Source organism: Sphingobium sp. TKS, from assembly GCF_001563265.1.
Classification (GTDB): domain Bacteria; phylum Pseudomonadota; class Alphaproteobacteria; order Sphingomonadales; family Sphingomonadaceae; genus Sphingobium.
This window is the reverse complement of the sequence record NZ_CP005084.1, coordinates 380,001-437,671: the sequence shown is the minus strand read 5'-3', so window position 1 is coordinate 437,671 and position 57,671 is coordinate 380,001. Positions and strand designations below refer to the sequence as shown.

Here is a 57,671-nt window from a genome sequence, read left to right as displayed (position 1 = left end):
ATAATGGGCGGCCCCTTCGACCTCCAGGAAGACGCTGACCTTGAGGCCGGTATATTCCCCATCCATCTCGGGAATGCGCAGCGGACGGTTCGACCCGATATGTTCGAACTGCACCGCCTGCTTCAGCCGGTAACCCGGCACATAGGTCTGCACTTCGGCCACCATGCGGTCGATGCTGGCGCGGATTTCGTCCTGACTGGCCTCTTCGCACAGGCAATAGACGGTGTCGCGCATGATCAGCGGTGGCTCGGCCGGGTTGAGGATGATGATCGCCTTGCCCCGCGTCGCGCCGCCCACGTCCACGATCGCCTGGCTGGTGGTTTCGGTGAACTCGTCGATATTGGCGCGGGTGCCGGGACCGGCGCTTTTCGAGGAGATGGAGGCGACGATCTCGCCATAATGCACCTTCGCCACGCGGTTGACGGCGTGGACGATGGGGATGGTCGCCTGTCCGCCGCAGGTCACCATGTTGACGTTCGACGCGTCGAGATTGGTCTCGCCGTTGACGGGCGGAATGGTGTAGGGGCCGATGGCGGCAGGCGTCAGGTCGATCACCCGCTTGCCATGGGCCTGGAGCAGTTCGTTGTGACGCTTGTGCGCTCCGGCGGACGTCGCGTCGAATATGATGGCGATGTCCTTGAACCCGTCCAGCGCGATCAGGCCGTCAATGCCCTCCGCCGTGATGGGCACGCCCATGCGCGCGGCGCGCTTGAGGCCATCGGATTCCGGATCGATGCCGACGAAGGCGCCCATTTCCAGCGTCTCCGACAGACGCATGATCTTTATCATCAGGTCGGTGCCGATATTGCCCGACCCGATGATCGCAACTTTGGTCTTGGCCATATTCCTCCAGCCTTTTCGTAACGGAATGCCCTTTGCCAACGCGGCGGGCGGCGATCCCTCTGGGCATGGAGAATAAGCGCGCTTTGGACTTGGCGCTACCGGGCGGAGTCGCTATCATCTCACATGATGAGAAAGAAGACGCCGCAGATCAGTTCGCTCAAGCGGACATTGGCGATGCTGGAGAAGGTCGTCGCGGACGGCGGGCAGAACAGCGTGTCCGCGCTGGCGAGGTCTGCGGATATTCCCGTGGCGACGGCGCACCGCCAGGTGACGACGCTGGTCGAGGAGGGCTATCTGACGCCGGTCGGGCGCGGGCGGCACGTCGCGGGGGCCAGGCTTTTGCAGCTTTTGCAGCGGCTCGATGAAAAGCAACTGATCGTCAATGTCGCCGCGCCGGCGCTGCATCGTCTGGCGGTCCGGGTGCGGACCATCGTCCAACTGGGGACGCTGGAAAATGAGATGGTCACCTATCGCCTGAAAATCGGTCAGGGCGCGGCGGGACTGTTCACCCGGGTCGGAATGCAGTTGGAGGCCTATTGTTCCGGAATGGGAAAGGTGCTGCTGGCCAATCTTCCCCGTGAGGAGCGGGATGCCTATCTTGCTAACGGGCCTTTCGTCGCCCTGACGCCGCGCACCATCGTCGACGCCGATGCATTGGCGAGCGAACTCGATCTGGTCGCGCGGCAGGGTTATGCGATCGACGATGGGGAAATTGCGGAGGATCTGACTTGCGCCGCCGTGCCGATCAGAAGGCCCGACGGTGTGGTGCACGCCGCCATCTCCGTATCGCAATCCGTGAGGGCGAGCAGGATTTCGCAGGCGGACGTGATCGATCTGCTGCGGGCCACGGCACAGGAGATCGAGCAGGTCGCTTTCAGTTAAGGCCTTTTGGGAAAGCTGTCAGCCATCCGGATATGGCGCCAAGCCGGTCAGACGGCCAGGTTCAGATAGAAATTCTTGAGCGCATGGGCGTCGTGGAGGGCGTTGTGCGGCATCCTGCTATTGGCGGCCGCGCTGAATCCCGCCGCGTTGATGAGTTCCAGATGAAGCCCGTCCAGGTCGATCATCTCCCCCGGGCCGGTCACGAGAAGGCTACAGAAATAAGCGATGTCGTCGGGCCAATCCGCTACGATCTGTGGATCGCGATCGCTCGCCAGATAGGCCTCCAGATGCAGCGCCGCATCGTTACGGTTCAACTGATGGTCGACGCCCGGTGGCACGAAGCGGAGATAGGGAATGACGTTTTTCTCCACCCACGGGTGGATCTCCGCCGGCAGGGGGAGAGAGACGTAAAAGTCCTGGTCGCCATATTCGGGGACGAGCGCAAGGCTGATGAGTTCGCCGCCAAAGCCATTATATTCAGTGTCGAGGAAATAACGCATGCTTCCTCCTTTGACGCGGCGCTCCCTTGCCGTAAACCCCCCGCCGGTGACGAACGGACGTCAGGCCGAGAGAAGGTGATATGCAGGCTCGCGAATTTATTGGATCGGCTCAGGTGCCCGGCGGCGCGGAACTCACCCTGTACCGACGCGGCGGGGACTTCATGATCGTGCTCGACCGCAACGAGCTGATGAGCAGCCGGATGAGCGGATCGGAGGAGGCGCTGGCCAATCTCACCTGCGAACGACTGCGCGGGCGGGCGCGGCCGCATCTGCTGATCGGCGGCTATGGCATGGGTTTCACGCTGCGCGCCGCGCTGGCCGCGCTGGACGATAACGGGCAGATCACCGTCGCTGAACTGGTGCCCGAGATTATCGACTGGGCGCGGGGGCCGATGGCGGAGCTGGCGGCGGGCTGCCTTGATGATCCGCGTGTGCACCTGGTGCAGGCGGATGTGGCCGATGTGATCGGCGCGGGGAGCGGGACTTACGACGCGATCCTTCTGGATGTGGACAACGGGCCCGATGGGCTGGTGCGTCAGGCGAATGATCGCCTTTATTCGACGCAGGGCATATCAGCGGCCATCGCGGCGCTCAAGCCCGGCGGCATAGTGGCGATATGGTCGGCTGCGCCGGATGCCGCCTTTACGCGTCGTCTCGCCCGCGCCGGCCTGATTGTCGATGAGGTCGCCGTGCGCGCCCGCAGCAATGGCAAGGGGCCACGGCACGTCATCTGGTTCGCCAAGAAGCGGGGATGACGGTCGCCTAACCGGCTTCCGCTTCGCGCCATTGCCCCTGGGCAATGCCTTCGAGCGACCAGTCACCGATGCGCCACCGCACCAGCCGCAGCGTCGGATGGCCCACCGCCGCCGTCATCCGCCGGACCTGCCGGTTGCGTCCCTCGCGGATCGTCAGCCGCAGCCAGCAATCCGGCACGCTCTTGCGGAACCGCACCGGGGGATCGCGCGGCCACAGCGCCGGATCGTCTATGCGCTCGACCTGCGCAGGCAAGGTCGGGCCGTCCTTGAGCGTCACGCCCCGCCGCAACGCCTCCAGCGCCGCTGCGTCGGGATCGCCCTCGACCTGCACGAGATAGGTCTTCGGCGTCTTGAAGCGGGGATCGGAAATTCGCGCCTGCAACCGGCCATCGTCGGTCAGCAACAACAGCCCTTCGCTGTCGAGATCAAGCCGCCCGGCGGGGTAGACGCCGGGCCGGTCAATGAAATCGGCCAGGGTCGGACGCGCCGGGCCAGTGCTTTCGTTGGTGAACTGGCACAATACGCCATAGGGTTTGTTGAACAGGATCAGCGTCATCGCGGCTCAATCCTCGCCATCGAACGCCAGGCTGCCCTGGCCAATCAGCGTTTCGATGAGCGCGACGGCCGGGGCGGATTCGGCAAACCGCGAATCCACGACCATGGCCCGTTCCGCGCATAGCTGTTCAGCCAGCAGCGCCGTTTCGCCCGTTCCTTCGAAGCAATGGCCGTCCACGAACAGCAAGATCGTCTCGTCCTGTTGCCGGATGAAGGAAAAACGGCTCGCCGGATTGCGGCTGAGCGGCACGCTGTGGGCCAGCAACGCCTGTACGTCCTGCGTCCCGATCGGCTCTTCCGGCCGCCAGTCCGTTTCGGGATATTTGGGCAGGCTGTTGAAGAGGCCGAACCAGCGCGCAAAGGCGTCGCGGTCGGACAATGCCTCCATCACCATCGCATGCAGCCGGTCGATGGCGGGCGCGGTGATCTCGCCGGGATTGGCCTGCAAGCTCAGGTCGGGGTCGGCATAGCGATCCTCCTCCAGCATGCCGTCGACCTGATGCTCGCACCAATTCTCGACCAGCTCGGCGCGAGAGGGGGCGCGAAAACCGATCGAATAGGTCATGCAGTCGTCTCCGACCGCCACGCCATCATGCGCGAAGCAGGGCGGAACATAGAGGATGTCGCCCGGTTCGAGCAGCCAGTCGTCCGTCGCCTCGAAATCCGCGATCAGGCGCAGATCGTCATGCGGCAATAGCGGAGTCGCAGAATCGCATCGCGGCCCCACGCGCCAACGCCGCTTGCCCAGGCCTTGCACCAGAAACACGTCATATTGGTCAAAATGCGCCCCGACGCCGCCGCCATCCGTGGCATAGCTGACCATCACATCGTCGATGCGCCAGTCGGGCACGAAACGGAACGGTTCGATCAGCCCGGCGACCTCGGGCGCATGCTGGTCGACCGCCTGTACCAGCAGCGTGCAGGGGGCGCTCCCCAGTTCACCGAAACGCTCTTCGGCCAGAGGGCCGCTTTCCATCGCCAGATGGTCCGCGTCGCGGGTAATGAGGCGTGATTCCACACCTTCTTCGCAGGCCAGGCCCGCCAGCTCATCCGGGTCCAGCGGGTTGCGCCATTCATTCCACGGATTGCGGATCAGCAGGGGCCGTTTCTGCCAATAGTCGCGCAGGAACAGGTTAAGGTCGAAATGGGTGATTTTCATGTCTCGCCCATGCGCCCCCGGAAGGCCACTGTCAAAACCGCGCCACATTCCGATGGCCCTGCGGATGAACGTAACGGTCCTGTGCCAGCCCTTTACGCGCTTACGCCGCATACTGGTTTCCAGCCAGTCTCAAGGCCGCCTGTACGATATACGGTCAGCATTATGGTCGCGTCTTTGGCTCTCGTCACCGCGTCCGGACGCTGGTTTCGCTGATCCGTCCATCCAGCATCGAAATCTGCACATCGGCGGCGGCGGCGACATCGGCGTCATGGGTCACGCAAATTACGGCGCGGCCCTGATCATGGGCGAGGCTGCGGAACAGCTCCACCACGCGGGCGCTGTTCTGGCTGTCGAGATTGCCGGTCGGCTCGTCGCACAGCACCAGCGCCGGATCGTTGGCGATGGCGCGGGCGATGGCGACGCGCTGCCGTTCGCCACCCGACAGCCGGTCGGGCGTCTTGCCGCTCTTGGCGCCAAGGCCCATGGCTTGCAGCAGGCTCTGCGCCTTGTCCCGCGCCTGTGCCCGGTTCAACAAACCCAAGCGCTGCATCGGCAGCATGACATTTTCCAGAGCGGTGAATTCCTGCAGCAGGAAATGGAACTGAAACACGAAGCCGAAGCTCGCCAGCCGGATATGGGCGCGCCGATCCCCGCTGAGGGGGTTCATATCCTTCCCGTCGAAGAGCACATGGCCGCTGTTCGGCCGGTCGAGCAGCCCAAGCAGATAGAGCAGCGAGGATTTGCCGCAGCCCGAAGGCCCGACAATGGCGACGAAGCTGGCCGGTTCGATGGCGAGGGTCACGTCCGTCACCAGAGTCACCGGCGGCGTACCGGGCAGGCTGCGCGACAATCCTTCGGCCTGCATGATCGCGCTCATATCGCGCCCCGCAATATGTCGACGGGATCGACGCGCGCCGCCTTGCGCGCCGGCAGCCAGGCCGCGACTGTCCCGGCCAGCAGCGATGCGGCGGCGGCGATCGCATATTGCCGGGCGGAACGATCGAGCGGCAGATGCCGGTCTTCGCCCGCGATCGGGAATTCGAGCGAACCGAGGATCGCCATCAGCCCATAGCCCAGCAGCCATCCCGCCACGATGCCGATCAGCGCCAGCACCAGCCCTTCCATCACGAAGATCAGTTGCAGGTCGCGCTCCGAAAAGCCGATGGAGCGCATGATGGCGATGTCGCGCCGCTTGTCGGTGATGCTGTTCGACACGACCGTGTAGATGCCGAAACTGGCCACCAGCAGGATCGCGGACACGACACTGTACATGATGACGTTGCGGGTCACGAGCAGGGAGAGGAAATCGGCGGAACGTTCCTGCCAGCTTTCCGCCTTGTAGGAGAAGCGCGCCTCCAGCCGCCGGCTGATCGGCTGCGCGGCATAAGGGTCGTTCAAGTGCACGCCGATGCGGTTGATGATGAACGGGCGGCCCAGCAGCGATTGCGCCTCCCTTAGCAGCACATAGCCTGCGGTCGCGGCCAATTGGCTCTGGCCGCGCTTGAACAGGCCGACGATGTGCAGCGACCGGCTCTGGCCCGAAGCCGGGGTCGCGCCCACCACGTCGCCTATGGCGAGACCCAGGCGTTGGGCCATTTCCTCCCCGATGATGATGCCGCCCTGCGTGCTTTCCAGGTCGCGCAGGCGGCCCGTGCGCAGCTTGTCTTCGATGGTGCTGACCTTCTCCTCGACGGCCGGGTCGACGCCGATGATGGTCAGCGCTTCCTCCCGCCCGCCGCTGCGCAGGGTGATGGCGCCGGTCAGGCTGGGCGATCCGATAGCGCCCGGCTCGGCGTCGACGGCGCGCAGGATTTGGGGCCAGCCTTTCAGCCCCCGCACCTCATTGCGCACCTTGTAATGGCGCAGGTCGACGGCAGCGCCGGGATAGGCGCGGATGCCCGGCTGGGGCGGGGGGCTGCGCAGCTCGTCGGAAATGACGATATGGGGGGCGGCGTCGATCAGTGTCTTCACGAAATCATTCTGGCTGCCGATCATCATCGCGGACACCGCCAGGAAAAAGCCGACGCCGACCGCGACACCGCTCACCGCCACCAATGTCTGGCGTCGGCGCCCGGCCAGATGGCGGAGCGCAATGGCGACGAGCAGGCCGAATTGACCGCTCATCTCTTAACCCGCACGCGCCCATTCTCGCGCAGCGTGTCGTCCGGCTTGGCAACGACGGCGTCGCCCCGCGACAGGCCGGCAAGGATCTGCGTATCGCTGGAGCCGACGATGCCGGTGCGGACTGCCCGGCTATGGACGCGCCTGTCTCGCACCACCCAGACCCGGCCATCATATACCGCCGTCGCCGGGACCAGCAGCGCCTGGGCCACCCGGCGCGTCACGATATTGACCTCCAGCGTCAGGCCGAGCGGCAGCGTCATGGGCGCGTCGGTGACGATCCGGGCGCGAAAGGCGCGCTGTTCGGGGTCGCCGCCCGGCGTCACCTCCCGCACATGGCCGCGCAGCACCCGGCCCGGCCAGGCGTCGCTGGACATGAGCCCGGCCTGGCCGGCATGGATGCGCGGCACGTCGCGCTCGTCGATCGTGGCGGTGATGCGAATGCGGGCGGGATCGCCCAGCGTCATCAGCGTGCGGCTGGGCACGGCAAGGTCGCCCGGCTCCACGTCCCGGCGCAGCACTATGCCATCCATGCCCGATCGCACCGCCATCTGATCGAGCCGGGCGGCGGCGCTCTCCTCCGCTGCCCTGGCGCTGTCCGCCGCCGCGACCGCCTGATCGCGCGCCGCTCGCGTGACCCAGCCCTTGGCGAACAGCGCGACCACGCGCCGCTCGTCCTGCATCGCCACCCGGCGTTGCGCGCCCGCCTGTTGCAGCGCGTGGCGCTGTTCCTCATCGTCCAGCAGGATCAGCGGCTGGCCGCGCCGCACCCGGTCCCCTTCGTCCACCATCACCTGCCGCACTGGCGCCGTCAGGCGCGCCGCGACGGACACGGGATGCTCCGCCTCGACAAAGCCGGTGGCATAGACGAGTTCCACCGCCTCACCAATGCGGGCGGTCGCGGTCGTCACCTCGCGCGCTCGCCCGCCCAGCAGCGCATAAGCCGCCGTGCCAGCCAGCAACACCGCCAGCAACAGCCAGAGCGTGATGCGTTTCATTCCCCCGCTATACCATCATGCGCGGCGATTGCCTGCGGTGCGAATTTTTATGCCGTGCCGACCGGAATTTGCTTCGGCTTCTTCTGCTCGGTCGCCAGACGGGGCACGGTGACTTTCAGCAGTCCCTTCTGAAGCTGCGCGGTCGCCTTGTCGGCATCAGCCTCGAACGGCAGGGCGAAACGGCGCAGGAAGCTGCCCTGACTGCGTTCGACCAGATGATAATGCTTCTTCTCGTCCTTTTCCTCGCGCTCTTCCTTATGCTCGGCCTTGATCGTCAGCATGCCTTCGTGGATGTCCAGCGATACATCCTTTTCATCGAAGCCAGGCAGTTCGGCGGTCAGTTCAAGCCCTTTGTCCGTTTCAGCGATGTCGACCTTGGGGATCAGGAAGCCCTTGCTGTCGCCGCTCTGCGGGGCGGCCCAGCCTCGGCCGAAATCATCGACCAGCCGGTCCATTTCCTTGCGAAAATCGACAAAGGGATCAAAGCCGCCGCGCAACAGGCCGCCACGGCCAAAGGGTATCAGCGAGCGATATTCAGCCATTGTCCTTCTCCTTATGCGTGATCAAAATTTACTTACTGCCCGCTTCTGGCGCGGGCGGATGCATTTCTGCGCCATGGTCCGGCGCGTGCATGGCCTTGCAATCGTCCATATGTCCGGGGGCGCCATTCGGGCCTGACGGGGCCATGCCATCCGATCGTCGCCCGTCTTCACCGCCCTTCATCATCGGACAGTCATGCCTTGGGCCGGAGGGCGGGGCGGGCACGGCGGCATCAGCGGGATGATGCGCGGCATGGTCCGCAGCCGATTGCGCGGACGCCACATTGGCGATCATGAGAGTCCCCAGACTCAAGATACTCAAGAAACGACGCATGACGCGAACCTCTTCACCAGACCATCGGTGAAGTTTCAGCCAGCGCGCTTCTTGGCGCTATAAGTAGAGTTACGCATCGGCATTGTCGGGTGCCTCATCAATTCTCGATTTCACGGACCCGAATTCCGCCTTGAACATATGGTCCACGGCCAGCCCGACCAAGACAGCTTCATTCCAGGCCTCGCCTATTACGCGCTGCCCTGTCCTGACTGATCCAGCGCCGTCATGAGCTGGACCGACAGATCCTGGATCGTGAAAGGCTTTGCCAAAAGGGGTATGCCCTCCTTCGCGGCAGAGGCAGCCGCTGCGCTATAACCCGTCATCAGCATCGTCCCCAGATGCGGCCAAAGCTGCCTGATCTTCAGCGCCAGTTCCATGCCGCTGACTTCTCCCGGCATGATCATGTCGGAGAGGATCAGCGAGAAATCGACATTCCCTTCCAGCCGGCGGAGCGCTTCATCGCCATTGTCGACCCGCTCCGCTTCATAGCCCAGCGCCATCAGCATGCCGCCCACCGTATCGGCCACCGTGTCGTCATCCTCGACCAGGAGGATGCGCGGCTTGCCAAAGGCGGCCACCGGTTCGGTCAGGCGATCGCTGACCTTGGCGGGGAGCAGGGAACGGGGAAGCCGCAGGGTGATGGTCGTCCCCCGGCCGACGATGCTGTCGACCAGCACCTTGCCGTCCGATGCGCGCACGAACCCATAAACTTGGCTGAGGCCCAGACCCGTGCCCTGGCCCACTTCCTTCGTCGTGTAAAAGGGTTCGAATATCTTGTTGACCAGATCGGGCGCGATGCCTGCGCCGCTGTCCGTCACGGCGATCTGCACCTGATCGGGCCGGTCGCCGTTGCCGGGAAGGTTCGCGCCCTCGATGACGATGGTGCCGCCCCTGGGCATGGCGTCGCGTGCATTGAGCGCGATGTTGAGGATCGCCACTTCCAGTTCCGACGCATCGACCTCCACCGGCCAGAGATCGGCTGGGAGGTGCATCGCGACCTCTATGCTTTCGCCCAGGGAGCGCTCGAGCAGCGCGTCCATGCCCCTGATCCGTTCGCGCAGATCGATGACTTCCGGGTTGAGCGGCGTGCGGCGGGAAAAGGCGAGGAGCTGCCGCGTCAGTTTCGCGCCGCGGTCGACGGCCTGGCGTATCCCGGCCTTCAATTTCTCCAGCCTGACAGGGTCGCTGGTGCGTTCCATCAGATCCAGCCCGCCCGAAGCGACCATCAGCAGATTGTTGAAATCATGCGCGACGCCGCCGGTCAACTGGCCCATGGCTTCCATCTTCTGCGATTGGCGCAGGGCTTCTTCCGCTTGCTGGCGTCCGGCAATCTCCGCCTGCAGCGTCTGATGCGCCCGGCGCAGGGAGGAATAGGAGGCGGTGAGCATCACGATCAGCACCGATGCCGCAATCACGATGACCGCGATGCCCAGATAGCGGGTCAGACGGCGCGACAGGCTGTCCAGTGTGGACATGAGATAGACGGAACCCAGTTGCGTGCTGCCCTGCTTGACCGGGACGGTGACAGCCAGCGCGCTTGACGGCGCTTCCCGCCTTGCGGCCTCCGCGCCTTCGGGCAATCGGGCGGGCGGTCGGGCGAAACCGCCCGCAAAGTCGCCCTTGCCGTCATAGGCGGCGACCGCGACGATCTGGGGATCGGCCTTCAGCGCGTTCAGATATTCCTGCAGAGCCACATCGTCGTCGAAGGCAAGCGGCGCGGCGATCCCGCTGGCCAGGATTTGCGCTTGCGCCGTGGTCTGCCGCAGCTTTTCGATGCGGGCGAGCTGTTCGAGCTGGAAGGTGGCCGCCAGACCCGCGGCGAGCAGCATCAGCGCGATCAGGACGGCGGAAAGGGGCGTCGCCATCTGTGCGATGACGTTGCCGAGGCTGAGGCGGCTTTGGGAAGCTTGCGTCATTTCCTGTCCACCGCGATTGCAAGGCCCAGCAATTTGGAACTGATCCTGAGGCCATGGGCGCGGGCCGCGCCGTCGTTGATCTGGAAGCGGACGCGGCCGCTCTGCCTGACAAATTCTATCATCGCTCCGGTCGGGCCCGCGCTCTTGTCCGCGACGGTGAGGATCGGCTGTCCCTCGGTTGTCGAAAAAGGCGCGTAGCCGGGGTCCGTCGATGCGCCCGCGAACAATATGTGGCACCCTGTATTGCCGCTTTCATTGCCGGTCCGTCGCACCACGACAGGGCGGCCCACCATCTTCTGGCCCCGCACGACATCGGTCAACAGGGTGCCGAAAGGGTCTTCCCCGACGACGCAGATGATGAAATTCCGGTCCGTGGCGGAAAAGGCTCCCGGCGGCCATTCCACGAAGGGCGCGAATTTGAACAGGAAGTTTGCCTGGATCGCGCGTTCCAACGTGGAGAGCGAATTGGCCGGCCCGGCCGCCGGAGCGCGCCCGGCCAAAACCGACAGGGATAATAAGGCCGCCCATCGCAGGCGGCGCGCGCGCCTCTTGCAAAGGGGAGGGATCAGATCGTGCATTTCAGCGCCACGAACACGCTGCGGCCGAGTGGGGTCGCCTGCGAGACAGGAAGCTCCTGATGACGGCTGTGGAGGAGGTTGAAGCCAGAGACCGACAATTCGGCCCGGTCGTCAAACTGCCAGCCCAGCCTGGCGCCCAGCTCGACATAGGCCGGAACATGCGGGTCGGGTAGGGCCGAGACATAGCGCAGGTCGAAATCGACATTGACCTCCGGCCCGATGTCCATGGAGGAACGCAGGGTCGCGCGATGCTTGGGATCATTGCCGACCTGGGAGACGCCCAGCAACGGCACCGCATCCGGCTTGAAGTGGAATTTCTGGATGAGCAGGCTGTAGCCGGGTTTCAGCCGCCACCAGTCCGCCACCCGAATATCGGCCCAGGCGTCCAGGCCGTAGCTGTGCCCCTCTATTCCATTGCCCCATCGCAGCGGCAGGAATCCGCCGGGAGCGGGTTCGACCGACCTCAGATCGTCATAGACATTGTAGAAGGTCGATACGGACAGCGAGGCGCGGGGCGAGACTACCAGGCGCGTGCCAAGCTCATAGGCGGTCAGCTTTTCGGAGCGGAAACCGGAAAGGGCGGTCAGGATGACGGTCTGTCCGATGGTCTCCACCACATCCTCGTCGAAGGGGGTGGGCGACCGGACGGCGCGGGACACGGCGCCCCAGATCAGCGTCGTGGGGTCCGGTTTCCAGGACAGGCGGACGCTGGGCAGGAAGGTCAGATCCTTGTAGCTGCGCTGCTCCAGCTTGGCGCCGATCGTGCCCGTCAGGGACGGGGTGATGGCGATGCTGTCCTGCGCGAACAAATTGCCCACGAACAGGTCGCGCCGGCCGGGCACGAAGTCCAGACCGGGAATATTCTCTATCACATAACGGCTGATGCGCGCGCCGCCGCCCCAGACGATGTTGTGCGCCTCGCCCAGAGTGAAGCTATGCTGCCCCTCGACATCGAACGTATCCAGGGCGAAGCGGCCGCCGTCATTCTCGATCCTGCGCGCCGTGTGGTCATAATAGGCCTGGAGTTGCAGGGTCGCGCCCGATGCCGTGCCGTGACGCCAGCGGGCGAGCAGGTCATAGCCGTGAAAATTCTCGTCGGCCGCATTTCCCTGCGAGCGGGAGCCGTAATAGCCGTCACCCTGGACCATCAACGCGTCGGCGGGGGTCGCATTCCAGTCGAAGCGGAAGCCGCCCTGGGTCCGGCGGTTGCCATCGTCCAGCCCCGATGCGCTTTCGAAATTTTCATGGCGCTTGACGAAAAGGCGGTAACTGGCGTTTCCGCCTGCATGGCCGCCATAGCGCAGGCCCAGATCATAGGTTCGGTTGCCGACCACGCCCGTCCCATACAGACCCTGCGAAGCGCCAGCGTCGCGGGTGATGATGTTGATGACGCCGTTGACCGCGTTCGATCCCCAAAGCGTCGCGCCGGGTCCGGAAATCACTTCGATGCGCTCGACATCTTCGGGCAGGATGTCCTGCATGTCCCAATAGACCCCGGAGTAGAGCGGCGAATAGACGCTGCGGCCGTCGATCAGGACGAGCAGCTTGTTGGAAAAATTCTGCGCGCCCTCATTGCCGCTGAGCCCGCGCGCGGCGACGACCGTGTCATTGGGGCCGCCGCGCATGACGTGCAGATTGGGGGCGAGGCGAAGAATGCCCGGCAGCGTCAACGTGCCCGAACGGACGATATCGTCATGGGTGATGACATAGATGGATGCGGGGGCGTCGGCCAGCGAAGCGGTCGAACGGGTGACGGACGTGACATCCAGCTTGGACAGCGCGGAGATCGGCATGTCCCGCAGCTCTTCGATGCTCTGCGCCTGGACGGGAGACATGGATAAGAAGGCAAGGCATGCGGCCATCCCAGCCGCCCAAGCCGTATTGCCAAAAGCCAAAGCCCGCGACATCCCCATCGTCCCCCCTGCGCCTGCCCCTGCGCCTGGATTTCCCGCGCACCTCCCGGTCGTTACGCAGGCACGATGGAAAAGTTCCACGCCAAGCCCTACAATTCAATGAACAATTTTCTGTCGGCGTGAAACATCCGGTCGGAAGGGCATGGCCGGTCCCGCCGCATCTATCATCGGGCCTTGTCTTCCTTGCATCGTTTCGTTCATCCCATAAGATCCTCAAAGGGCCGCAAGGCTCTTGGCCAGATCGATCTGCTTGAAGGGTTTGGTCAGCCGCGGCAGCTCCGCCGAAATTCCGGCATTCTCGGCATAGCCCGATATCAACAGCGCCCGGATTTCCGGCTTGAGCATCCTTGCCTGTTCGATGAGGTCCGTGCCCGTCGTGCCGGGCATCAGATGGTCGGTGACCAGCACGTCGATCTCCGGTTCGGTTTTCATGATCGCCAGCGCATGTTCGGCCGAATTGGCCTCCAACACGTCATAACCCAGTTCGCGCAACATATGCACCGTGCTTGCGCGGACCAGATCCTCGTCATCGACCACCAGCGCCATGCCGTGATCGAGCTTGACCGGGGACAGGTCCGGTCCGGCCGCATCCTGCCCGACCTCGATCTCGCTCGTCGGCAGCCAGAGGCTGATCGTCGTGCCCTCTCCGATGGCGCTTTCGATCGTCAGCCTGCCGCCCAATTGCGCGACCAGCCCATGCACCATCGACAGCCCAAGGCCCGTCCCCTGACCCACGCCCTTGGTCGTGAAAAAGGGCTCGATCGCTTTTTCCGCGGTTTCCTGATCCATGCCGATGCCGTTGTCCGTGACCGACAGCCTGATATAGCGGCCCTCCCGCAAGCGCAGGCCGTTTTCCGGAGCCATGATGTCGCAGGTCACGCCGATCCGGAGCCGTCCGCCCTCCGGCATGGCGTCGCGGGCGTTCACCGCCAGGTTCAGCAGCGCCATTTCGATCTGGTTGGCGTCGGCATGGGCCGGCGGCAGATCGTCGGTGATCGCCAGTTCGACCTGCACCCGCGGCCCGGACGTGCTGACGATCAGGTCGCGCATGTCCCGCACGAGGCTGGCAATGTCGATGGCGGTAGGTTGCAGCGGCTGCCGCCGCGCAAAGGCGAGCAGTCTTTGCACCAGCATCTTGGCCCTGTCCGCCGATTGCAGGGCGCCTTCGATCAGCCGGCGCTCCCGATCCGTTCCCAGGCCGCGACGGTGGAGGAGATCGAGACTGCCGACGATCGGCGTCAGCAGATTGTTGAAATCATGGGCGACGCCGCCGGTAAGCTGCCCCATGGATTCCAGCCTCTGCGACTGGCGCAGCGCTTCCTGCGCCAGCTCCAGTTCGCGTGACCGCTGCTGCACCCGCTCTTCCAGCGTTTCGTTGAGCGCGCGCAACCCCTCCTCGCTTTGGCGCAAGGCTGCTTCCATCCGGCGACGTTCGGTGATGTCGTTGAACAGGACCGCAACCTGGGGCGCCTCCGGATCGCCCACGCGGAAGGCATAGACATCGTACCAATAATCGCCCAGCGCTTCGGCCTGATCCTCGAAGCGCACCCCCTCGCCGGTCAGGGCGACCCGGCCGTAAATGTCGAACCAATTTTGTTCATGCCCCGGCACCTGGGACCGCATGGTCTTCCCAACCACATCGGTCAGGCCCGTCTGCCGCGCAAAGGCCGGATTGGTTTCGATGAAACGATAGTCGGCGGCGTTACCCGCTTCGTCGAAGATCATCTCGATGATGCAGAATCCCGCCTCGATCGAATCGAACAGCGATCGATATTTCTCCGCGCCGCGATGCAGTTCCTCCAGTCGCGTCCGCGCATCATATTGTCTGCGCCTGCCGCGCAGCGCCGACTGGGCGAGGCTGATTAGCGTGGTGGGGTGAAAGGGGCGCTCAAGAAAATTGACGTTGCCCAGCATCTCCAGATAGCGTGAAGCCGCCGGATTGCGCTCCAGTCCGCCGCCCCGCCGCGTCAGCAATATGAAGGGGAAATCCGACCATTCCGGCTGCTTTTGCAGCCAGCCGACCAGAGGGTGCAGATCGCGATTGTGCAGCGCCTCTTCCGTGACGAGCGCAAAGCCCGCGCCATGGTCGATACCGCTCAACAGGGCGGAAAGATCCGCGCAGATCTGCGACCGCAGCCCCGCTTCGCCCAGCATCGAGGCGGCAATCTCCGCATCGCGTCCGACCGGAGCGAGGATGAGTGCTCGTTCGGAAAGATGCGGGATCACGCCTTGTCGTCTTCGAGGAGCGTTGGCGCGTTTCCGACGAAATGGGGCACGCCCCGCAGCACGCCCTGAAAGCCGATCAATGGTTCGCCCAGGCGGATGCCATAATGGCCGATGCGGAATTCGCGAATGGTATCCTCATGCATTCCGGTGCGTTTCTTGATGACCGACATGGCGCGCCGCACCCGCCCCAATGCCTCGAAATAGCGCAGGAGAATGACCGTGTCCGCCAGATAGGTGACATCGACCGGCGCCTTCATGTCGCCCACCAGGCCATGCTGCGCGACCGTAAGGAAGGTCGTGGCGCCCTGCCGGTTAAGATATTGAAGCAGTTCATGCATATGCAGGACCAGGGCGTTTTCTTCCGGCATGGCCGACTGATAGCCATTCAAGCTGTCGATGACGACGGTCCTTACCCCATGGCTTTCCACGCAATTGCGCACGCGTTGGGAGAACTCCCCGGGGGACAATTCGGCTGCATCCACCTGCTCGATGACCAGATTTCCTTCGTCCGCCATGGCCTGCATATCGATGCCCAGGCCCTTTGCGCGATTGAAGAGCAGGCCGATCTCCTCGTCAAAGACGAACATGGCGGTCTTTTCGCCCCGCGCGACCGCCGCGGTCACGAAGGTCAGGGCCAGCAGCGACTTTCCGGTGCCGGCGGGACCAAGGACGAGCACGCTGGAGCCACGCTCGACACCGCCGCCCAGCAGGGCGTCCAGCTCCGGCGATCCGCTTTTCAGGAGGCTGCGTTCGAAGCTGGTCTTGTGTTCGGCCGATACGAGGCGTGGAAAGACGCGAACGCCCCCTTGTTCGATGATGAAATCATGGTACCCGCCGCGAAAGCGCCGGCCGCGATATTTGATGATGCGCATCCGGCGGCGTTCCGGGCCATAGCCGGGCGACAATTCCTCCAGCCGGATGACGCCATGGGCGACGCTGTGGACGGTCTTGTCCGCGACCTCCGCCGTCAGATCGTCGAGCATCAGCACGGTCGTATTTTGCTTCGAGAAGAAATGCTTGAGCGCCAATATCTGACGCCGATAGCGCAGCGAGCTTTGCGCCAGCAGGCGAATTTCCGACAGGCTGTCCAGAACCACCCGGTCCGGCTTCACCTGCTCGAAGACGTCGAAGATCCGACGCGTGGTTTCGCCCAGCTCCAGGTCGGACGAATAGAGCAGGCTTTGCTGCTGTTGCTCATCCAGCAGGCTTTCGGGGGGAACCAGTTCGAAGAGGTCCACGCCATCGAGCGTCCAGCCGTGCGATTGCGCGCTTTCGCGCATTTCATCGTCGGTTTCGGACAGGGTGATGTAGAGGCAACGCTCGCCGCGCTTCGCTCCCTCGATCAGAAACTGCATTGCAATGGTGGTCTTGCCCGTGCCCGGACTGCCTTCGAGGAGGAAGACCCGGCCGCGGGTCAGTCCGCCGGAGAGAATGTCGTCAAGGCCTTCTACCCCCGCAAGCGCTTGTTCGGTCGAATAGGTCGGCAGCACGTCATTCTCCTTTCAGAGCACAAGCGCCAGCGATTACCATGGGAAAGGTCCGGCCTGAATGCGTTACAGATTGATTTCGATCAAGCTGGCCAGCCCGGTGCGGATAAGCCGGGACAGGGTGCATCATGAAGCCGGGCCTGTGCTTTTGTCGAATATGCCGTGTCGAGGCATGGATCATCCTTTGTCGCTCGGGTGCAAAGGACGCACCGCGGGCCAAAGAGGTTCCCTCATCCCTCGATGAACAGGTAGGACGGATCGTAATCGCTAAGCTGGCGCAGGGCGGCCAGGTCGAAGATCGTGATCCTGCTGCGCCGCATCTGAAGCAGCTTCCTTTCTCTCAACTCCCGCAACATCCGGTTGATATGTACCGGCGTCATGCCGCAGGCCTCCCCCAGATCGGCCTGGGTGAGAGGAAAAGTGAATTCGCGGCCGTCGCTCAGTCCCACGGCCCGCAATTTCGCTTCGATCTCGCAGAAAAAATGCGCAATTCTGGCGATTGCGTCGAGGCGGCCGAGGCGGAAAATCCACTCGCGATGCATGGCGGCGTCCAGCAGCGTGCTGAACCACAGCAGCTTCGTCAGATTGGGACGCTCGACCAGCAGCCCGTCCAGCGCTTCGTGGGGGATCAGCGCTATCTTGCAGACGCCCAGGGTCGCGACATCATGGTCGAGCCGACCCAGCGGATAGCCATGGAGATCGACGAAATCGCCGGGGACATGCACGGCGACGAGCTGACGAAGGCCGTTTCGGTCGTCCATATAGCGACATATGAAGCCCTCCATGAGATAGGTGCTCAGCCTGATCGGCTCGCCGGCACGGGCGATGATCTGTCGGGCCTGTGCCTTGCGGACGTGGCCGATGCTGGCTTCGAGCGCGGCGAGATCCTCGTCCGACAATTGATCGCGGCGGCGGTTGCGGAGGAAGTCGGCAAATATCATCTGCGGCTTGTCCCAGAGCGCGAAATCCGACCAGGGTTCAACGCGGATGCCTTGCTCCGGTGCCGGACGGGAATGGCTTATCAGCAGGGCTCTCCGGCGACCAGCGACTTCTCGCATCGTCCAGGCCGGACCCTAAGGCATTTTTTTGGTCGAGCAGGCGCGGGATGATGGGGGCGAGTTCCCTTGCCAGGAAGCCGACCCTTCCCATCTCCTTCGACAGGGCTTGCCCTGCCATGCCATGCAGCCAGCAGCCCCAGGCAGTGGCCCGCAGAGGTTCGGCTCCGCGCGCGAGAAGGCCGCCGATGACCCCCGCCAGCACGTCGCCGGAACCCGCTGTGGCAAGACCCACGCATCCCCCGTCGAAACGAAGCGAAGGGCCGGAAGGGTGGGCGAGGATGCTTTCCTGTCCCTTCAGCAGAATGATGCACTGGAAGCGCGTGGCGATGTGGGCTGCGACGCCTTCGGGATCGGAGGCGACAGCCGCCTCATCCATCCCGGCAAGGATCGCCATTTCGCCGCAATGGGGCGTCATGATCACGCGGCCGTCATGCGCGGCGATGACATCGGCCAGGTCGCGGGCGGACGTCAGCGCCGCGGCGTCCAGCACGACGCCAAGCTCCCGGCGGGGCGAAGCAAGCAGACGGGCAACGAGTGTGTCGGTCCGGTCGCTGACGCTCATCCCCGGCCCCAGGACCATGGCATCGCATCGCCCGACATGCTCCTCCAATATCCCGACCGCCTCCGCGGCGATCTCGCCATTGCGGTCGGACGGCAGCGCCAGCATCGATGCTTCCGGCACGAGAACCCCCAATGCGGTCGCCACCGAACAGACCGTCGCCAACTGGACCTTTCCCGCTCCCGCCCTGAGCGCGGCTTCCCCCGTCAGGCGCAGGGCGCCCGGCACGAATTCGGCTCCGCCGATCACCATCACCCGGCCGCGCTCATTCTTGTCCGATCCGTCCTCCAGACCGGGCAGCGGGTGATCGCGCAGCCAGCTTTCATCAATGCTTCGCAAGCTCATCCCCGCGCTCCTGCAATGGCATCGGGCGCCTTGGTGACGGGCGTCCGGTCCTCTTCCATGGGCGCAATGACATTGTACCGCTGGAGGGCAAGGCGTCCGTCCCGCCCCGCTCCGGCATCTAGCCGGTAATCGGTCACCGCGCAGTTCGCGACGTCCCCCTTTGCGTCGATCGCCAGTATCTCGGCTTCCGTCAGGCTCTCCAATATATAGCGCATGCAAAGGACCACGACCTGATGGCTGAAGATCATCACCCGGCGCCCGGCATAATGCAGCGAGATCGTGTCGATTACGGACCGCAGCCGAAGGATCACGTCGCACCAGCTCTCCCCGCCGGGAGGACGATGGTAAAACTTGCCCAATAGGCGCCGGAATTCGGCCTGGTCGGGGAAGATGTTGCGGACGCCGCCGGTCGTCAGCCCGTCCAATATGCCGAACTCCTTTTCACGAAGCCGCTCATCGCGACAGATCGGCTCGTCCCCGGCCGCGCCGCCATGCTCGCGGAATATCCGGGCCGTCTGGCAGGCGCGCAAATAGGGCGAGGACAGCAGTACCTCCGGACGGCTCTCCTGCGACTGGCGCGCGAACCAGCGGCCCAGCGACGCGGCCTGCTCGCGGCCCAGATCGCTCAAGGGCACGTCGGCGTCGCGCACCGTCAGGGCGATGCGGTCCGCCTCCGCCTCATGGGCGGCGTCGCTCGCGATATTGCCTGCGCTTTGGCCATGGCGCGCGATGATCAATTGGGCTGGCCAGCGGATCGTCATCTCGATCATTCTCCTCCCATGGTCCGTGAAGCAGGTTGGACAACGCCTGAGCGGTCGATCGGCTTCATCCCATCCGACGAAGCGGACCCTTCGCGCCTGCCGTTCGTATAGTCCCCTCCATAATCAGGAGATGATCATGACCGACGCGCAGAAGCTGAAGGAACATTTGTGGGACCGCATGGCGGACAGCCCGTTCATGATGCTTGGCCTTACGAGCAGCGGCCAGCATAGCGAGCCGCTTACCGTCCAGTTGGACGACGATCAGGTAGACAGGCTCTGGTTTTTCGTCGACAAGGACAATCGCCTGGCCGGTGGTGGCGCTGCGATGGGCCAGTTTGTTGCCAAGGGGCATGATTTCTTCGCCTGCTTTTCCGGCAGCGCGCGCATCGACAATGATCCGGCGATGATCGACAAACTGTGGTCGAAAGCGGTGGAGGCTTGGTTCCCCGGCGGCAAGTCGGACCCCAATCTCGCTTTGTTGCGCTTCGACATAGATGAGGCCGAATTGTGGGAAGCGGATGTGTCACTGACCGGAAAGCTCAAGATGCTGTTCGGCGGTAAGATCAGGCCGAGCGAGGAAGGCAGCCATGCGAAGGTCGAAACGACCGCGAAATGACAGCCTTATAAGACAGCTTTACGGTAAGGCTGCGGCTGCCGGGACCATCGGCATAGGCCGCGTGGTCTCAAGCCGATCGGAAAGAATCACCGTTCCGGTGCAAGCTTTTGCTCAAAGAACGTCAATGTAGCGGTAAGTGCCCGTTCATTGGCGTTCGCCGTGTCGGCATCCCTTTTCCCGACGAAGCCATGGTCGACATTCGGGATGTAGATCGCTTCGACGGGCACATGAGCGGATTTCAGCGCTGCCTCGAACTCCTGCGTTTGCGAGACGGCGACCAGCGTATCGGCCAGGCCATGGATCAGCAGCATCGGCGGGTCGTTGGCATCGACATAGGTGATGGGACTCGCGAAGGCGAGGACGTCCTTCGAACAGCGGCCCTCGCAGCCGAGATAAGGGGCGGGGCCGGTCTGGCCCGGCGGTGTCGGCACCGTCGCGAAATCATGTACGCCATACCAGGACACGCCGGCCTGCACGCAGTCGGATGGGGTCGGCAGGTCGGATGCGTTGCGGTCGGCAGGCGGTTCAAGCGGTTCGACGCCGCAGCTCGTGGAGGCCAGAGCGGGGAGCTGTCCGCCTGCCGACCCGCCGAATATCCCGACCCGCGCCGGATCGATGCCGTAATCCTTCGCGTGGAGGCGCAGGAAACGGATCGCGCTTTTGACGTCCTGGATCGCGGCGGGGAAATGGGCTTCGCCGTCGAGCCGATATTCGATGGACGCCACGACGAAACCCTTCGCGGCGAATTGCGCCAGCACGGCAGGGAAGTCGTTGATCGGGCCGCCATGGCGCTTGGTGCCCGTGACCCATGCGCCGCCATGGACATGGATGATCGGGGGCAGCGGGCCATGGCGGCCTTCGGGGCGATAGAGGTCCAGCCGGAGGGGACGATAATGGAGCGGCTGGCTGTAGATGATATCGGCTGCGGCAGTGACGCCGCCGGGGAACCGGGTGATGGTTTCCGGCCAGGGTTCGGGTCGCAGCCGCCCGACCTCGAACCGGATCGGCGGCGGCGTTCCCGCGCCGATCAGGGCGAGCAGGGGAAGCATGCGGAGCCAGTTTTTCGGCATCGTCTGCTTTTCGGTCAGGGCATTTTCTCGCCGGTGCGGTCGGCCCAGAGCTTCCACCAATAGGCGATCTGGCGGGCCCGGAAATCCGGCGCGACAGCAGTCTTGCCGTCGATCAGCAGCGGCCCGCGATGGGCCCCCTTATATTCGCTCCAGCGTGGCAGGCCGGGGCCATTGGGATTGCCGCTCTTGATGAAATTGGCCCAATAGTCCTGCATCATCGCCGCGAGCCGCGCATTTTCAGCGCCCTGCGACGCCTTGGCCGCGCCCAGCGTATAGCCGAAATCGGCGCAATGCGGCGCGCCTGCCACCTGACCGCGCTCGGCCGGGGGGACATAGGCGAAATGATAGGACCAGCTTGGCTGCCGGCGCGCCGCCAGGCCCGCCGTCGCGGTCGCCGCCGAGGTGAAGATGAAATCGGTCTGCACCTGCCGCAGCAGCTCCGCCGGGGGCAGCTTCCCCTGCGGATCATAGACTTTCCGCACGGCCGGCAGGTCGATGCCGAAGCGATCCTTCAGCACCTTTTCGTCAAAGCCCATCAGCCCGAAAATGCTCGCCTCATTGCTGGTCGATCCGGCGATATAGGGGACGCGGGCGATATGGCCTTTCGCGAAGGCGACGGCGGTTTCCTCCGTGATCATCGCGCCGTCGACCACCGCGCCGAAATTGGGCGGGCCGGGATCGGCGGCCATGACCGCCGCCGGATCGAGCTTGCGCAGCGCGGCGATGGCATCCTTGCCCTCGCCGGTCACGCCTGCACGGCTGGCGAAGGCGATGCCTTCCTGTTCCGCCTGTGCCTGCGGGCGGGTGGCGTTGTTGATGCCGCCGCCGCTATGCGCACTGGCGCGGGCGAAAAGGCCCCGCGACTTGGGCGAGGCGACCAGCGCGTTGATGCTGGACCCGCCCGCCGAGCATCCCATGATCGTCACCTTGCCGGGATCGCCGCCGAAGCGCGCTATGTTGCCGCGCACCCAATTCAGCCCGGCGACCTGATCCATCAGCCAATAATTGCCGATCGGCACCCCCGGCTGTTCGGCGCGCAGGCCGGGATGAGAAAAGAAGCCGAGCCGTCCCAGCCGGTAATTGAGCGACACCACCAATATGCCGCGCTTGTTATAGGCCTTGGCCGCGTCGTCGAACAGTTCCGCGCCTGAGCCGACGAAGAAAGCGCCGCCATGGATCAGCACCAGCACGGGCATCCTGCCCTTGAGCGAAGGGGTGGCGACGTTGATCGACAGGCAATCCTCGCTTTGCCGGGCGCCGCGTTCATTGGGCGTTTCGGGCTGCGGACAGATCGGTCCGAATTGCGAGGCGTCGAAGGGCGCGGTCCAGGGCGCGACCGGCCGTGGCGGGGTCCAGCGGTGATTGCCGCCGGTCGTCTGGGCGAAGGGGATGCCCTTGAAGACGCTGCCTGTGCCTTGCGCCACCCCGCGCACCGGGCCGGATGCGGTCGTCACCGCCGGACCCTGTGCGGCCGGGGCCGCGATCAGGCCGCCGCCGACCAGCGAAAGGCCGGCCATGCCCGCCAGAAATTGCGCTGCCTTCATCCGAGCCTTCACCCCTGCCTCTCCTCAAGCAATGAGGGCGGCGACCTGTTGGTTCGCCGCCCCGACCTTGTATCAGAATTTGAACCGCACCCCGGCGGTGAACGCCCGTCCCACCGTGTCATAGGTGGAAATGATCGTCGGCAGGTTCACGCCCGGAATATCGGCGGCGATCAGCGGCGGATCGCGATCGAACAGATTGTTGATCGTGATGAACGGCTCCAGACTGCCGCCCCAACCTTCGATCTTCTGGCTGATGGTCAGGTCGGTGTACCAGACCGAAGGCGCCTTCGCCCCGGAATAATTATTGTTCGGTTCACGCGAACCGACCTTCACCGGGCCGGTATATTGCTCCGACACGAAGATGGTGAGGCCGCCGTCGCTCACATAATTGAGGTTCAGCGTGCCGCGCCATTTCGGCCGGGCGATCGGGCCATTGTTGATGCCGTAACCCGCCGAGTCATAGGCGGCCACCGCCGCGCTCTGCTGAGTCACATATTTATCGAGCCAGCTCACATAGGCGCGGGCGCTGAAATTGCCGTTGCCCAGCCGCGTCGTATAGCTTGCGTCAATGTCGACGCCCGCCGTTTCCAGCTTGGCGATATTGGCCGCCGCGACGCGGATCAGGCTGGGGAAGGCGGTCGGCGTTGGCCGGGTGATGAGCGCGCATTCGGGCGCCGCTGCGTTGGCGACGCAGTTCTGCACGATCTGCCCGGTGTTGAGCGTGCCGATGGCCCCTTCGATCTCCAGGTCGAAATAGTCCGCCGACAGGCTGAAGCCGGGCAGGAAGCTGGGCGTCAGCACGAAGCCGAAGGTCTTGGTCTTCGCCTTTTCCGGTTCGAGCAGACGGTTGCCGCCCGACACGGTGGAAACGTTGCCGGTCTGGCCCGATACCGGATCGGTCAGCAGGCCGATGCCGCTCTGGTCGCCCGCGAACAGATCGAACAAGGTAGGCGCGCGAATGTCGCGGGAGATGGTGCCGCGCAGCAATATGTCCTGCACCGGCTTCCAGGTGAGGCCGAGCTTCCATGTTTCGACCTGTCCCGACGTGCTGTAGTCGGTGATGCGGCCAGCGCCGTTCAGTTCCAGCGAATGGAGGAACGGCATGTCCTTGACGATCGGCAGGTTGATTTCGCCAAAGGCTTCCTTGACCGTCACGCTGCCCTGCGCCTGGCCCACATTGGTCAGCCAGTAGAAGAGCGAGGTCGACGACACGCCGCGCAGGCCCGCGAAATATTCGCTGCGTTCGGCGGCGGTGTCGAGCAGCGAGGGATCGCTGTTGCTGGAGAGGTCCAGCGACTGCTTGCGCCATTCGCCGCCGACCACGATGTCGACCGGCCCGCCCGGCAGGCTGAAGGGCGAGCCCTGGAATTGCAATGCGGCGGCGTCATGCTTGATCCGCGCATCATAGGACATGGTGCCGGTCGCATAATCATAGCCCGGCTGGTTGGTATAGGCGTCGCCGGTCAGAAAGATGTTGAGCGGCTGGCATCCGGCGAAGCGCGCCCGGACGACGGGATCGGCGCTCAGAGTCGGGCGGCAGACGATATTGCCGTTTGTGTCGCGCACCGCGTCCAGCGCGGCATAGGCCTTTTGATAGTCGTACAGGCCATGCTGGTCGACGCTGTGCTTGGAATCGCCATGGGTATAGTTGACCGACCATTTCCAACTGTCGCCCAGATTGCCTTCAAGGCCGGCCGTAGCCATCCAGAAATCGGTGCGTTCGTTGGTGAACGGCTTCTTCGAGCTGTCGCCCGAATATTTGCCGATGTTGAACTGCTGGCCGGGCGTCAGTGCGGCAGCGACCTGTGCCGGGATGAAGGGATTGCCCTCGAACACCGGAGCATTTTGCGTGCCGACCCAGGCGTTGGACTGGCTGATATAGCTGAGTTCGCTGCGGGTGAAATTGCCCTGCACGAAGAAATTGATGTCGTCGGTCACATCATAGCTGAAACGGCCGAAGGTCTGATAAGTGCGCAGCGGCGCGACGGCATGAACGTCCGACGGGATAACGAAGCCGTCGCCGCCAATATTGAACGCGGCCGTGCCTGTCGCCGTGCCATTATTGAAGGGCCGGATCGTGCCGTCGCCGTTGATCTGATAATTGGCGAAGGGGCCATCCAATATCTTGCCATTGTCGCTGGCGAAGATCAGGTGAATATTGTCCTGAAGAACGCGAGGATTGGCGTTGGAGCCTGGGGCAGCAGTGCTGCCGGGAACGCTGCCGACATAGACATAATTGGAATTGCCGCCCTTGCGGTCGGACCGCAACATGCCCCTGTTGTTATAATATTCGCCCGACAGCAACAGGTGCCCACGCCCGCCGAACAGGTCCATGCCGCCGGCCAGGCTGATGCGCTGATTGCCGTTGTCGCCACGCTGCGACACGCCGCCCTGGACGCTGCCGGTGAGGCCGGTGAATTTGCGGTTGAGGACGAAGTTGACCACGCCCGCGACCGCATCCGACCCGTAGGCGGCAGACGCGCCCGCGGTCACGATATCGACGCGCTGAAGCAGGGCGTTGGGGATGACATTGGTGTCGACCGTGCCCTGATAGGTGGTCGGCGGCACGCGCATGCCGTCGAACAGGATCAGCGTGCGGTTGCCGCCCACGCCGCGCAGGTTAAGCACATTGCCATGGCTCGCGCTGTTGGCGAAATTATGCGAACTGCGCGAGGGACTGGAGCTGTTCTGGAACTGCGGCAGCTTGTTGAGCGCGTCAGGGACGTTGGTCGGCGTCGCCTTGACCAGATCCTCCGTCGTGGCGACCGTGACGGGGGTGGGCGCGGTATAGCCGTCCCGGACGATGCGCGATCCGGTGACGATGATGTCACCGGTGCTGGCCGGGCCTTCGCCCTGAGCCTCCGCGCCGCCCGTCTGGGGAACATCCTGGGCCATGGCCGGAGCGGTCAACGCCAGCAAACTTACGCTGATGCACATGGCGGAAGCGACGGGCAGCCTCATCATATCTCCTATCCCTGATGGTGATTATTATTCAAATATATACTGTGATGCATGTTTCGCTAGAGCGCTAAAAAGTGCATGTCAATGCATATTTGGAAATTCGGCGGGATAGGCGTGCCGAAAAATCGGCGGTGTGGCGAAGATGTGTCAGAAGAAGGCCGAACGGCACTTATTTTGCGCGAAGAAACGCATGCCGGGCGTGGAAAGGCGGTCGTTCTGCGTTTGACCATTTGGGTTTGATGACAGGGGAATTCAGATGAGCCGATCCGTGCTGTTGCGCGCTGCCGCGATGATGGTGGCCATGACCTCCAATCTGGCTGCTTCCGCGTCCCATGCCGCGCCGCCGGACGATGCGTCCTTCCGTGCCTTGTTGAAGGAGATGGTGGAGACCGACAGCAGCTTCGACAGCGGCAACTGCACCGCCGTCACGGAAAAGGTCGCCGCGCAGATGAAGGCCGCCGGATTCCCGGAGCAGAATCTGCATCTCCTCGTGCCGGAGGGGCATCCCAAGGCGGGCGCGCTGGTCGCCGTCTATCCTGGGCGCGACCCGAAGCTGAAGGCCGTGCTGATGCTGGGGCATATCGACGTGGTCAATGCCCGCCGCGCCGACTGGACCCGCGATCCCTATGCCTTCATTGAGGAGGACGGCTATTATTACGGCCGGGGCGTCGCTGACATGAAGGCGCAGGACGCGATCTGGATCGACAGCCTGCTGCGGTTTCAGGCAGAAAAATACCGCCCCCTGCGCACCGTCAAGATGGCGTTGACCTGCGGGGAGGAGGGGCTTTACCTGAACGGCGCCAAATGGTTGGTGGACAATCAGAAGGATCTGGTCGACGCGGGCATTGCGCTTAATGAGGGTGGCTATGGCGAGCTGGACGAGAAGGGCAACCGGGTCGACCAGACATTCCAGGCAGCGCAGAAGGTGGTGATGCAGTTCACGCTGGAGGCGACCAATCCCGGCGGCCATTCCTCGCTGCCGCGCCCGGACAATGCGATCTACAGCCTGGCGCGGGCGCTGGACCGGCTGAGCCGCTATGATTTCCCGGTGCAGTTCATCGATGCCAATCGCGGCTATTTCACCAAAATGGCCAAGGTGGTCGGCGGCGCGGAAGGCGCGGCCATGACCGCGATCGTCGCCAATCCGCAGGACAAGGCGGCCAGCGATCTGCTCAACACATCGCCCAGCTATCATTCGATGCTTCGCACCACTTGCGTGGCGACCTTGCTGTCGGCCGGGCACGCCGCCAATGCACTGCCCCAGCGGGCTACCGCGACGGTCAATTGTCGCGTCATTCCGGGCGTCACGACGGATGAGATATTGGCGACGCTCACCAAGGTCGTCGACGATCCGGAGGTCAAGGTGACGGCGTCGCGAGGCTATCGTCCGGCCAATCCCGCGCCGGTGACGGACAAGGTGCTGGGCCCGGCGATCAAGATGTCAGCACAGGTCTGGCCCGGCGTGCCGGTGGTGCCGCATATGGCGACGGGCGCGACCGACGCGGTGACGATGAACGCCGCGGGCATCCCGACCTATGGGGTGAGTGGGCTGTTCCGCGATCCCGACGGCAATGGCGTCCATGGCCTGAACGAACGCATCCGCGTGCGATCAGTGATGGAGGGGCGCAAATTCCTCTATGGGCTGGTCAAGGCCTATGCCGATCAGAAGGATTGAGATGCTTCAATAGCCCATAGCATAGCCCATGCGGCGGGGGTCGGCCCCGCCCATGCGCGCGCCCGACGGGTCGACCAACACGCCCTGCACGCTGCCTATGGAATAGGGGCCGACTTTCTCGATCCGGTGGCCCATGGCGGTCAGGCCTTGCAGCACAGGATCGGCAAAGCGCCCCTCCGCCTGCACGGTGATGGCCGCGCCGGGCTTGTAGAAATTCGGATCGGCATCCAGCGCAAAGCGCGGCGCTTCGATGGCTGACTGGATGGGCATTCCGCGATCGACGACATTCACCAGAAACTGGAACTGCGTCTGGCCGATCGTCTCCCCGCCAGGCGAGCCGAACACCATGCGCAGGCGGCCCTTGTCGAGGACGATGCTGGGGCCGTTGCCGAGCAGCGCGACCTTGCCGGGAGCGACCTTGTTGGGATGGCCGTCATAGGGTGCGGTCGATCCCAGTCGCAGGCCGTTGTTGAAGAGGATGCCCGTATTGCCCATCACCAGGAAAGTACCGAAGCCGCCGCCGACCGTGGTCGTGACGGCAATGGCGTTGCCGTCCGCGTCGACGGCGGACAGGCTGGTGGTGTCGCCGCCGCGCGTGCGGTCGTCGCCCCGCGCCGCGAAACGCTGCCGGGCCTGTTCCAGCGCGGCATGATCGAAAGCCGCCGCATTGCCGCCCTCCGGATAAAGTCCTGCCCTGGCCGGATCGATCAGCCTGCGCCGCTCCGCCGCGAAGCGTTTGGAAAGCAGCCCCTCGACCGGCGTTTGCGCGAAACGGGGGTCCGCCGCATAGCGATAGACATCGGCCTTGGCGACCTTGATCGCCTCGATCAGCAAATGGGTGAATTGCGGCCCGTCGGCGGGCAGGGCGGCCAGGTCGAAGCCTTCGACCAGATTGAGCTGCTCGCACAGTTCAAGGCCGGTGCGGGAGGTCAGCGGGCTGCTGTAGACGTCGAGGCCGCGATAATTGGTGCTGACCGGATCGCTCCAGCGCGGCCGATAGGCCTTGAGATCGTCCAGGCGCAGCCAGCCGCCCGTCTCGATGGAAAAGCGGGCAAATTCCTGTGCGATCGGGCCGGTGTAGAAATGGTCATAGGCGGCTTGCAGGGCGCGGTCGCGGTCAGCGCCGCCTTTCAGCGCCATGCTCTCGGCATCGGCCAGTGCCTGAAGGGTACGGGCGAGGCCGGGATTGCGGAAGATGGAGCGGGGCGCGGGCGGCTGTCCGCCCGGCAGGAACAGGGCGGCGCTGGTGGGATAAAGCGCGAGTGTCTTTTGCGCTCGGGCGATGAACAGGGCGATGGACGGATCGAGCGGATGGCCGTCGCGGGCATAGCCGATCGCCGGTCCGAGCAATGTGGCGAGCGGCAGCCTGCCGAAGCGCCGGGCCAGCGCGATCCAGCCGCCAAAGGCGCCCGGCACGGTCAGCGCCTTGGGGCCATGGTCCAGCGCCTTGGGATCGACCTGAGGATCGAGCAGGCGCGGCGCGCCGCCGGTGAAGGCGAGCGAATGAACCTTCCCTGCCCGGCGGTCGAGGCAGGTGGCAAAGCCGTTTCCGCCCGCGCTCGATGCCCAGGGTTCGACCACGTTCATCACCGCCATGGCGGCGACCACCGCGTCGGCGGCGCTGCCGCCCTGCATCAACATGCGCGTGCCCGCCATGGCCGCGAGCGGATGGCCAGCGGTGACGCCGCCATGTGGCATCGGAACCTCAACGCGGTGCGCCACGACGCTTGCGCCGCCTGAGCGCGGCGCATCGGGTGCACGGGCGCCGGATTGGGCGCGGGCTGTGGAAGGAAGGCCGGTGAGCGCCAGGCCCGCAAGGCTGGCAGCAAGCAATTCACGACGGTCGAGCGCTTCCGGGCGCTGGGGCTGATCGGGAGCGGGCATGGACGAACCTTCGATCTTGGCGGAACGGACAAAAAGGATGCGGCGCCTGAAATGGGGCGCCGCATCCTGTCGCATCAGAAGGACTTCTTGATGCTGGTGTACCAATAACGCGCCTGCGGCTGATAGAGGTTCGACAGATAACCGCCCGACGCCAGCGGCGGATCCTTGTCGAAAATATTGCGCGCACCAATCTGGAAACTGGTGTTGTTGAGCGGCCCTCCATTTTTAAACGTATATTGGGCGTAGAGATTGACGGTGGTCTGGCCCTTCACGATCCACGGATTGGTCGCGGCGTTGCGCACCGCATTTTCATACACGCTGTCGATGAACTGGGTATAGGCGCCGATCTTCACCGGCCCCATGGTCCAGTCCAGCGTGGCTGCGATGCGCCAGCGCGGCTGCCCGTCGCGCCCGACCACATCGCCGCCGCCCTGGATCGGCACGCCAGCATTCACCAGGCCCGCCGAGCGGCCGTCGATCACCGCCGTCACACCGGCGGGCGCATCGACATAATAGCTGATCAGGCGCGAGGCGTTGACGTTGAGCGAGAAGGTGCCGATCGACGCGGTCGGCAGCAGATAGTCGAGGTTGAAGTCGATGCCCTGCACCGTCACCGGCAACAGATTTTCGAAATTGGCGACGACATAGAGCAACTCGCCGACCGGGGCGAGGCCGGTGCCCGCGACCAGCGCGACATCGTCCGCGGTCGGATCGCGGCGCACGACATTGGGATTGCTGCTGCCCTGCACGCGCCGCAGATAGTCGAGGTTGAGGCCGTTTTGATAGTCCAGCAGACCGACGACATTCTTCTGCTTGATCTTCCAGCGGTCGACGGTGAACGTCACCTTGCCCCAGCCGTCGCCCAGTTGCGGGGAGAAGACCGCGCCGAAGCTCCAGCTCTGTGATTCCTCCGGCTTCAGGTTGGGATTGCCGCCGCTGCGCCGCAGGACCGAGATGCTGCGGTTGCACTGGGAGAAGTTGGCGATACGGCCCGCCCGCAGGTCCGCTTCGCACAGCACATAGTCGACGCCGGTGTTCACGCGGTCCAGCGTGGAGGTGTTGATGACCTCCAGATTGGGTGCGCGGAAGCCCTGCGACCAGGAACCGCGCAGGCGCAGGCCCTGGAGCAGTTCCCAGCTTCCCGCGATCTTCGGCTTCGCGACCGACCCGACGTCGCTATAGTCTTCGTAGCGCCCGGCGATCTGGAAATCGAGACTGCGGAAGAAGGGAATTTCCATGTCCGGGCTGAAGATCGGGATGGCGAGTTCGGCATAGGCGGACTTCACATTGCGCTTGCCGCGCACGTCGGGGCTGGGACTGGCGCCGCCCAGGTCGGAGCCATAGAAAATGCCCGTGACGGAGTCGGTATAGGTGGTGTCCACCCCGCGAATGCCGCCCTGATAGGTCGAGCGGTTGTCATGATAGGTTTCGCGGCGATATTCGACGCCTGCCGCGATGCCGATGCTGTTGTCCGCCCACAGGCCCAGCAGATTGGCGTTGGAAATCTTGAAATCCCACAGCGCCAGCGACGTGCGCGTCTTGCGCGTCGCCTTGATGCGGAAACTGTCGATGGTCGCCGCATTGTTCGGGGTGCAGTCACCGACGGACGGCGTATCCACGCAGCCGCCGTTAAAGGGATTATAGGCATCGGGCGTGGTGCGGTTGATCGCGGCTTGCAGCAAACTATTGGAGAAATTTTCCTGCGTATCCGCGGCGGTGGCCCAGGTATAGAGGCCGGCGGTGTCCCAGTCCCAGTCCCCGATATTGCCTTTCAGGCCGCCCAGGAAGCGATATTGATAATTGGTCACGTCGACCTTGCGCGATCCGAAGTCGACATAGTTGAGCGAGGTGATCTGGATCGGCAGGCCGGTGGCCGGAACGACGGCTATGTTCAGGCCGGGCAGGCGGTTGGGCGAGCCGACTGGACCGAGCGGGTTCCAATAGGCGTTGGCCGCGACGGTGATCGGAATGTTCGCGAGCGAGCCGGGGCCGCCGATGATCGCTTCCGTCTTGCCGCGATAGAAGCCCGCTTCGCCATAAAGCGTCAGCTCGTCGGTCAGGTCGAAATGCCCATTGGCGAACAGGTTGATGCGCTTGACCGAAGGCTGGGTGGTCAGGTCGTCGAACGTCGCCGGCGCATTGAAGCGCAGATTGCTGTCGACGGTCGCCATTTCCGTGGCGCCGTTGCCGTCGTCATAACAGGTTCCCGCGGTGCCCGATGCGATCCGGCACCCGCTGTTGGCGTTGGGTTGAATGTGGAACTGGCTGGAACTGTTGGTGAAAGCGACGCCGTTGCTGGTGATGGTGCGGTTCAGGAAGGTGCCGTTTGCGGCGGGACTGAGCGCGCGGAAGGTGCCCCATGGCGTGCTGGTGCTGGTGCCGTTGAATGCCGCGACATTGGCGAAGGGCGTGCCCGCCACATAGCCGCGGCGGTCGACATTGGCGGTATAGTCCTGGTCGCTGAGATAAAGCTTGGACTTTTGCGCATAGCCGGCGAACAGCGTTATGTTGCCGCGCCCTTCGCTAAAGTCCTTGCCGATCAAGCCGTTGACGGTGAATTCACGAAGATTGGTGCCTTCCGCCCCGCCATATTGGGCGTCAAACTTGGCGCCGTTGAAATCGGAATTGAGGACGTTGTTGACGACGCCTGCAACTGCGTCAGAACCGTAGAGGGCGGCCGCGCCATCACGCAGGACTTCCACGCGCGCGATATTGCCGACCGGAATGGTGTTGGCATTATAACCGAAAGTCGGAACGCCGGAATCGACCACGCCGGTAATGGCCTGCGACGTCGGGTGGAGCACGGTGCGGCGGCCGTTGATCAGCAGCAGCGTGTTGCCCTGGCCCAGACCGCGCAGCGATACCGTGGAAACGTCGCCGCGCGCGGCATTGGCGTTGCCGCCGCCCAGCACCTGTTCGTTGAAAGTCACGCCGCCCAATTGCGGGATGGAACGGAAGAGATCGGCGCCGGAAACCGCGGCCACCGCTTCTATCTGCTGTTCGCCCACGACGCTGACAGGCAAGGCGCCGGTCGTGTTCGCGCCCCTGATCTGGGAGCCGATGACGACGATTTCGGCGCCCCTGTCCGCTTCGGCCTGCGGAGCGCTGTCGGTTGCCGTCTGTGCGTGAAGGGCACCTGCCGTCAATGCCCAAAGGCTGGCTCCCGCCAGCGTCGAAATGCTGTTTCTTCTCACCCTCATCTTGCTGTTCCCCTGTGATGAAGCCCATCCGCCGATCCCTCCGGCGAAAGGGCTTTGCGCGGTTTCAGCTATCGGGCGGTTGCGCGCCGATGAATCCCGTGCACGACAGGCTATTGTTTTTTGAAAACGGGAATTTGCCCAGACTGTGCATTCGCGGATCCCCCGATAACTGGAGTTCCGGCACCATCCCCCGTGTGGGCCATTTCGCCTCCGACCTCACGCCGTCAGCATGCATTGACGGGCGAAGCGCCCACATCCACGCCCGTTCAAGATAGTAGAACTGATGAGATCATAATTTCCACCATGCCGGGATGAATATTTTTCAAATCCTATGAAATTTTCTGAAGCATAGTGGAAATAGGGATCGATCTCGTTACAGGGAGGAAGACCGGCAAGGCAGACGCGTCCTTTCCCTCGGATAGCTCTGACTATGCCGATTACGGGGGATCTTCATTCATGAGCGAGAGCGCAAAGCAGGGATTGAGCCGTCGTGACTTGGCGGCATTGGCCGTTGGCGGCGCCGCTCTGGCCCAGACTGGGACATCGGCCTTGGCGCAGGAGGCTTCCTCCGCCAAGGCGCCGCTGGAACCCACCCGGCTGGTAAGCGCGGGAGAGACGCTGCGGCCGGAGATTGTCGGCAGTTTCGGCATCGTTGCCGCCGGACGTCATTATGCAGTGGCGGCGGGGACGCGCATATTGATGGCGGGCGGCAATGCGACGGACGCGGGCGTTGCGGCGGTGTTCGCGGCGGCCGTGACGGAAATTTCGCATTTCGGCTTTGGCGGCGAAGCGCCGACCATCATCTATGACGCGAAGGCGAAGAAAGTCTCGCTGGTGAACGGCCAGGGCGTCGCGCCCGCGCTCGCCACGCCGGACAAGTTCGCCAAGGCGGGCGTCATTCCAGGCAACGGTCCCAATGGCGGCACGGTTCCCGCCATGGTGGACGCCATGGCGTTGGCGTTGCAACTCAATGGCACGATGACGCTCGACCAGGTTCTCCAACCCGCCATCGAATTGGCGGACGGTTTCGTCATGTATAATTTCCTGGCCGAAGTGTTCGTCAGTCAGAAGAAAGCCACGTCCAAATGGAAGGACGCCTACGACACCTATTATCCGGGCGGGGCATTGCCGAAAGTGGGCGAAATCTTCCGCCAGCCCAATTTGGCGAGGACCATCCGCATCATCGCGGAGGCGGATCGGGCCGCGTACAAGAAGACGAAGAACCGCAAGGCGGCGATCCAGGCGGGGCGCGACGCCTTCTACAAGGGCGACATCGCCCGGCGGATCGGCGCGGCGATGGAGCGAGACGGCGGCCTGATGCGCTATGAAGACCTTGCCAGCTACAAGGGCAAGGTCGAAGTCCCTGCCATGACCAGCGTCTTCGGCTATGAAGTCTATAAGGGCGGATTTTGGAGTCAGGGTCCGGCCATGCTCATGGCCCTCAACATAGCCGAGGCGGCGGGCATCGCATCGATGGAGCCGGGTTCGGCGCCCTATCTCCACACCGTCGCGGAATCGATCAAGCTCGCCTTCGATGACCGCAACGCCTATTTCGGGGATCCTGATTTCGCGACCGTGCCGATGAAGGGTCTGCTGTCCAAGGCTTATGCGGCCGACCGGGTGAAGCAGATCGGGCCGAAGGCGTCGCTGGAGCATCGCTATGGCGATCCCTGGGCTTATGAGGGCAAGGCGCGCACCACACCCGTTTTCACCCCGCACAGGCTGAAAGCGCCGCCGCGTCCCACAGCAGACACAACCGCCATCGAAGTGGTCGACAAGGACGGCAATCTGTTCAGCGCCACGCCCAGTTCGGGCTGGCTGCTGGGCGGCGCCTATATTGCGGGCGACACCGGCGTGCCGATGAGCAACCGGCTCACCGTCTTCGATCTCGACCCCGAAAGCCCCAATGTGCTGGCGCCCGGAAAGCGGCCGCGCACGACGCTTTCTCCCTCCATGGTGCTGAAGGACGGGGCGCCTTATCTGGCGATCGGCACGCCAGGCGGCGACAATCAGGACCAGCAGATCATGAACGTGCTGCTGCGCGTGCTGGCCTTCGACCAGCCGCTCCAGGCCGCGATTGAGGCGCCGCGCATCAACAGCAACCATTTTCATGCCTCCTTCGCGATCAAGAAGGATGAGCCGGGGGTGTTGGAAATCGAAAACCGGGTGCCCCAGGCGGTGCGCGACGATCTGACCGCGCGCGGGCACAAGCTCGACGTGCTGGGGCCTTTCGCGGTTTCCACCGGCATCGTCGCCGCCGGGGTCGTGCCGGGCAGCGGCACTTTGCGCGGCGGGGCGGATGTGCGCCGCGAACGCTATGTCTTCGGCTGGTAAGAGGGTGTGTTGATGAAGTCTCCCCTGAAGTTTCTTTCTGTCGCCCTGCTGTCGGCCTGCGCCGTGCAAGCCTATGCCCAGCCGGCCAATCTCCCGCCGCCCGGAGGCGAAAAGCCGGTTGCCTTCGACGTGCATGAGGGCACCTCCATGGCCGTATCGGTCTCCCCCGACGGCAAATGGCTGGCGGTCGACCTTCAGGGCAGCCTCTGGATCATCCCGGCCAAGGGCGGGAAGGCGAAGCGCATCACCGACTATTTCAACGATGCGCGCCAGCCGGTGTGGTCGCCCGATGGTTCGCGGCTTGCCTATTTCGCCTATCGCGAGGGTGGCTATGATCTCTGGACCATCAAGCCTGACGGCACCGACATGCGCAAGCTGACCGAGGGCGCATGGGACGACCGCGAACCGGCCTGGTCCCCCGATGGCAAGACCATCGCCTTTTCCTCCGACCGCAGCGGCAATTACGACATCTGGACGCTGGACGTCGCAAGCGGGGCGGTGAAGCAACTCAGCAGCAACCCCCGCGAGGACCGGATGCCGAGCTGGTCGCCGGACGGTGTCCGCATCGCCTATGCCGGGATCGACGGCGCGAAGACGGCGCTCTATGCGACGACCCTGGCCGACGGCAAGGAAAGCCTACTCAAACAGGTGGCGGGGAGGGTCGATGCCCCCTCCTTCGGTCCCGCCGGTGACCTCGCTTATGTGGTGCAAGACGCCAAGGGCAGCCATCTGGAAGTGGATGGCAAAACCATCAGCGGAACCGAGAATGTCTTTCCCTTCCGCATAAGCTGGGGGAAGGGCGGCTATTATTACGTGTCGGACGGCAAGATCAGGCACCGTACCGGCGGACGCCTCTCCACCGTCGATTTCGCCGCCACGCTGGAGGCGGTGAAGCCCAGCTATGCGCGGGCGAAACGCGACTGGGATTCCACCGCGCCCCGCAAGGCGCTGGGCATCGTGCATCCGACCATCTCGCCCGACGGCAGTAGGATCGCCTTCGTGGCGCTGGGCGATCTCTATTGGATGTCCTCCAAGGGCGGTGTGCCGGAGAATCTGACCAAGGACGCCGCGCTGGATGCTGATCCCGCCTGGTCACCCGACGGGCAGAGCATCGTCTATACCTCCGACAAGGGCGGCGGCTTGCCGCAACTCTGGATACGCGACCTCAAGACCGGCAAGGATCGCAAGCTCACCAATATCGACACCCAGCCCCTGGGCGCGGCCTGGTCGCATGACGGCAGCCGGATCGCCTTCCTCGATGTCGATGGCCGCTGGGGCGTCGCTGGCGTCTGCGTCGTCGACGTGGCAAGCGGGAAGGTGACGCGGCTTGCAGAGTCGCTGGGCCAGCCGGGCAGCCCAAGCTGGTCGGCGGACGGCAAATATGTCGCGATTGCGCTATCCTATAAATATTCGAACAGTTTCCGCGAAGGCACCAATCAGGTCTATGTGATTCCCGCCGATGGCAAGGGCGAACCCTTCTGGCAGTTGCCGCAGGCCAATGCGGGAACGGACACGCGGGGCGGCGGCGGTCCTGCCTGGTCGCCGGACGGAACGAAGATGGCGGCCATTTATGAAGGCCTGCTGAAAATCTGGCCGGTGGGCGCGGACGGCAAGCCTATGGGGCCGCCGCGCAGCTATACATCCGAAATTTCCTATTTTCCCACCTGGACCGCCGATTCACGCACCATCCTCTACCAGTCGTCGGACAAGCTGAAGACGATCGACACCGAAACCGGCGTGATCCGGGAGATTCCGGTCGACCTCACTTACCGCCTCGCCAATCCGACCGGACGGACGGTGATCCATGTCAGCAATCTGGTGGACTCTGTCCGCGACGAGACCCAGCATGACAAGGACATCGTGATCGAGGGCAACCGCATCGCGGCGATCCGCGATCACGATCCGGCCTTGCATCGGGCGGAACATTTTATCGACGGCACCGGCCTTACCGCCATTCCCGGCCTGATCGAGCATCACGCCCATTTGCAGAAGGATTTCGGTTCCAATCTGGAACGGGCATGGCTGGCCTATGGCATCACCACCGTCCGCGATCCGGGCAATCAGGTCTATGACGCGATCGAGGACAGGGAAGCCGCCGAAGCGGGCGTCCGCCCATCCCCCCGCCTCTATGTCAACGGCCCGCTGTTCGAATGGCAGCGCGTCTATTACAAGATGGGCGTCGCCGTCTCAGGCCCGGCCCATCTGGAGCGGGAACTGGAGCGCGCCCGCATCCTGAAATATGACATATTGAAAAGCTATGTCCGCATGCCCGACATCTACCAGCGGCGCATCGTGGAGGCCGCGCATCAGATGGGCGTTCCCGTCACCGGCCATGAAATCTTCCCTGCCGCCTATACCGGCGTCGACGCGACCGAGCATCTGGGCGCGACCAGCCGCCGCGGCTATTCGCCCAAGCAGGGACCGATGGGCATGGCCTATGAGGATGTCATTCAGCTTTTCGGCCGCAGCGGCCGGACCTTGACGCCGACCAATTTCGGCGCGCTGGCCGGCTATCTGGAGAAAAATCCGGCTTATCGCGACGATCCGCGCCTTAACCTCTATCCGATCTGGGCGCGCAAGACCGTGACGGAGAGCGATCCCATGGCGGCGATGCTGCGGCCCATGATGGCGGGAAGTCTGCAGAGCCTGAAGAAGATCTATGATGCCGGCGCGCTGGTCACGGCGGGCACGGATACGATGATCGCGACCAATCTGCATGCGGAGATTTCCTCCTATGTCGATGCGGGGCTGACGCCCTTTCAGGCGTTGCAGACGGCGACCGTCAATTCGGCAAAGTCGCTCAATCTGGATGCAGGAACATTGGAGGCTGGCAAGCTGGCCGACATCACCCTTCTTGCGGGGGATCCGCGCGAGAATATCGCGAACACTTTCAACGTGCGGAAGGTGATCGCCAACGGGAGATATTATGATGTCGGAGACCTTGTTTCCGGCGGAAAATAGGATGGCGACATGAACATGGCGGGTTTTCCTCCGCGCCTCGTTCTCCCGGATACAGCATCAGCACTATGGGAATGGGGGCGTGCATGGCAAATCCGTCAGCGTTCAGGCTTTCTCTTATGGGCATTGCGGCGGCCACTGCCTTGTCGTCAACGGCCCATGCCGCACCGGTCGAACATAAGCAGACCCCCGGCGCGATGATCGCCAGCGCCGCTGTGGTCCCGCCCGGCAGCACGCTCTATTTCCTTTCCGGGGCTACGGGAGCGCCGATCGATCCCAAGGATATGGAAAGCCCGAACGCCTTTGGCGATACCGAGGCGCAGGCCCTGTCGATCTTCACCAAGATGAAGGCCCAGCTTGCGGAGATGGGCCTTACCATGGGCGATGTCGTCAAGCTGACCGTCTTCCTGGTCGGCGACCCCAAATTGGGCGGGAAAATGGACCGTGACGGCATGACGCGGGCGTACAAGACATTCTTCGGCACGGCCGAGCAGCCCAATCTGCCGACGCGGTCGGCCTTCCAGATCGCGGGTCTCGCCCGGCCGCAGCAACTGATCGAGATCGAGGCGATCGCGGCCAAGGGCAACTGAACCTTCCGCCGCCGTGCACAGGGGGTATTTATGGAGAATAGCACGCAGCCGAGCCGCCGCCAGCTCCTGAGCCTGATCGGCAAGATGGGTGGCGCGGCGGCCATGTATCAGGCGATGACCGCGCTGGGCCATGCCGCCGAAACCCAGTTCGACGGGCCGCCGGTCCTGTCCGGCGCGAAACCGGGCGCATCGGTCGTCGTGCTGGGCGCTGGCCTTGCCGGGATGGTTGCAGCCTATGAACTGGAAAAGGCGGGTTATCAGGTCAAACTGCTGGAGTTTCAGGATCGTCCGGGCGGCCGGAACTATACGCTGCGCGGCGGCGATATCTTCACCGAAAGCGATGGCACCGTGCAGAAGGTGCAGTTCGCGCCTGGCAACTATATCAATCCCGGTCCCTGGCGCATTCCGCATCACCATAACTGCCTGCTGCATTATTGCAGGCAGTTTGGCGTGGCGCTGGAGCCGTTCATCCAGCTCAACCACAATGGCTTCATCCATTCGAGCGAGGCGTTCGGCGGCAAGCCGCAGCGCTACAAGGCGGTGGCAACCGACTTCCGGGGCCACACATCGGAATTGCTGGCGAAAGCGGCGAACGCCAAGGCGCTGGATGGCAGCGTGAGCGCGGAAGACAAGGAGAAGTTGCTGGAGGCGCTCCGCCACTGGGGCGTGCTGGACGACAATATGGCCTATACCAGCAGCGTTGCCGTCTCCGCCCAGCGGGGGTACGATCGGCCGCCGGGCGGGGGCGTGGAGGGCGCGCCCTCGCCATCGCAGATCGCGAAACTTGGTGACGTGCTCGACCCGCAGGTCTGGACGGCCATGAGCTTCTATTTCAACTATGTGATGCAGACGACGATGTTCCAGCCGGTGGGCGGCATGGATATGATCGGCAAGGCCTTCGCTGGCCAAGTCGGCAAGCTCATCACCTATAATGCAAAAGTCACAAAGGTCGCCCAGAGCGGCAAGGGCGTGACCGTCAGCTACAAGGATGTACCGAGCGGCAAGATGAACAGCGTCAGCGCCGACTGGTGCGTGTGCACCATCCCGCTGTCGATCATCAGCCAGGTCGAGATGCAGGTGGGACCGAAGCTGGCGGCGGCGATGAAGGCGGTGCCCTATGCGGGTCAGCTCAAAATGGGGCTGGAGTTCAAGCGCCGCTTCTGGGAGGAGGATGACAATATCTATGGCGGTCACAGCTTCACCGACCAGCCGATCGCGCAGCTATCCTATCCCAATGACCGCTTTTTCTCGAACGGACCGGCGGTGCTGCTGGGCGCCTTCGCCCGCGACGCAGGCGCCTTCGAGCTGACCGGCATGACTCCGCAGGAGCGGATCGAGGCGGCGTTGGCTCAGGGCGAGATTTTCCATCCGCAATATCGCAAGGAGTTCATGAACGGCGTGTCGGTGCCGTGGAGCCGCGTGCCCTGGATATTGGGTTGCACCTCGCGCTGGAGCGAGGAGAACCGGGCGGCGCATTATCAGAATCTCGTCGCGATCGACGGGCGTGTGGTGCTGGCGGGCGAGCATGCCAGCTATTATGGTGGCTGGATGGAGGGATCTTTGCTTTCCGGCATCGATGCGATCACGCGCATCCACCAGCGCACGCAGGCGGCATGACGATGCGGCGCAGCTTGTTCCTGATTCCGCCGCTTCTGGCCCTTCTGGCGGCGCCGGGCCATGCCGATACGCCCGGCGGCGTGCAGGCGAAGAACAAGGCTGTCGACGGCGAGAAGGTCTACAAGCAAATCTGCGCCGCCTGCCATATGCCCAATGCCATGGGCAGCGGCGGCGGCACCATTCCGGCCTTGGCTAAGGACAAAAAGCTGGCTGACCCCGCCTATCCGATCACGATCGTGATGAAGGGCAAGGGCGCAATGCCGCCGATGAGCGAGATTCTGTCGACAGCGCAGGTGGCGGCAGTCATCACCTATGTGCGGACGCATTTCGGCAACAGCTATCCCCAGCCCGTTACGGAAGCGGACGTCAAGCGCATCGCCAAGCCCGGCAGAAGCATGGAATGATGGAAGACGCCGCCCTCTTCCGCGTTCAGTGAGGCGCCTGGCAAGATTTTTAGACGCGCTCTATAATTATCGCTGGAGCCATCCCGCCGGCAGCGCACATCGTCGCCAGTCCATATCTGAGATCCCGGCGCTCCAGTTCATCCAGAAGAGTCCCCACAAATATGGCGCCTGTCGCCCCGATCGGATGTCCCAATGCTATCGATCCATACCTTGGCCCGGTTGAGACTGCGGGGCTACTGATCGAACCAATTCCGCGCCGTTCCTTTCCATCCCGAAGAGTGACTGAAGGAAAGCGGGGGAGGGGGCAGGACGGGAGAGGGCAGAATATCGAACTTCGTCAGATAAGCCGTGAAACGCCGGGCGATGACATTGCGCAGGCTCAACGCGCCTGCAAGTTCCGGCGCGGAGATGGTTTGGCGATGCCGATAAGCGGCGAGACTGGGACTTTCCAGCGTCGTCTCGTCACGAATCCGCCCAGCGATCTCGCCGGGAAATCCTATCCATCCGACCCTGCCGGAACAGAAATCGGTCGTGAGGAAATCGACAAGAAGGTTCCAGGGTAAACCGATATCCGGAGCGACTTGTCGACATGATGGCCCAAGTCTTCGCAAAGTTCGATAGCCTGCGTAAGCGCAGGGGTGATTTCGGGATCAAGCGGCTTGCCATCAAAAAATTCGATCTGATGCAATCAGATTGCAAGCCGTCTCAATATGCTAGGAATTTGAACGGTTGTAGTTGAGCGAACAACGCCTCACGACTTCTCACGCCGATTTTCGAATAGATACGGCGGATATGCGTTCTGACCGTTTCCAGGGAAATTTCCAGACTCCTGGAAATCTGTTCCGCATTCATGCCGCTCATCATGGCGTTCAATATTTTATGCTCGCCATTGGTAAGCCGGTATATGTCCTTGACGTCATCGGATATGATCGATCGATCGATGAAATGCTGTGCGGAAAAGAAGATAAGGCCGATCTGTTCGCTGCCCGGACTGGTTTCGATCAGCCTTCCGCGAATGATGAGATAATCTTCCCTGACGGGCAGAATGACCATCGAGGATGCCGCGCCGGACCCCGCATGGACAACGAACAGCTCAAGGCGCGACTGATTATCCGGCTGGAGGGCGAAGAGGCGGTCGTTCTGTTCCTGTAAATCCGGCGAATGTTGCAGCAGAGCCATGGCGGCCCTGATCTGCCAATGCAGGCGCAAAGAGCGATCGATTATCGCGTGCGGAATCGGATCGGCATCGACCCAGTTCGCAAAAACCGACTCTCCATTCGCCATGGAGCCTTCAGCCACACATACCCCCCGGCAGCAGCCTCTATTTTTAATCCATATCTATCGAATCGACAGCTATAACTTACGATATAGATAGATTAACAAATTTGTCCTTAACAAAATTGATGAAGCCATGTCCCGATTTTGTACAAACCAGGTCGATTTTAATTGATGCGGCCGGAAATATGTCAGGATCGCACCGAAACCCGCGAATTTCATGAATTTTTACCCGCTGCTGCTGTTCTGCGTTAACCATTAAAGCGGAGCGATACCCAATATTGAGTATTAACTTTCGTTAGATATATATTAATACTTTCGTTCAGCTCCAGGGGTGGGGAAAGAGAGTCGCGCGCCCTCCCTGAAGTTACGGCCGGAAGCAGCCCCATTGGAGACGGGGGTGGTTCAGGCCGCTTTTTGTAACAGATGGGGAAGTATTCCATGAAGAAGATGATCCTTGCCTCCGCGGCAGCAATGCTTGTCGCGAGTCCGGCCTTTGCGGCCAATTCGGCCACCGACCAGTTTCAGATCAATGCTCAGATCCCCGAAACCTGCACGATGCAGAACGTCAGTGACGTGAACCTCGGCGCGCTGAACATTTCCACGACGGCGGGCAATGGCGCCCTGTTGCTCAGCAGCGATGCGACGCTGAACACCAACCAGTTCTGGGTTAGCTGCAACAAGCAGAACCAGATGACCCTTTCCGGTCCCGCCACGCTTCAGGGTTCGCGCGCCTTCCAGGCGGGCGTCGACGATGCCGGCTTCACGGACAAGCTGAACTATCGCGTCGAGGCTCTGAACTATTTCACGAGCGGCTCGCAGCCCAGCTACTCCAGCGCGAACGGCGCTCAGAACCAGACCAGCCGTGGTCCCGTCCACCGCCAGGTGCGTTTGGCCGCGAAGGTGCTGTCGTCCGAAAACACGCTGCGTCCGCTGGCCGGCAACTATACGGGCACCGTGACCGTCACCGTCCAGACCGCGCTCTAAGGCACGGCTTGGATCAGGGCATTGAAGCCCCTGATCAGGTCGTCGCTCTGACGCGCAACCCATTTCAAGATTCAAGGAAATCCTTATGAAGAAGCTCCTTATGGCCGCCACGGCCGCAGCAGTCCTGATGGCTGGCACCCCTGCTTTCGCGGCCAGCACCGACAGCGACACGTTCGACATCAACGCGTCGGTCGCCAAGACCTGCACGATGGAAAACATCACCGACATTCAGCTCGGCACGGTCAACGTCAACACCAATGCCGGCAGCACCGCGTTGTTCATCAACGATAGCGCGCTCAGCTCAACCAGCCCCTTCTACGTGTCGTGCAACGACACCAACAGCATGACCATCTCGTCGGCCAATGCCGGTCGTCTGACCACCAGCACCCCGCTGACCGGCGCGGATGCAGGCTTCAAGAACACGATCAACTACTCGCTCGCCGCCGACAATTATCGCAATGGCGGTCTGCTGCAGCAGCCCGGTTTCCGTCGTTCGGCGCTGCTGGGTCTTATCCAGCTCAACAACGGCGCCTCGCGCGGCGCGCTGCACCGCCAGGTCAAGTTCGACGCGCTGGTCGATCCGCTGAACAACCTGGATGCCCGTCCAGTGGCCGGCACCTACAGCGACACCGTGACCATCACCGTCACCGCGAGCTGATCGCAGTATCTGCACAGGAAATCGGGGGAGCCCTTTCATGGCTTCCCCGATTTCCGCCGTTCATGATCGAGGGGGAAGAGGACGATGTTCCTCAAATGGGTGAAATTCGTTCTGCCGCTGCTTCTGTTGACAGGCATGGCGACCGGCGCGCAGGCTGCGCGGGTCACGCCGATGTCGGTGGATCTGGAGCCTCAGGGTACACGTTCCACGGCGCGGATCGAGGTCGCCAACAATGAAGACCGCCAGTTGCCGATGGAAGTGCGCATGTATCGCGGGGTCATCGGGGAGCGCGGCGAACTGACGCTGGAGCCCGCGGACGACCGTTTCATGGTCTTCCCGCCCCAGACGCTGATCGCGCCCAATGGCAAGCAGGTCTTCCGCATCCAATATCTGCCGGACGGTCCGCTGACGAAATCGGAAGTCTATTATGCGGCGGTCAGCCAGATTCCCGTCCAGCTTCCGGCCGAACAGTCGCGCATTCAGGTCGTGATGCGCTTCAACGTCCTCGTCAACGTCGTGCCCGACGGGACGGCGCCCGATCCGGTGGTGGCCCAGATCGCGCCGGTTTCCCGCGAGGTCGAGCTCGGTCCGGATGAAAAGGCGCCGCAGGACAAGGATGTCCGCAAGACCCGGACCGAAAATGGTCTGGAAGTGCGCATCGAGAACAAGGGCAATCGCTATTTCCCGGCAGGTCGGTCCGGCTGGGCCGTCAGCGGCACGGACAGCACTGGCAAGCCCTATAGCGCGGAATATAATGCCGCTCAGATGAGCGAAATGATCGGGATGGGAATCGTCGCGCCCGGTCAGGCCCGCATCTTTTTCATCCCGACTCCGGAAAAAATGGCGGCCGGAGCGACGGTGACGCTGAAGCGCTGATCCTTTGAACATGCCCGAGGGGGGCAGGGTGAGACATTTACTCTTCAGCGTCGCCACAGGCGCACTGGCCGCGTCGTCGACGGTCGCGCTGGCCCAGGTGGCCGGGCAGGGGACAGCCGGCGCGCAGCCTCCGGCCGCGCCCGGACCCGCGGCTCGCCCCGGCGACAAGGGGCTGCAGATGACCCTGCCCCTTTTGCGGCAGGGCAATGTCTATGGCGATGTCGCCGCGACGGTCTATGTGGACGGGACGATCCTCTTCGATCGCCAGTCTCTGCTGGAGCATGTCGCGCCCCTGCTGTCGGAGAGTGGGCGGACCAAATTCGCGGCGGTCCTGCCCGCCACGCCTTCGGTTTCGGTTGCCGATGTGGAGAAGGCGGGCGTCACCCTCATCTACGATTCTTCCGAATTGCAGGTCCGCGTCGACCGTATTGACGGGACCATGGTCGCCGCCCAGGCATTGGGGGAAGCCGTGCGCTTTTCCTTGCCCGCGACCACACTCGAACCGGAGAAATTCAGCGCCTATCTGAACATGATCGGGGACATGCGGGTCAGCGATTTCCGCGACTTCGAAAAGCCTGCCCTCATCCTGCAGGGGGCGATGCGCTATCGCGGTGTCGTGTTGGAATTCGACGGCGGCTATGATCAGGCGCTGACCGGCGGTGGCGGCTTCTACCGGCGTCAGGCGCGGCTGGTCTATGACGAATATGAAAAGCAGCGCCGCTGGAGCGCGGGCGACCTTCAGCTCAATGGCCTGTCAATCACCTCCGGAACGCTGCTTGGCGGCATTGCCGTCGAAAAGGGCAGGCGGACCTTCACCGGCAGCACGCCGCTCCTTCAGCTTGGCGGGCAGCAGGTTCTGCTCGACCGCGATTCCACGGTCGACGTGATCGTCGACGGCCAGCAGGTGGAGCGGTTCCAGCTCAATTCGGGCACGTACGACCTGTCCCGGCTTCAAGCCCAATATGGCGGCCGCAACGCTCAGCTCTACGTCACCGATGTCAGCGGGCGGCGGCAGATCACCTCCTTCGATTCCTATTTCAACCCGTCCGACCTGATCGCCGGGGAAAGCGAATATGGCGCGGCGGTGGGCTTCGTGCCGACCGACTTCCGGGCCCAGCCGATCTACGGCCACTCTCCCGCATTGTCGGCCTATTATCGCCGCGGTATCAGTAACCGGCTGCTGCTCGGCGGCGCGGTGCAGGCGGGCAACGATGTGCAACTGGGCGCCATAGAGGTCATTTCCACGCCGCGCTCCATTCCCGGACGGTTCGAATTTTCCAGCGCGATCAGCACCGGACGAGGAACCGGCTATTCGCTGCGCGGCGCCTATTCGCTGCAATTCGGCTACGGCATTCAGGGCAAGCAATTGTCGGTCAGCGCCGATTATCGCAGCCGGAATTTCTCGACCCTGTCCGACGCCATCGGTTTCGGCCGTTTCCGGACCTTCACGCTGACTGCCAATTACGGCCAGCAATTGAGCGATCGCACCAGTCTGGTCGTCGGCGGCAACTGGTTCGAGCGGGAGGGGCTGAGGGGGACCAGGCTCGCCTTCGTCGATGTCATGCACCGGGCATCACGCTTCCGCCTCACCGGGGGGGGGGAATATGGCAAGGACGTGTTCGGGCGCAGCTTCGGCGCGCGCATCGCGCTGGTCGTGCCCTTCGGCCAGAAGACCCGCGCGGAGGCAGGCTATAACAGCCGCCGCGACGATGCCCGCCTCACCCTGACGCGCAGCTATGACGATAGGGTCGGCTCCTTCGGTTACGACATCGCCGCGCGCAATTCCGACGGCATGGCCTCGATCGACGGATCGGCCACCTATATCGGCAACCGCTTTTATTCGCGCTTCACCACCATCTCTTCGGGCAATGGTTTCTCGCGGATCGACGACCGACAGGACAGCCGCCTGCAGATCGGCACGTCGATCGCCGTGGCGGGGAACAGCGTCGCCATCGGCCGGCCGATTTCCGACAGCTTCCTTGTTGCCAAAGCCCATGAGGCGCTCAAGGACAAGCAGGTCGTGGTGGGACAGTCGGTGGACGACGGCAAGGTGGAGGCGCAAAGCGGCATCTGGGGTCCGGCGCTGGACGGGCGGCTCAATAGCTATAACCGACAGAGCATCCAATATGATCTGAAGAACGGGACGGACGGCTACGACATCGGCACGGGCGTGCATACCGTCAATCCGCCCTATAAGAGCGGCTATAAACTCGTCGTCGGCAGCGATGCGAACATCAGCGCCTATGGCTTCCTCTATTATGAGGGCGAGAAGGTCAGCCTGCTGGGCGGCACCATTTCGGCGGTGGACGATCCAGTCTTCGTGTCGCAACCCTTCTTCACCAACTCCGCGGGCCGTTTCGCGACGCAGGGGCTTCGTCCCGGCAAGAGCTATCGGGTGGAGCTGCGCAACCCGGATATGCAGTTCATGATTCACGTGCCCGCCGATACGAAATCCTTGCTACAACTGGGCGATGTGACCGCCCGCCCGGCCACCGGGACACAGGAGTGACTATGATGCGCCGATTTTGCCGCTACCTGGGTTTCGCGTCGCTCATCGTGCCGGGCCATGCACTGGCGGAATGCCGGCCCTCCTTCGTCGACGGCCCCCGCGAGGTGCGCCTTGCCGCCGGGGACAGCATGGACCAGCGGCAGTTGACCGAGCCCTTCCGGATCATGGTGCGCAATGACGGCGACAGCGAATGCCGCCTACGGCTGCGCGTGACGCGGGATCTGGGCGCGTCCGACGCCTCCTTCCCCAATTATATGCTGAACGGCCCCGGCGGGAATATTTCCGTGACCTCCGCTTCTCCAGCGGATGTATCGAGCGGCGGCGGCGTGGTCATCCTGCAACCGCATGGGCGGACGTCGGTCGGCTATACCGTCAACGTGCCGGTGAACTGGGGGATGCGGAGCGGCGATTATCGCCAGCAACTGGTCTTCGCCCTGTCCGAAGACAGCAGCAACGCCCCATTGGACGAGGTGCAACTCCGCCTGAAGCTGGAAATTCCGGCGACCGCCCGCATCCGCTTCGCTGGCGTCGGTGGGGAAGGGGGAGCTGCCCGGATCGACCTGGGCGAGCTGTCCACCACCATGCGGACAGTGTCGCAACCCTTCGCGGTGCGCGTGCTCAGCACATCGGGCTATCAGCTACGCTTTACGTCCCAATATGGCGGCATGCTCCGCCGCATCGACGGTCCGGACGTCATTCCTTACCGGCTGTTCGTGGATGGCCGCGCCTTCAACATGGCGACGGGCGATCAGATCAACGTCGGTGAACACACCGGATCGCTGGGCGACGTCCACGGCATTTCCATCACCGTCGATCCCGATCCGACCTGGCATGCGGGCAAATATACCGATCGGGTGACGGTGGCCGTCACGCCGATCTGATCCTGGCCTTGTATGGGGTCAGAAATAAGTGATGGTGAGGTTGATCGCCAGCGGCGCCTGAAGCGCGCTATATTGCACGCCAATGGGCCGCATGCCGAATTTGGCGCCGACGCGATTGGCCACCGGCGTCCAGCCCGACGCATTGAGCTGACGCGAATAGCCGGCATAGCTGAACCGCACCTGCTCGCTGGGCGCAAGCTCGCGATAGGAGGCGACGACCTGAAATCCGTCCGCGCTGTTGCAAAGCTCCATCACGCTTCCGGATTGGAAACCCGATCCTTCGCTCAGTTGCACGGGATCGCTGTCGATTTCGCAATAGGCCGGAACCACGGCCCTGACGGCAAAGGAGCCCTTGGCGGTTTCGGAAGCCATGGCCGGGCTCACCAGCAGCGCGGCCGATGAAAGGATGTTGGATGCAGCACATAGTCGAACGAATGTCATCTTCGGCCCCTTCTGTTGCCGTTCGTCTATCACCGCTGAATTAAAGAAAGCTTGATGCTTTATCCTTAACATTCCACGCATTGGGCCGGAATGAAGGATGGGAGAGGAACCGGCTGAACGAAGGAGGGGAAGAGTTTGGAGACGTTCCCGTTCCTGCGTTCAGCCGAGCGAAAAGCGGGGAAGTATCCGGATTCCGCGAGTCCAATGTATCACTTCGTTTCCCGTGATTCATCCGCCAAAAACATGAACCAGCCGTTACCGCGCATTCAAGCGGCGGGACGGCGGAAAATTCGGTTCGTCCCAAGCGGGCAACGACAGTTCGCAAAATGCCCGCGGCATATTGTCAATCATATTGATAGAGAATAAGAAGTCGGCAGGAGGTCCCGCCATGCTTCCATATGCTACCGAACTTGCTCATTCCGCGACGATCCTGACCGTGCCCGGCCTGATGAACAGCGGACCCGGCCATTGGCAGACCATCTGGGAATCGGAACTTCCCAACTGCCATCGCGCCGAACTGGGCAGTTGGGACGCGCCGCACCGCAATAGCTGGATCAGTAATCTCAGCCATGCGATCAGCCGGATCGACGGACCGGTCATCCTTGCGGCGCACAGCCTGGGCTGCCACGCTGTCGCCTGGTGGGCCGCGTTCGAATGCAGCGAATGGAGCGACAAGATCGCGGGCGCCCTGCTGGTCGCGCCGCCCGAGCTCGAATCAGGGGTCGTCGACCCCCGCCTGCGCGGTTTCGCTCCCACGCCCAAGGCTTTGCTGCCTTTCCCCTCGATCGTCGTGGCCAGCCGCAGCGATCCCTATATCTCGATCTGTCGGGCAAAGCGGTTGGCGCAATTTTGGGGCAGCCGGTTCGCGGATGCGGGCGAAGTGGGCCATATCAATGCCGACTCCGGCCTTGGCGATTGGACGTTCGGCCGTTTCCTGCTGTCCCGGCTGGGTCAGCCTGTGGAGCAGGAGATCGACGGCCGCCAGAACGCCAGCGAACGGGAACGCAGCGCCGAGGCGACCCTGCTCTACGGGGTCTGAAACCAGCGAGGGCCAACCCGCATTCCATCTGTGGCGGGCATGGTGCTGCCCAGAAAGCTTTCATATCGAACTGATTTCGGCGCAGTCGAGGCTCTTGGCTCGACTGCGCCGAAAATCCATTCGACATGATGGGCGTCGCGGCTTTCGGCAAGCATGCCATCCGGACGGGCCGTGGCCGCGTCACGGCGAAATGAGGGTTAAAATGGCATTATTGATTGTTAAAAAAGGAAAATATCCGCAGTTGGAACGTAACGGCTGAAGCGATCCAAGAGGTAGGTAATAGTGGCGCACATCCTGGTTGCCGATGATGACGATCTGCTGGGCGAGCTGGTTCGGTTCAAATTGGAGGCGGCAGGCCATGATGTGACGATCCGGCAGGATGGAGCGTCCGCGCTGGAGGCGGCGCGCCAGGGCGATGTCGATCTGCTGGTGCTCGACGCGATGATGCCGGTCATGTCCGGCGCGGATGTGTTGCGCGCCGTGACGCAGGAACTGCCGGAGATTCCGGTGGTGATGCTGACCTCCCGCAAGGCGCAGGCGGATGTCATGGCGGCGTTGACCTCCGGCGCGCGCGATTATCTGACCAAGCCCTTCATTCCCGACGAGCTGGTGGTGCGGGTCAATGCGATCCTCAAATCGGCCCGGATGGCGCGGTGAGGACGCTGTCCGCTTGTGTCATGGCCTGCATGACGCTGGCTGTTCCGGCACAGGCTGCGCCCACCGCTTCCCGCGACGCGCAGATCGCCGCCGCCCGCGCCGCTTTGGCACGCAAGGATGAAGCGGAGGCCATTGCCCTGCTGGACCGGGCCAATGCCGATTTCCCCGACGATCCTGAGATTTTGCGCCTGCTGGGCAGCGCCCATGGCTTTGCCGGGCACTATCCCCAGGCTATCGCGACGCTGCGCCGGGCGCAGGAACTGGCGCCCGCAGATAATGACATCGCCGCCGCCCTGGCCCGCGCCTATCTCTGGTCGGGCGACCGCGCCGCCGCCGAGCGCGAAGTCGTGGCGATCGAGCAGCGTTCGCCCGGCGATGCGGAGGTTGCCGCGATCCGCCGTCAGCTTCTGACCGAAACATCCGCCGCTCCGCTTCAGCGCTTCGGTCTGGCCGTGGCGCAGGGCTTTTCCCATGTTTCCTTCGACAACCGGCCGAGCCGGACCTGGTCGACGACGACGCTGGCCGCTTATGGCCGCGTGGCGCAGGGCACGGTGCTGGCGCTCGCCGCCGAGCGGGAGGATCGCCAGAGCTTCACTGATACCCGTATCGAGGGGCGCATCGACCAGCGCATCGGCCCGCATATCCGCGCCTATGCCGCGCTGGCCGTGACGCCCCACGCCGATTTCCGCGAAAAATGGAGCGCCAGCGGCGGGATCGAGGCGGATGTCACATCCTATGCGACCCTGCTTGGCGACCTGCGCCATGCCGAATATCGGGACGTGTCGGTGACGACCTTCCTGCCGGGCGTCCGCCTGACCGCGGCTCGGCTGGGCGTCAGCGCCACGGTGCGGATGATCAACCTGTGGGATGAACAGGGCACGCCCCGCGCCGGGGTGTCCGGGCGGCTGGACGCCACGTTGAACCATGGCGCGACCCTTTATGCCGGGGCCGCGACCTATCCGGATACCGAAGCGGGCATCACCCGGCAGGTCCATTCGCTCTTCCTGGGCGGCACCGTGCCGCTGGCCGAACGGATCACGCTGCGCGCCGGGCTGGATTATGACCGCCGCCGGGCGACCTATACGCGCAAGGGCGGGTCGCTCGGCCTTCAGATCGGCTTCTGACCGTGATGCAGATGCCGATCCCCGACCATGTCGCGCAGATCGCCATTTTCATCTCTTTCTACGGCGCGCTGGGCATGGCGGCGCTGCTGCTGTTCCTGGTGATCCGCCGCGACCGGGCGGAGCGGGCGGATGCGCAAGCGGCGGCGATGATCAAGGCGCTGATCCGTGAGATCATGGGCGGTGGCATGGAGGGCGGGGACGGCGAGGATGCGCTGTCCGGCCCCGCCTTCCGCAAGGCCCGGACCGCCGACAAGCTGGCGGCGATCGGCCGCATGATCCAGCTTCTGCGCGGCGAGGAGCGGGAGAGGCTGATCGCGCTGGTCGACCGCCACGGCCTGCTCAAGGATGCGTTGCGCAAGACGCAAAGTTCCCGCCGCCGGGCGCAGGTGGACGCGATGCGCATATTGGGCAGCATCGGCGGCGAACATGCGGTCGACGCGCTGCTGTCGGCGCTGCATGAGGATCCGCATATCGACACCAGGCTGGAGGCGGCGTCCTTGCTGGCGCAACTTGATGCGCTGCCCGCGCCGGAACGGCTGATCGAAGATCTTTCGCTCTATGAAACGCGGATCACGCCTTTGCACCGCAGCCTGTTCCGCCTGATCGCGGTCAGCCATCCGGCCGAGCTGATGGCGCTTGGCCGGTCGAACCAGTTGCCGCCTGCCGTCCGCGCGCTGGTGATCGATGCGTTGGGGTGGACGGAGGACTTCGCCGCCCTGCCGCTGCTGGCGGCGGCGGCGGGCGACCCGCATCCTCCGGTGCGCCTTGCCGCGCTCGATTCTGCGACCCGGCTCGGCCATCCGGGCAGCGCCGGGTGGATCATCAGGATGCTGGAAGACCCCGAACATCCGGTGCGCTCCCGCGCCATTCGCGCCTGCCAGATCATGCGGCTGACCGCCGCCCTGCCTCTGCTGTCGGCCCTGCGCAACGACCCTTCGCCCTGGGTCCGCCTGCGCGCGCAACAGGCGGTGCAGATGTTGCAGGTGGCGGCATGATGGCGCGCATCCTCTCGACGGCGGCCGATATTGGCGTTGGCACGCTGGTCGTCATCGGCCTGCTCTGTTTCCTTGTCGTCAGCATCCGCAATCTGGTGTCGACCGTCCAGTTGCTGCTCGCCGCGGGGGTCTTCGTCACCCGGATCAAGCCGGCCAGCCGGTCCTATGACCTTTGGACCCGCTACGCCGACCTTGCCCTGCCGGTCTCGGTGATCGCCCCCTGCTTCAACGAGGAGTTGTCGATAGCCGACAGCGTCCGGGCCTTGCTGGCGCTGGAATATCCCGATCATGAGGTGATCCTGGTCAATGACGGTTCCAGCGATCGCACGCTGGAGGTGCTGATCCGCGAATTCGCCCTGCGCCCGATCGAACGGGAGCAACTGGCCGAATTGCAGAAGACGAAGATATTGGGCGTCTACGGTTCGGCGCGCTATCCGAACCTGATCCTGATCGACAAGCAGAATGGGCGAAAGGCCGATGCCGTCAATGCGGGCCTCGGCTTCGCCGCCGCGCCCCTGGTGTGCGTGATCGATGCGGATTCGATCATAGAACCGGACGGCCTGCTGCGCGCGGCGGAACCCTTCATGGCCGATGACGGGTCGTTGATGGCGGTGGGCGGCGCGATCCGCATCGTCAACGGATCGGTGGTCGCGGGCGGCGATGTGCGCCAAATCCGCCTGCCGGGCAAATGGCTGCCCCGATACCAGATATTGGAATATCTGCGTGCTTTCCTGACGGCGCGCATCGCCAATGCGCGGCTGGACATGCTGATGCTGATATCCGGCGCCTTCGGCATGTTCCGCCGGGCCACGCTGGTCGAGATTGGCGGCTATCGCCATGATACGGTGGGCGAGGATCTGGAGGTCGTGACCCGCATCCACCGCCGCATGCGAGAGGAGAAAAAGCCCTATCGCATCGACTTCGTGCCGGAAATCGTCTGTTGGACCGACGCGCCGGAAAGCTGGAAGGGGCTGCGTAACCAACGCGCGCGGTGGGAGCAGGGCGCGCTGGAAACCATCGTCGAACATCGGCGGATGCTGGCCAATCCGCGCTATGGCCGGATCGGCCTCATCAGCATGCCGCTGATCGTGATCGAGGATGTGCTGGGCCCACCCTGTGAGTTGTTCGGCTATCTCCTGATTCCGCTGCTCTGGCTGATGGGAGTGACATCCGGGACGGTGGTGTTCGCCTTTTTCTCGCTGACGGTGCTGTTCGGCACGGCCCTTAGCCTCGGCACGCTGGCGCTGGAGGAGGTGCAATTGCGCCGCACGCCGCGAGCGCGGGATTTGGCCATGATCGGAGTCGCCGCCGTGGTGGAGAATCTGGGCTATCGTCAGGCCAATCTGGCGTTCCGGCTTCATGGCATGTGGCGGTTCTTCCGCAAGGACAACCGCTGGGCCGCCGCCGGTCGTTCGGCCTTCGTGCGCCAGTGAAAGCGGCTCTGTTCCTGCTGGTGACGGCCGCTGCCCCTCCCGCCCCGATCTGGAAAGGACCTGCCATGACGAACTGGCGCGAGGTGGAGCGACTGACCCTGTCCGGCACGATCGAGGCGGGCGTGTTTCGTCCCGCTGCGCTGGCGCCGGAACGCGCGGATGCGCCGCCTCTGCCGCTGCTGGTGCCGATCGGCGCGAATATCCTGCCGCTGGCGGATGTCCGGCCTTTCGGAACCGAGGAGCGGGTGAGGGTGGAACGCGACGGGAATGGCCTGCGCATCCGCTGCCAGGCCGGACCCGCGCCTGCCGGTGCCGTGCTTCATTGGCCGGATCGGCGCCTGCCCCGCGCCTATCGGGGGTTTTGGCGGCTGGAAGGGCGCGCCGACGCCGCTATCGGTGTCAGCGCCCTGCCGCTCGGGCGGGACGCGCCAGCCATTCCGGCTGCGCACTGGACGGATAGGCCCGCCATCATCCCCTTCACGGATCGGCAGGAGGAGCAGATGCTTGTCCTGACCTGTCCCGACAGGGACGTCTCAGCCCAGCTTGACGCGGTGACATTGACGCCTGCCGGAGCGGGCCCGAACGGGCGGGGGACATGGATTTGGCGCGAACAGGATTGGCGTGCCGATCCGATCGGCTTCTCCCGCCGCGCTGCTGCGGCGGGCTGGACCGAACTCGCCATTCAGGCGCCCGCCAAGCCGGATTCCGCGCTGGCCCGGCTTGCGGCGGCGCTGACGGAGCGCGGCATCGGCTTTCGTCTGCTCGATGGCGATCCCGGCATGGCAACGGCTGAAGGGCGTGCGGAAGCCGTCCGCCGTTTCGCTCATCTGCGCCGCTGGTGCGACGATCATCTCGCGACCCGGCCGCTGCTTGAACTCGACATCGAACCCTATGCGCTGCCGGGCTTCGCGAGCGATCCGGCAGGCTGGCAAGGCTGGGCGGAAAGCGTACAGGCGGTCGCCCAGGCCTGGGGCGGGGCGGTGGCCGTCGACCTGCCCTGGTGGATGCGCCGCTCGCCCGAAGGGGCGGCCGCCCTCGAAACCGCCCTCGCCTCGATCCACGAAATCATCGTCATGGCCTATCGCACCGATCCTCAATTGATCCTGGATGCCGCCGAAAGCTGGCTTGGGGAAGCAGGCCCGCCCGTGCGGATCGCCATCGAAACCGGCCCCGTGGGGCAGGAAGCAACTCGGCTCTACCGCCGCGCGCCGAGCGGCACATTGAAGCTCAGCGATGTTGGGGCGGAATTGCTCGCTACGTCCGAAGCCTCCGGCCCATCCGGCGCCACTTTCGCCCTGGTGCGCGAGAATAGAACCGACCCCACGCGCATCAGCTTCCATGGCGCGCCGTCCCGAGCCGCCGAAACCGAACGCGCGCTCATGCCGTTGCTGTCGGGCTGGCCCGGTTTTGCAGGCTTTCGCGTCCATGGCTGGGAGGTGTCGGCCCATGGCTGACCCAAGCTCACCCGGCTGGATGAAGGAGATGCTGGCGCTCCAGTCGGCGGTGACCGAAGCCTATGCCGATTTCCAGCAGATCATCGATGAGGTGGTGGCGCGCGCTCTGCGCATCATTCCGCTGGCGACGGGCGCGATTGTCGAGATGCGCGATGGCGAGGAGGTGGTCTATCGCGCCGTCAGCGGCACATCGATCAAGCAGATCGGCCTGCGCCTGGCGCTGAGCGGCAGCCTCTCGGGCACCTGCATCGCGACGGGCGAAACCCAGTTCTGCCACGACAGCGAAACCGATCCCCGCGTTGACCGCGACGCCTGCCGCAAAGTCGGCGTCCGATCGATGATGCTGGTTCCCTTGCCCTATCATGGCCAGACCGTGGGCGTGCTCAAGGTCTATTCCGATCGGATGGCGGCCTTCACCCGCGCCGATCTGGACGTTGTCCGCCTGATGGCGGGGCCGATCATCACGGGCTTCGCCAATGCCGCGCATTCGGACGCGGCCCGCCGTTTCGCCGCGACCTTCGAACAGGCCGCCGTCGGCCTTGCCCATTGCTCACCGGAAGGGCGCTTCCTGCTGGTCAACGACCGTTTCTGCGAGATTGCAGGCTATAGCCGGGAGGAATTGGCCGGCCTCGACTACCGGCAGATCACCCATCCCGCCGATTATGAGATCGATGCCCGTCTGGCAGGCCGCCTGCTGCTGGGGGAGATCAGCGATTTCGCTTATGAAAAGCGCTATGTCCGCAAGGATGGCGGGGTGGTGTGGATCAACCTCACCGTCTCGCTGGTGCGCGATGCGGTAGGCGCGCCGGATTTCTTCGTCTCCGTGGTGGAGGATATTTCCGCCCGGCATTCGGCGGAAATGGCGAGCGCCGCCAAGACCGGCTTCCTCGCCAATATGAGCCATGAGATCCGCACGCCGATGAACGGCATATTGGGCTTTGCCGACCTGTTGCTGGGCGCAGGCCTGCCGCCCGAACAGCATCATCAGGTCAAGATGATCGCTGATTCCGGCCGGGCGATGATGCGCCTGCTGAACGACATATTGGACCTGTCGAAGGTCGAGGCCGGGCAGATGGAAATCGCCCGCGAACCCTTCGACCTGATCCATGCGCTGGACGCCTGCCTCAATCTTGTACGGGCCAGCGCGGGGCAGAAGGGCGTGGAACTGATCCGCGACATTGCCGACGATCTGCCGCGAATGATGCTGGGCGACGGGCTGCGGCTGCGCCAGGTGGTGCTCAACCTGCTGGGCAATGCGGTCAAGTTCACTGCCGAGGGGTATGTCGCGCTGCGCGTGCATCTTGATGGAGCGGATCGGCTGGCGATCACGGTCGAGGATAGCGGACCCGGCATCGCGCCCGAACGGCAGGCCGCCATTTTCGAAAAATTCGTGCAGGCGGATGTCGGCACCGCCGCCCGGTTCGGCGGCAGCGGCCTTGGCCTGTCGATCAGCGCCCAACTGGTGACGCTGATGAATGGCGAGCTTTCGCTGGACAGCACAGTGGGGCAGGGGAGCCGCTTCACCCTGCATTTGCCCTTCGAACAGGCCGATGCGGCGGCGCTTTCCTCCATCGCCTTGCCGCCCGCCGGGACGGCGGTTCATCTTGCCGACCTGCAGGTGCTGGTGGCGGAGGATCACGACGTCAATCAGGAGTTGGTCCGGGCGATGCTGGAACGGATCGGTTGCACCGCAACGATCGTGCCCAATGGCGCGCAGGCGCTCGCTGCCGTGCTGCGCGCCAGGGAGGAGGGCGCGCCCTATGACATCCTGCTCATGGATATGCAGATGCCGGTGATGGATGGGCTGGACGCGGCGCGGGCCATTCGCGGTCAGGGCGTCACGGCCCATGAACTGCCGATCCTGGCGCTGACCGCCAATGCCTTTGGCGAGGATGTGCACGCCTCGTTGGCCGCGGGGATGCAGGCGCATCTGGTCAAGCCGCTCCGCTTGGCCGATCTGCAACAGGCGCTCGCGACATGGCTGCCCGCCAAGGCGATTGAGGAGGCGCCCGAAGCCTTCGACCCGGTGACGCAGCAACTGAGCGAGCGCTTCCATGAGAAGACGGCGCTGTGGTCGGCCCTGCTCACGCGCCTGCTGGATGACCCGGCCCCGGCGGGCGAGGCGCTGGAAGAAGCACAGGGTGAATTGCACAAGATTGCGGGCACGGCGGCGATGTTCGGCCAGGCGACGCTGGGCAGCGCCGCGGAGGCGGCCGAACAGGCGCTGAGAGAAAGGGGACAGATGGACGCGACGGTCGCTGGCAGGATAAGGACCGTGATCGGATTATGTGGAGGTGGTTGAGCGGAGGCTTTGGGGTGGATAGGGGATGGTCTGTTTCGCGCTGCCTTCCTTGCAGTGCATCGTGCTCCTGCGAAGGCAGGAGCCCAGTCCCGCCGTTCGTGGATCGTCGCACCGTAGGAACTGGGTTCCTGCCTTCGCAGGAACACGTGCCTCTCAATGGCTGGAACTGGCCAATCCCAGCCTCTGGAACGATTAAAACTTGACCTTCACCCCCAACCGAACAGTCCGAGGCTCCACAACCCGGCTCAACCTTCCTTCCTGCGGGCCGGCGGTGTCGAAGGCGGGAATATAGGACTCGTAAAAATAAGCGATGTCCTTGTCCCGGCTGTCGAGGACATTCAGTAGCTCCCCATAAAGCTCGATCCGCTTGCCCTTCCACGCGCCGCGGGCGTTGACGACAGTGCTCCCCTTGTCCCGCGCGCTATTGTCCTCGATCAGCGGATAAGGCCCCAGATGCCGGACGCGCAAACTGGTCTCCCAACGTCCCAGCACGACCGCCACACCTGCGGAAGCCGCATTTTCGAAGGCATTGGGAATCCGGTCTCCATTGTCGTAGCGCGAATGGCTGGCGGTATAATTGCCGTCCAGCGCCAGCCAGGACAGCGGCCGCCAGAAGGCGACGATCTCATAACCATGCCGCCTGCTGGCGCCGGTCGGT

General features: G+C 63.7%; 46 protein-coding genes and 1 pseudogene (2 of these 47 cut by a window edge). 21 read left to right on the top strand and 26 right to left on the bottom strand.

Annotated features, from left to right (window positions below; translation table 11 throughout):
• Window positions 1–843: the 5' portion of an acetaldehyde dehydrogenase (acetylating) gene (locus K426_RS22820; RefSeq protein WP_066562681.1), read on the bottom strand. Its footprint begins 99 nt before the window's first position; only the first 843 of its 942 coding nucleotides appear in the window; its start codon is at window positions 841–843; the stop codon falls past the left edge of the window.
• A 123-nt stretch (window positions 844–966) separates the two neighbouring features.
• Between K426_RS22820 and K426_RS22815 the strand changes: the two genes are divergently transcribed.
• The gene (locus tag K426_RS22815; protein WP_237230164.1) at window positions 967–1,725 is read left to right on the top strand and encodes an IclR family transcriptional regulator; all 759 of its coding nucleotides are present in this window, start codon (window positions 967–969) and stop codon (window positions 1,723–1,725) included.
• 47 nt (window positions 1,726–1,772) lie between these two features.
• On the opposite strand, the gene K426_RS22810 is transcribed toward K426_RS22815, so the two are convergent.
• The gene (locus K426_RS22810; protein WP_066562679.1) at window positions 1,773–2,225 is read right to left on the bottom strand and encodes a hypothetical protein; all 453 of its coding nucleotides are present in this window, start codon (window positions 2,223–2,225) and stop codon (window positions 1,773–1,775) included.
• Window positions 2,226–2,305: 80 nt separating this feature from the next.
• Here K426_RS22810 and K426_RS22805 point away from each other — a divergent pair, with 80 nt between their 5' ends.
• The gene (locus tag K426_RS22805) at window positions 2,306–2,980 is read left to right on the top strand and encodes a spermidine synthase (RefSeq protein WP_066562677.1); all 675 of its coding nucleotides are present in this window, start codon (window positions 2,306–2,308) and stop codon (window positions 2,978–2,980) included.
• A gap of 7 nt (window positions 2,981–2,987) precedes the next feature.
• Here K426_RS22805 and K426_RS22800 read toward each other — a convergent pair whose 3' ends face one another.
• The 15 genes from K426_RS22800 to K426_RS22730 all read right to left on the bottom strand — a co-directional run bounded on the left by K426_RS22800 (window position 2,988) and on the right by K426_RS22730 (window position 19,538).
• Entirely contained in the window at window positions 2,988–3,536 is a 549-nt protein-coding gene (locus K426_RS22800) for an rRNA large subunit pseudouridine synthase E (protein ID WP_066562676.1), read from the bottom strand.
• Between the two features lie 6 nt (window positions 3,537–3,542).
• A complete protein-coding gene (locus tag K426_RS22795) occupies window positions 3,543–4,694 on the bottom strand; it encodes a cupin domain-containing protein (RefSeq protein ID WP_066562675.1) in 1,152 nt (383 codons plus the stop codon).
• Window positions 4,695–4,878: 184 nt separating this feature from the next.
• Window positions 4,879–5,571, bottom strand: a complete 693-nt coding sequence (locus tag K426_RS22790) for an ABC transporter ATP-binding protein (RefSeq protein WP_066562669.1) — start codon at window positions 5,569–5,571, stop codon at window positions 4,879–4,881.
• On the bottom strand, window positions 5,568–6,818 hold the full coding sequence (locus K426_RS22785; RefSeq protein WP_066562664.1) for an ABC transporter permease: 1,251 nt from the start codon (window positions 6,816–6,818) through the stop codon (window positions 5,568–5,570). The genes K426_RS22790 and K426_RS22785 overlap by 4 nt, the downstream gene beginning before the upstream one ends.
• Window positions 6,815–7,813, bottom strand: coding sequence for an efflux RND transporter periplasmic adaptor subunit (locus tag K426_RS22780; RefSeq protein ID WP_066562663.1), 999 nt, complete (start codon window positions 7,811–7,813; stop codon window positions 6,815–6,817). Before K426_RS22780 ends, K426_RS22785 begins: the two co-directional genes overlap by 4 nt.
• 47 nt (window positions 7,814–7,860) lie before the next feature.
• Window positions 7,861–8,355, bottom strand: a complete 495-nt coding sequence (locus K426_RS22775; protein WP_066562662.1) for an Hsp20/alpha crystallin family protein — start codon at window positions 8,353–8,355, stop codon at window positions 7,861–7,863.
• A gap of 28 nt (window positions 8,356–8,383) precedes the next feature.
• Window positions 8,384–8,674 carry a hypothetical protein gene (locus K426_RS22770; RefSeq protein WP_145907622.1) on the bottom strand — a complete coding sequence of 97 codons (291 nt, stop codon included), beginning with the start codon at window positions 8,672–8,674 and terminating at the stop codon, window positions 8,384–8,386.
• Between the two features lie 200 nt (window positions 8,675–8,874).
• Entirely contained in the window at window positions 8,875–10,602 is a 1,728-nt protein-coding gene (locus K426_RS22765) for an ATP-binding protein (RefSeq protein ID WP_066562658.1), read from the bottom strand.
• A complete protein-coding gene (locus K426_RS22760; RefSeq protein WP_066562655.1) occupies window positions 10,599–11,180 on the bottom strand; it encodes a YfiR family protein in 582 nt (193 codons plus the stop codon). The genes K426_RS22765 and K426_RS22760 overlap by 4 nt, the downstream gene beginning before the upstream one ends.
• Entirely contained in the window at window positions 11,168–13,042 is a 1,875-nt protein-coding gene (locus K426_RS22755; protein ID WP_237230162.1) for a TonB-dependent receptor plug domain-containing protein, read from the bottom strand. The genes K426_RS22760 and K426_RS22755 overlap by 13 nt, the downstream gene beginning before the upstream one ends.
• Window positions 13,043–13,306: 264 nt before the next feature.
• Window positions 13,307–15,319 carry a hybrid sensor histidine kinase/response regulator gene (locus tag K426_RS22750; protein WP_066562646.1) on the bottom strand — a complete coding sequence of 671 codons (2,013 nt, stop codon included), beginning with the start codon at window positions 15,317–15,319 and terminating at the stop codon, window positions 13,307–13,309.
• Window positions 15,316–16,806, bottom strand: a complete 1,491-nt coding sequence (locus K426_RS22745; protein WP_066563846.1) for an ATPase domain-containing protein — start codon at window positions 16,804–16,806, stop codon at window positions 15,316–15,318. Before K426_RS22745 ends, K426_RS22750 begins: the two co-directional genes overlap by 4 nt.
• Window positions 16,807–17,036: 230 nt before the next feature.
• Window positions 17,037–17,747 (bottom strand): Crp/Fnr family transcriptional regulator, encoded by a 711-nt coding sequence (locus K426_RS22740; protein ID WP_066562644.1) that lies wholly within the window; start codon window positions 17,745–17,747, stop codon window positions 17,037–17,039.
• A gap of 37 nt (window positions 17,748–17,784) precedes the next feature.
• A complete protein-coding gene (locus K426_RS22735) occupies window positions 17,785–18,768 on the bottom strand; it encodes an NAD(P)H-hydrate dehydratase (RefSeq protein WP_082749017.1) in 984 nt (327 codons plus the stop codon).
• A complete protein-coding gene (locus tag K426_RS22730) occupies window positions 18,765–19,538 on the bottom strand; it encodes a histidine phosphatase family protein (protein WP_237230160.1) in 774 nt (257 codons plus the stop codon). The genes K426_RS22735 and K426_RS22730 overlap by 4 nt, the downstream gene beginning before the upstream one ends.
• Window positions 19,539–19,665: 127 nt before the next feature.
• On the opposite strand from K426_RS22730, the gene K426_RS22725 reads away from it, so the two are divergent.
• A complete protein-coding gene (locus K426_RS22725; RefSeq protein WP_066563840.1) occupies window positions 19,666–20,145 on the top strand; it encodes a pyridoxamine 5'-phosphate oxidase family protein in 480 nt (159 codons plus the stop codon).
• 86 nt (window positions 20,146–20,231) lie between these two features.
• Here the strand turns inward: K426_RS22725 and K426_RS22720 are convergent, their stop codons facing one another.
• Genes K426_RS22720 through K426_RS22710 form a run of 3 tightly spaced genes read right to left on the bottom strand, consistent with a single transcriptional unit; the run spans window position 20,232 to window position 25,723 of the window.
• Window positions 20,232–21,215, bottom strand: a complete 984-nt coding sequence (locus K426_RS22720) for an alpha/beta hydrolase (protein ID WP_145907619.1) — start codon at window positions 21,213–21,215, stop codon at window positions 20,232–20,234.
• Between the two features lie 14 nt (window positions 21,216–21,229).
• Window positions 21,230–22,771 (bottom strand): carboxylesterase/lipase family protein, encoded by a 1,542-nt coding sequence (locus K426_RS22715; protein ID WP_237230158.1) that lies wholly within the window; start codon window positions 22,769–22,771, stop codon window positions 21,230–21,232.
• 60 nt (window positions 22,772–22,831) lie between these two features.
• Window positions 22,832–25,723 carry a TonB-dependent receptor domain-containing protein gene (locus K426_RS22710; RefSeq protein WP_066562638.1) on the bottom strand — a complete coding sequence of 964 codons (2,892 nt, stop codon included), beginning with the start codon at window positions 25,721–25,723 and terminating at the stop codon, window positions 22,832–22,834.
• Window positions 25,724–25,976: 253 nt separating this feature from the next.
• On the opposite strand from K426_RS22710, the gene K426_RS22705 reads away from it, so the two are divergent.
• Window positions 25,977–27,395 carry a M20/M25/M40 family metallo-hydrolase gene (locus K426_RS22705; RefSeq protein WP_066562637.1) on the top strand — a complete coding sequence of 473 codons (1,419 nt, stop codon included), beginning with the start codon at window positions 25,977–25,979 and terminating at the stop codon, window positions 27,393–27,395.
• A 6-nt stretch (window positions 27,396–27,401) separates the two neighbouring features.
• Here the strand turns inward: K426_RS22705 and K426_RS22700 are convergent, their stop codons facing one another.
• Together K426_RS22700 and K426_RS22695 are read right to left on the bottom strand one after the other, a co-directional pair.
• On the bottom strand, window positions 27,402–29,279 hold the full coding sequence (locus K426_RS22700) for a gamma-glutamyltransferase family protein (protein WP_066563838.1): 1,878 nt from the start codon (window positions 29,277–29,279) through the stop codon (window positions 27,402–27,404).
• A gap of 74 nt (window positions 29,280–29,353) precedes the next feature.
• Window positions 29,354–32,479 carry a TonB-dependent receptor domain-containing protein gene (locus K426_RS22695; RefSeq protein ID WP_237230155.1) on the bottom strand — a complete coding sequence of 1,042 codons (3,126 nt, stop codon included), beginning with the start codon at window positions 32,477–32,479 and terminating at the stop codon, window positions 29,354–29,356.
• A 456-nt stretch (window positions 32,480–32,935) separates the two neighbouring features.
• On the opposite strand from K426_RS22695, the gene K426_RS22690 reads away from it, so the two are divergent.
• The 5 genes from K426_RS22690 (at window position 32,936) to K426_RS22670 (ending at window position 40,382) form a co-directional block, all read left to right on the top strand.
• Window positions 32,936–34,813 carry a gamma-glutamyltransferase family protein gene (locus K426_RS22690; protein WP_066562632.1) on the top strand — a complete coding sequence of 626 codons (1,878 nt, stop codon included), beginning with the start codon at window positions 32,936–32,938 and terminating at the stop codon, window positions 34,811–34,813.
• Window positions 34,814–34,825: 12 nt separating this feature from the next.
• On the top strand, window positions 34,826–37,774 hold the full coding sequence (locus tag K426_RS22685; RefSeq protein ID WP_066562630.1) for an amidohydrolase family protein: 2,949 nt from the start codon (window positions 34,826–34,828) through the stop codon (window positions 37,772–37,774).
• 83 nt (window positions 37,775–37,857) lie between these two features.
• Window positions 37,858–38,361, top strand: a complete 504-nt coding sequence (locus K426_RS22680; RefSeq protein ID WP_066562624.1) for a RidA family protein — start codon at window positions 37,858–37,860, stop codon at window positions 38,359–38,361.
• Window positions 38,362–38,391: 30 nt separating this feature from the next.
• Window positions 38,392–39,978, top strand: coding sequence for a flavin monoamine oxidase family protein (locus tag K426_RS22675; protein ID WP_066562622.1), 1,587 nt, complete (start codon window positions 38,392–38,394; stop codon window positions 39,976–39,978).
• A gap of 2 nt (window positions 39,979–39,980) precedes the next feature.
• Window positions 39,981–40,382, top strand: coding sequence for a c-type cytochrome (locus tag K426_RS22670; protein WP_066563835.1), 402 nt, complete (start codon window positions 39,981–39,983; stop codon window positions 40,380–40,382).
• Between the two features lie 49 nt (window positions 40,383–40,431).
• On the opposite strand, the pseudogene K426_RS30530 reads toward K426_RS22670, so the two are convergent.
• Together K426_RS30530 and K426_RS22660 are read right to left on the bottom strand one after the other, a co-directional pair.
• Window positions 40,432–40,596 (bottom strand): annotated as a pseudogene (locus K426_RS30530) (acetyl-CoA C-acyltransferase); the annotation flags it as partial.
• Between the two features lie 491 nt (window positions 40,597–41,087).
• Window positions 41,088–41,666, bottom strand: a complete 579-nt coding sequence (locus K426_RS22660; RefSeq protein ID WP_066562620.1) for a helix-turn-helix transcriptional regulator — start codon at window positions 41,664–41,666, stop codon at window positions 41,088–41,090.
• Between the two features lie 432 nt (window positions 41,667–42,098).
• Here K426_RS22660 and K426_RS22655 point away from each other — a divergent pair, with 432 nt between their 5' ends.
• The 5 genes from K426_RS22655 to K426_RS22635 all read left to right on the top strand — a co-directional run bounded on the left by K426_RS22655 (window position 42,099) and on the right by K426_RS22635 (window position 47,568).
• Window positions 42,099–42,644 carry a spore coat protein U domain-containing protein gene (locus K426_RS22655; RefSeq protein ID WP_066562619.1) on the top strand — a complete coding sequence of 182 codons (546 nt, stop codon included), beginning with the start codon at window positions 42,099–42,101 and terminating at the stop codon, window positions 42,642–42,644.
• A gap of 85 nt (window positions 42,645–42,729) precedes the next feature.
• Entirely contained in the window at window positions 42,730–43,302 is a 573-nt protein-coding gene (locus tag K426_RS22650) for a spore coat protein U domain-containing protein (protein ID WP_066562617.1), read from the top strand.
• An 84-nt stretch (window positions 43,303–43,386) separates the two neighbouring features.
• Window positions 43,387–44,178: a fimbrial biogenesis chaperone gene (locus K426_RS22645; RefSeq protein ID WP_066562615.1), complete on the top strand. Its 792-nt coding sequence runs from the start codon at window positions 43,387–43,389 to the stop codon at window positions 44,176–44,178.
• 28 nt (window positions 44,179–44,206) lie between these two features.
• On the top strand, window positions 44,207–46,687 hold the full coding sequence (locus K426_RS22640) for a hypothetical protein (RefSeq protein ID WP_145907614.1): 2,481 nt from the start codon (window positions 44,207–44,209) through the stop codon (window positions 46,685–46,687).
• A gap of 2 nt (window positions 46,688–46,689) precedes the next feature.
• Entirely contained in the window at window positions 46,690–47,568 is an 879-nt protein-coding gene (locus tag K426_RS22635; protein ID WP_145907611.1) for a hypothetical protein, read from the top strand.
• An 18-nt stretch (window positions 47,569–47,586) separates the two neighbouring features.
• Here the strand turns inward: K426_RS22635 and K426_RS22630 are convergent, their stop codons facing one another.
• Window positions 47,587–48,009, bottom strand: a complete 423-nt coding sequence (locus K426_RS22630; protein ID WP_145907607.1) for a hypothetical protein — start codon at window positions 48,007–48,009, stop codon at window positions 47,587–47,589.
• 388 nt (window positions 48,010–48,397) lie between these two features.
• Between K426_RS22630 and K426_RS22625 the strand changes: the two genes are divergently transcribed.
• From K426_RS22625 to K426_RS22595, 7 genes are all read left to right on the top strand, one after another.
• Window positions 48,398–49,048 (top strand): RBBP9/YdeN family alpha/beta hydrolase, encoded by a 651-nt coding sequence (locus K426_RS22625; RefSeq protein ID WP_066562603.1) that lies wholly within the window; start codon window positions 48,398–48,400, stop codon window positions 49,046–49,048.
• 282 nt (window positions 49,049–49,330) lie between these two features.
• Complete coding sequence (locus K426_RS22620; protein ID WP_066562602.1) at window positions 49,331–49,705, top strand: response regulator transcription factor; 375 nt, start codon at window positions 49,331–49,333, stop codon at window positions 49,703–49,705.
• On the top strand, window positions 49,702–50,829 hold the full coding sequence (locus tag K426_RS22615; RefSeq protein WP_145907604.1) for a YaiO family outer membrane beta-barrel protein: 1,128 nt from the start codon (window positions 49,702–49,704) through the stop codon (window positions 50,827–50,829). The genes K426_RS22620 and K426_RS22615 overlap by 4 nt, the downstream gene beginning before the upstream one ends.
• A 5-nt stretch (window positions 50,830–50,834) precedes the next feature.
• Window positions 50,835–51,824, top strand: a complete 990-nt coding sequence (locus K426_RS22610) for a HEAT repeat domain-containing protein (RefSeq protein ID WP_066562599.1) — start codon at window positions 50,835–50,837, stop codon at window positions 51,822–51,824.
• Window positions 51,821–53,257 (top strand): glycosyltransferase family 2 protein, encoded by a 1,437-nt coding sequence (locus K426_RS22605; RefSeq protein ID WP_237230153.1) that lies wholly within the window; start codon window positions 51,821–51,823, stop codon window positions 53,255–53,257. The genes K426_RS22610 and K426_RS22605 overlap by 4 nt, the downstream gene beginning before the upstream one ends.
• 65 nt (window positions 53,258–53,322) lie before the next feature.
• Window positions 53,323–54,711 carry a hypothetical protein gene (locus K426_RS31870; RefSeq protein ID WP_158511769.1) on the top strand — a complete coding sequence of 463 codons (1,389 nt, stop codon included), beginning with the start codon at window positions 53,323–53,325 and terminating at the stop codon, window positions 54,709–54,711.
• Window positions 54,704–57,013 (top strand): ATP-binding protein, encoded by a 2,310-nt coding sequence (locus K426_RS22595; protein WP_158511768.1) that lies wholly within the window; start codon window positions 54,704–54,706, stop codon window positions 57,011–57,013. The genes K426_RS31870 and K426_RS22595 overlap by 8 nt, the downstream gene beginning before the upstream one ends.
• 192 nt (window positions 57,014–57,205) lie before the next feature.
• On the opposite strand, the gene K426_RS22590 is transcribed toward K426_RS22595, so the two are convergent.
• On the bottom strand, window positions 57,206–57,671 hold the 3' end of the coding sequence (locus K426_RS22590) for a TonB-dependent receptor (RefSeq protein ID WP_066562590.1). The gene runs 1,523 nt beyond the window's last position; the window shows 466 of its 1,989 coding nt (coding positions 1,524–1,989); its start codon lies off the right edge, out of view — the gene reads right to left on this strand; the stop codon is at window positions 57,206–57,208.

Excerpts from the sequence above, each read along its gene's own strand:
- K426_RS22815 (WP_237230164.1), top strand. The coding sequence starts at position 967 with ATGATGAGAAAGAAGACGCCGCAGATCAGTTCGCTCAAGCGGACATTG.
- K426_RS22810 (WP_066562679.1), bottom strand. The coding sequence starts at position 2,225 with ATGCGTTATTTCCTCGACACTGAATATAATGGCTTTGGCGGCGAACTC.
- K426_RS22805 (WP_066562677.1), top strand. The coding sequence starts at position 2,306 with ATGCAGGCTCGCGAATTTATTGGATCGGCTCAGGTGCCCGGCGGCGCG.
- K426_RS22800 (WP_066562676.1), bottom strand. The coding sequence starts at position 3,536 with ATGACGCTGATCCTGTTCAACAAACCCTATGGCGTATTGTGCCAGTTC.
- K426_RS22795 (WP_066562675.1), bottom strand. The coding sequence starts at position 4,694 with ATGAAAATCACCCATTTCGACCTTAACCTGTTCCTGCGCGACTATTGG.
- K426_RS22790 (WP_066562669.1), bottom strand. The coding sequence starts at position 5,571 with ATGAGCGCGATCATGCAGGCCGAAGGATTGTCGCGCAGCCTGCCCGGT.
- K426_RS22785 (WP_066562664.1), bottom strand. The coding sequence starts at position 6,818 with ATGAGCGGTCAATTCGGCCTGCTCGTCGCCATTGCGCTCCGCCATCTG.
- K426_RS22780 (WP_066562663.1), bottom strand. The coding sequence starts at position 7,813 with ATGAAACGCATCACGCTCTGGCTGTTGCTGGCGGTGTTGCTGGCTGGC.
- K426_RS22775 (WP_066562662.1), bottom strand. The coding sequence starts at position 8,355 with ATGGCTGAATATCGCTCGCTGATACCCTTTGGCCGTGGCGGCCTGTTG.
- K426_RS22765 (WP_066562658.1), bottom strand. The coding sequence starts at position 10,602 with ATGACGCAAGCTTCCCAAAGCCGCCTCAGCCTCGGCAACGTCATCGCA.
- K426_RS22760 (WP_066562655.1), bottom strand. The coding sequence starts at position 11,180 with ATGCACGATCTGATCCCTCCCCTTTGCAAGAGGCGCGCGCGCCGCCTG.
- K426_RS22755 (WP_237230162.1), bottom strand. The coding sequence starts at position 13,042 with ATGGCCGCATGCCTTGCCTTCTTATCCATGTCTCCCGTCCAGGCGCAG.
- K426_RS22740 (WP_066562644.1), bottom strand. The coding sequence starts at position 17,747 with ATGATATTTGCCGACTTCCTCCGCAACCGCCGCCGCGATCAATTGTCG.
- K426_RS22735 (WP_082749017.1), bottom strand. The coding sequence starts at position 18,768 with ATGAGCTTGCGAAGCATTGATGAAAGCTGGCTGCGCGATCACCCGCTG.
- K426_RS22730 (WP_237230160.1), bottom strand. The coding sequence starts at position 19,538 with ATGATCGAGATGACGATCCGCTGGCCAGCCCAATTGATCATCGCGCGC.
- K426_RS22725 (WP_066563840.1), top strand. The coding sequence starts at position 19,666 with ATGACCGACGCGCAGAAGCTGAAGGAACATTTGTGGGACCGCATGGCG.
- K426_RS22720 (WP_145907619.1), bottom strand. The coding sequence starts at position 21,215 with ATGCCGAAAAACTGGCTCCGCATGCTTCCCCTGCTCGCCCTGATCGGC.
- K426_RS22710 (WP_066562638.1), bottom strand. The coding sequence starts at position 25,723 with ATGATGAGGCTGCCCGTCGCTTCCGCCATGTGCATCAGCGTAAGTTTG.
- K426_RS22705 (WP_066562637.1), top strand. The coding sequence starts at position 25,977 with ATGAGCCGATCCGTGCTGTTGCGCGCTGCCGCGATGATGGTGGCCATG.
- K426_RS22700 (WP_066563838.1), bottom strand. The coding sequence starts at position 29,279 with ATGCCCGCTCCCGATCAGCCCCAGCGCCCGGAAGCGCTCGACCGTCGT.
- K426_RS22695 (WP_237230155.1), bottom strand. The coding sequence starts at position 32,479 with ATGAGGGTGAGAAGAAACAGCATTTCGACGCTGGCGGGAGCCAGCCTT.
- K426_RS22690 (WP_066562632.1), top strand. The coding sequence starts at position 32,936 with ATGAGCGAGAGCGCAAAGCAGGGATTGAGCCGTCGTGACTTGGCGGCA.
- K426_RS22685 (WP_066562630.1), top strand. The coding sequence starts at position 34,826 with ATGAAGTCTCCCCTGAAGTTTCTTTCTGTCGCCCTGCTGTCGGCCTGC.
- K426_RS22680 (WP_066562624.1), top strand. The coding sequence starts at position 37,858 with ATGGCAAATCCGTCAGCGTTCAGGCTTTCTCTTATGGGCATTGCGGCG.
- K426_RS22675 (WP_066562622.1), top strand. The coding sequence starts at position 38,392 with ATGGAGAATAGCACGCAGCCGAGCCGCCGCCAGCTCCTGAGCCTGATC.
- K426_RS22670 (WP_066563835.1), top strand. The coding sequence starts at position 39,981 with ATGCGGCGCAGCTTGTTCCTGATTCCGCCGCTTCTGGCCCTTCTGGCG.
- K426_RS22660 (WP_066562620.1), bottom strand. The coding sequence starts at position 41,666 with ATGGCGAATGGAGAGTCGGTTTTTGCGAACTGGGTCGATGCCGATCCG.
- K426_RS22655 (WP_066562619.1), top strand. The coding sequence starts at position 42,099 with ATGAAGAAGATGATCCTTGCCTCCGCGGCAGCAATGCTTGTCGCGAGT.
- K426_RS22650 (WP_066562617.1), top strand. The coding sequence starts at position 42,730 with ATGAAGAAGCTCCTTATGGCCGCCACGGCCGCAGCAGTCCTGATGGCT.
- K426_RS22645 (WP_066562615.1), top strand. The coding sequence starts at position 43,387 with ATGTTCCTCAAATGGGTGAAATTCGTTCTGCCGCTGCTTCTGTTGACA.
- K426_RS22635 (WP_145907611.1), top strand. The coding sequence starts at position 46,690 with ATGATGCGCCGATTTTGCCGCTACCTGGGTTTCGCGTCGCTCATCGTG.
- K426_RS22630 (WP_145907607.1), bottom strand. The coding sequence starts at position 48,009 with ATGACATTCGTTCGACTATGTGCTGCATCCAACATCCTTTCATCGGCC.
- K426_RS22625 (WP_066562603.1), top strand. The coding sequence starts at position 48,398 with ATGCTTCCATATGCTACCGAACTTGCTCATTCCGCGACGATCCTGACC.
- K426_RS22610 (WP_066562599.1), top strand. The coding sequence starts at position 50,835 with ATGCAGATGCCGATCCCCGACCATGTCGCGCAGATCGCCATTTTCATC.
- K426_RS22605 (WP_237230153.1), top strand. The coding sequence starts at position 51,821 with ATGATGGCGCGCATCCTCTCGACGGCGGCCGATATTGGCGTTGGCACG.
- K426_RS31870 (WP_158511769.1), top strand. The coding sequence starts at position 53,323 with ATGACGAACTGGCGCGAGGTGGAGCGACTGACCCTGTCCGGCACGATC.
- K426_RS22595 (WP_158511768.1), top strand. The coding sequence starts at position 54,704 with ATGGCTGACCCAAGCTCACCCGGCTGGATGAAGGAGATGCTGGCGCTC.